Source organism: Shewanella marisflavi, assembly GCF_002215585.1.
GTDB lineage: Bacteria > Pseudomonadota > Gammaproteobacteria > Enterobacterales > Shewanellaceae > Shewanella > Shewanella marisflavi.
The window spans coordinates 980,417-1,038,087 of sequence record NZ_CP022272.1; the positions used below are offsets into that span (position 1 = coordinate 980,417).

Here is a 57,671-nt window from a genome sequence, read left to right on the forward strand (position 1 = left end):
TTTTTGTGTCTAGAGTTTGAAAGCTTGAGTTCGGGCTTTCTTGCTTACCGGTTACAGCTTGTCGGTTGAGCGGCCGTCAATATCGGGTGTCGCCACCAGACGGCCAAAGAATTGGCTGAGACCATGGACTTTGCGAATATATTCGGCCCAGATGATGCCCAAAAGCGCCCCCATGGCTAAGCCTAAAAGTGGCGCGGTTAGGCTAGACGGCGACTGTTGCATGCTAAATAGGCCGCCGCTAAGCAGACCTAATAAGGAAGGGGATAAGACGATACCAAACCAGAGACAGGCTTGAACAAAAAGTGCTACAAGTTTCATACTAATCCTTTAGTGTTTCTCGAGCGATAACGCCAGTCTACCTCTAGGCTCACTGCTTGTATACTCGGCTCAGTGCCCCTGACGTTCCAGCCCCTCAGAGGTCACCAAATTCAGCCACTGCTGGGCGAGACGCGCGCTGCTGCCATTACTGCGATAGGCGCCGAACAGAGGGCGTTTTAGCCCTTCAGGGCCCAGTTTTACTGCCTTGAGCGACAGACCATGTGCCTCATTGATGGACCAACTCGGCAGGGCAGCGACGCCATCCTTACAGGCGATGCGTTGCAGCAACATGGCGGTAAGATCGCAGCGGATCTGCTTGGCGACCGGTACGCCTGCTGGCTCCATGAAGTGGCGATAGATATCCAGTCTGTCTAATGGAACTGGGTAGGTGAGCAGTGTCTGCTCGCTAAGCTCTGCTGGCGTGACATAGGGCGCATCGGCCAGCGGATGGTCTTTGGCGACCAGGAGTTTGACCTCGAAATCGAACAGGTGCTGGTAGGCGATATCATGATCAGGGATAGGATCTGAAGTGAGCACCACATCCAGTTGCCCCTGCTTGAGCGCAGTCAGCGAATCGAATAGATGACGGCTCGATAACTCAAGGTTAGTGTGGGGAAAGCTGGCATTAAACTGCTCGATCACCGGCATCAGCCAGCGAAAGCAGCTGTGACACTCTATGCCCACAAAGAGATCTTTCACCTCGCCGCCCAGACCGTTTTTCAGATCGATCTCAGTTTCTATCACCTTAGGTAAGATCTCTTCGGCCAGATTGAGTAGGCGAGCTCCCTCCTGAGTAAAAGAGAGGGGTTTGCTCTTACGCACGAATATTGCCGAGTTGATGCGGGTCTCCAATTCCTTGATCTGGTGGGATAAGGCTGACTGGGTGACAAAGCGCTTCTTGGCTGCGCCCGCGAGACTGCCGCTCTCTTTCAGGGCGACCAATGTACGTAAATGCCTAAGCTCTATCATTTTTTACCTCACATGAATTTGGCTCATGTTGCTCGTGAAATCAATTCGATTGCGAGACAACAGACTAGCACAATAAACTTCTAGACGTCCAGACGCCTGTTTATGTTTGTTGTGCAATTTCAGTTATCACACCTGGATTGCGATGACAGCGAAGGGCGCTAACCATGAATTTCGCTCATCTTAATGCAAAAGGTATACAATATGCAAACTCTAGATATTGCTTCATTAGGCTTTCCCCGTATCGGCCGTCAACGGGAACTTAAATTTGCCCTGGAAAAGTATTGGCGCGAAGAGATAGATCAGGCTCAGCTGCAATCGGTCGCCCGCGAGCTGCGTCAAACACACTGGCAGTGGCAGCAAGAGTCTGGGGTAAGCCAGGTGCCTGTTGGGGATTTTGCCTTCTACGATCAGGTACTCACCCTGAGCGCCACCATTAACGCTATCCCGACCCGCCATCGCAGTGGCGAGCAGGTGGATCTCGACACTCTGTTTCGCGTGGCCCGTGGCCGTGCTCCAACGGGAGAGGCGAGCCGCGCCGCCCAGATGAAAAAGTATTTCAACACTAACTATCACTACATAGTGCCCGAGCTCACGCCAGGCCAAAGCTTCGAGATCGCCTATGAGCAGCTGTTCGACGAGGTGGACGAGGCTAAAGCGCTGGGTCATCAGCCAAAGCCTGTGCTGCTGGGGCCTGTCAGTTATCTTTATCTTGCCAAGTGTGAAGGTGAGCTTTTCGATAAGCTGAGCCTGTTGCCTGAGCTGATTAAGGTGTATCAAGCCATCTTAACGCGCTTCGCAGGCCAAGGGGTGAGCTGGGTACAGCTCGACGAGCCTATCTTGGCGCTGGAGCTTGACGGTGAGTGGCTGGCGGCGTTCCAGCCGACTTACAAAGAGCTCAGTGGTCAGGGCGTTAAGCTGCTGCTGGCGAGCTACTACGGCTCAGTGGCCCATCATCATGAGGTGATTCGCGATCTCAAGGTTGATGGACTTCATCTGGATCTGGTGAGCGCTCCTGAGCAGCTTACCCCCTTTGCGGCAACGCTTAGGCCTGAGCAGGTACTCAGCCTTGGGGTGATCAATGGCCGTAACGTGTGGGCGGCGGATCTCGATATCTTGGCAGAGCGACTGCGTGGCGTGGTGGCGGATCTTGGTGAGCGAGTTTGGCTGGCGCCCTCCTGTTCGCTTTTGCATGTGCCTGTGGATCTGACGAGCGAAACTGAGTTGGCCCCCGAGCTTGCCAATCAACTCAGTTTTGCCAAGCAGAAGCTTGATGAATTGGCGCAGCTAGGTACCTTGCTGGTCTCGCCACAGAGCGATGAGGCGCAGGCGATAACTGGGCGTTGTCAGGCGAGGCGTCAGGCCCGTGAACAGGCGGCGAATACTGAGGTGCAGGCAAGACTCAAGGCGTTAACCTCAGCGGATTTTGAGCGCCATAGCGATTTTGGCGAGCGTCGCCTCAAGCAACAGGCCCGTTTTCGTCTGCCGCTGCTGCCCACTACCACAATCGGCTCCTTCCCGCAGACGCCAGCTATTCGCGGCCTGCGTAGCCGCTGGCGCAAGGGGGAGTTGACCGAACAGGCCTATGTTGCGCAGCTTGAGGCGGTGACTCGTGACAGTATCGCCCGTCAGCTTAAGTTGGGGATCGATGTCTTGGTCCATGGTGAGGCCGAGCGTAACGACATGGTGGAGTATTTCGGTGAGCAGCTCGAAGGTGTGGGCTTTACCCAGTTTGCCTGGGTGCAGAGCTATGGCTCGCGCTGCGTTAAGCCGCCGCTTATCTATGGTGATGTATCCCGTCGTCAGCCGATGACGCTCCAGTGGGCAAGCTTTGCCCAGAGTCTGACCGACAGACCGGTGAAAGGCATGTTGACCGGCCCTGTGACCATACTGCACTGGTCCTTTGCCCGGGAAGATATTGGTCGCGAGGAGATCGCCAATCAGCTTGCCTTAGCAATTCGTGATGAGGTGACCGATCTGCAGGCAGCAGGTATAGGCATCATACAGATAGATGAACCTGCCTTTCGTGAAGGCCTGCCACTGAAGGCCAGTGAGTGGCAGCACTATCTCGATTGGGCTGTGGCCGCCTTTAAGCTCAGCGCGGCAGGCGTGGAGGATGAGACTCAGATCCATACCCATATGTGCTATAGCGAGTTCAACGCCACCATAGATGCCATCGCCGCCATGGACGCCGATGTGATCACTATAGAAACCTCGCGCTCTCACATGGAACTGCTCAATGCCTTCGAAGACTTCGAGTATCCCAATGAGATAGGGCCCGGCGTATATGACATCCACAGCCCAAATATACCTAGCGTCGAGGAGATGGTGGGCTTAATTGAGAAGGCGGCGACTAAGATCCCCGTGGGACAGCTTTGGGTGAATCCCGACTGTGGACTGAAGACGCGCACCTGGGATGAGGTGGAGCCCGCACTGCAAAACATGGTGAAGGCCACTAAGGAGCTGAGAAGACGCCTGGGATAATGACTCTGGCGACTCTTTGCCTTTAGATTAAGTGGGTGGCCAGATCTCTGGCCGCCCTTTGTCTTTTGAATCTTGGTTATCGTGTGTTATTGCTAGCAGCACTCAGGTTCGCGGCGATCTCGGCTCGTCGCTCATCGAGTCGCTGCTCAAACAGTGCCTGCTCGGCCTCGCTAAAGCCTTGCTTGAGGCTGGCTAAGCTAATCTCCATCTCACCGGTGGGCAGAAAATAGAACTTATCTTCTAAGGCTATCTGCGCCCAGATGGCGGCATCGACCCTTTGTCCCAGCTCAGCGCAGGCCTGATGTAGAGGTTCCAGCGCCAGGTTTTCACCTGTGAGTGCAGCGCGCTCCAGATATGGGATCGCTTCTCTCGGGTGGCATCGCCCTCTATCATCTTCATGGAGCAGACGTAGCCCATGGGTAAGGTCTATGCTGGCCTGCTGAGATTGGCTTATCGGGTGCTGGGTCAGAAATCGCTGATACAGGCTGTCTGCCAGTTCCTTCTCATATTCACCCATCTTGGTACTTAAATCCTCAACCCGCGTCAAGTGGTAGGGGGCTGGATCGATGGCCGCTAAGCGATAGTAAGATAGGGCCGTTGCTAGATGGCGGCGGGTGCCCAGTCCATCTTCATGGGCCTTGCCCAGGAGGAAGAGGGCGTCTGTCCACCACTGTTCGGCCAAAGGCGTCAGCAGGGCGATCGCCTCAATGTGGCTGTCGCGGTCAAGTTTATGATTGAGTAGCAGCTCGCACAGGTGGTAGGTAGCGCTGTCATTATCCATGGCGATGGCTTGTCGCAGACACTTCTCCGCCTTGGAGATATCCTGGGGTAGCTCTTTGCCTTGCTGATAGAGGCGGGCCAGCTCGATGAGGGCAAAGTCATTGTCCTGGGCCAGTTCGCGCATCAAACGCTCGGCCTCACGGGGCTCGGCAGGGCCGCCTTCACCACTAAGTAGCATTCTCGCCAGCAGACTCTTGGCGTTGGTATCGCTATCAATAATCTCTTGTAGCAGTGCTCGGGCCTTGGCGGGATCAGGCTCTCCATGGCGCGGTGAGAGCCAGAGGTTGGCGAGATCGTACTTTGCTTCAACCTCTCCCGCCTCAGCGGCCTGGGTCAGGTAATGCAGTGCCTGAATACCCTCAGGATCGAGTAGCGGACTCTCCTGATAGAGCTTACCAAGTTCTGCCTGATGCTGGCTATTGCCCTGGTCAGCACCGGGTTTCAACATGGTTTCCAGCTGTGAGCTGTTGGCTTCCAGGGTGGGGTGAACATTAAATTTCAGCATCTGGCGCTGAAGCTGAGCAAATTGCTCATCGAGTTCGGCAGCTTTTTGAAACCAGTCGTTGGCCTTGGCCTGGTCAAACAGATGGGTATTTTCGAGGTTGTAGAGTTCACCGAGGAACTGCGCCGCATGTGCCATTCCCATGGCCGCTGCTCGTTCCAGGTAATCGATAGCCTGTGCTTCTCGACCGCTGTGCAGCAGCTGGTTTGCGAGAAAAATCACTTGTTCGGGGTCGCCGGTGACTTCGATTGGTTGTTTATTACGCCAGGTGATGTAGAGCGAAAATAAGGTAATGAACAGCAGGGCTAAGAATATAAATAAAATAACGGTTTGCATTGTGATCCTTCACATTGTCTATGGCTGACATGAGACGAGCTTTGAACTTGGGCTATGGGTTGCCCTAAGAGCTTCGGCGGCAAGTGTGCACTTTTTTATCTTGTTAAACAAGTCTTTACTAGTTATGGATTTGTCTTGAGCTTAAGAGGCTTGGCCCGCCTCTTCGTAGAGGAGGCGGGCTATGAAGGTGTTGCCTATGGCTTTAAATCTGTGTCACGCCTGCGTAGGGAATGCCGGAGAGCCTGGCCATCTCGCTGTGCCAGGTGGCCAGATCATCTAAGTTGAACTGGTTTAGCTTATGGTGTCCACAAGCTCTGGCCATCACCTGCATCAGCTCGGCAGAGGCAGCCATAAAGTTAGCCAGTTGCTGGGCCGATTTGTCGATATTGAGCCGCTGACGCAGATCGGCGTTTTGGGTGGCGATACCGGCGGGACAGTTATTGGTATTACAGATTCGGGCAGCCACGCAGCCGATCGCCTGCATGGCACTATTGGCCAGGGCGACGCCGTCGGCACCTAGTGCCATCGCCTTAACAAAGTCCATGGGCAATCTGAGCCCGCCTGTGATGATGAGCGTCACCCGGCCACTGGCGCCCTGCTGGTCGAGATAACGCCGGGCCCGCGCCAAGGCTGGGATGGTGGGTACACTGATGTGATCGCGAAAAATCTGCGGCGCTGCGCCCGTACCGCCGCCTCGGCCATCGAGTATGATGTAGTCGGCGCTGGCATCCAGGGCAAACTGAATATCCCGTTCGATATGATTGGCGCTCAGCTTAAAGCCGATAGGCACGCCGCCGCTGAGTTCCCGCACCCTGTCGGCGAAGCGTTTAAAATCGGCCACTGAGTTGAGGTCTTTGAACCTGGGTGGCGAGATGGCGTCCTGACCCGCGGGAATACCGCGGATTTCGGCGATCTTGCCTTGATTCTTGCTGCCCGGTAGGTGACCGCCTGTGCCTGTCTTGGCTCCTTGTCCTCCCTTGAAGTGAAACGCCTGTATCTTACTCATCAAGGCTTCCTGATAGCCAAATTGGGCGCTGGCCAGCTCATAGAAGTAGCGCGAATTGGCCGCCTGCTCCTCGGGCAGCATGCCACCTTCACCAGAGCAGATCCCTGTGCCCGCCAGCTCGGCGCCCTTGGCCAGGGCAACTTTTGCCTCCTGCGAAAGTGCGCCGAAGCTCATGTCTGACACCAATAGGGGGATCTTGAGTCGCAGGGGCTTTCGTGCCTCGGGCCCAATAATCAGCTCGGTGTCTACCGCTTCTTCTTCAAACAGTGGCTTGCTGGCCATCTGGGCCGTCATGATCTGAATCTCATCCCAGCTTGGGAGCTGATATCTGGGCACCCCCATAGCGACCATAGGGCCGTGGTGCCCGAGATTTTTCAGTCCCTCTCTGGCCAGTTGATGGATGAGTTCGACGCTGGGCTCCTCTTTTGTCGCTGCGGCCTTGGGCGGTTTATCAGCATCATCTTTGGCGATGGCCTCTCGGCCTGGACCCTCTTTGCCCACCTGCTCTGAATTAAACTGCTTATGGGTGCCATCGCAGTATGGGGCGTTGCCTGTGTGTTTACAGGCGCACAGGTAGGCTTCGCCAGTGTCCTCGGGGGTAAAGGCTTTGGGGGTCAGGCCCGTACCCTTGTGGGAACCATCGCAAAAGGGCTGACTGTTTGAGCGGCCACAGACGCAAAAATAGTATTCCTTTCCTTTGGTTAACTCGACTTTCTTAGGTTTGTTATCGGCGATGACAGGTTTTGTCATGGGAGATCCTTAAAGCGCAGTTGAGCAAGTTTATCTTCTAGTCTAGGTGCTTTTGTGACTCATTGCCGCTGCGACGGTTTTTGTGGGATCGCTCTGGGTGTTGACCCGGCGCGCCGAAAAATTCACACTCAATTGAATCCATTTGGCTTCAACTTAGGTCTTATAACTGGCGATGCAGCGAGAGCCGGGGGCAGGCTAAAGGAGAACAAGGTGACAGGGCGAGGGAAGAAGATGGCAACAGAGTATGCCTATGAGAGCGGGTTGGATCGGCGGGCGTTTCTTGCCCGTAGCGGCGCACTGGCGTTCTTGTTAACGGCGAAACCCCAGTTTAGCTGGGCGGATGATGAGGGCTTTTCACTCGCCACTCGGCCGCAAGATTTTGACGTGATCAACCGCGCCATCATAGAGAGCGTGCAATTGCATCTGTTTCCCGATGATGGTGATGGTCCATCGGCCAAGGATCTCAATGCCTATAGCTATCTTTTGTGGGCCATGGAAGATCCGGATAATCGCGCCGATGACGATAGGCAGTTTGTTTTACAGGGGGCTGCCTGGTTAGAGGACCTGACCGATTCTGAGCTGAAACGCAGTTTTTTGGTACTGAGCTGGGATGAGCAGGAGGCGATGCTAGCACGTATCGCCAAGAGCCGCGCCGGTGAAAACTGGCTCTCCTTGCTGCTCTACTACCTGATTGAGGCACTGACCCTAGACCCGGTTTATGGCGGCAATCCCGATCAGATTGGTTGGCGCTGGCTTGAGCATCAACCTGGTTTTCCACGTCCGGTACCGGGTAAGACCTATCTCGATTTTTAACATTGCAGAACAGGATGATTGGCTATGGGTTTAGCGCGCGCGGGTGAAACACAAGAGCAAGAGCCGTTTGAGGTATGTATTGTTGGCAGCGGCGCCGGCGCTGGGCCCATCGCTTATGAGCTAGCCAAGGCGGGGATTAATGTGGTCGTGCTGGAGAAGGGCGATTGGTACACCGAGCAGGATTTTGTCAAAGATGAGCAGTTGCCACGTCACCGGGTGTTTCGCTCTCAGTTCGATGAGGAGCGTCATGTGCTGGAGCTTCCCGACGGTGAGGGTGGCTGGCGCCGCGAGACCACGGCGCAGTTTTGGGGCGGTAATATTGTAGGCGGTGCCTCTAACTTTATGAGCGGCTATTTTCATCGTCTCAAACCAACGGATTTTCGTCTTGCTTCTAGCTTCCCTGCAATCCCTGGTGCCAACACGGTCGACTGGCCCATCAGTTATGAGGAGCTTGAGCCTTATTACACCAAGGTGGAGCAGATTGTCGGCGTCAGCGGCAAAGTAGTAAAACATCCACAGCTAGAGCCGAGATCGACGCCTGACTTTCCTTTTCCTCCAACCTTAGAGCACCCCATCGCTGCCCGTTTCGATAATGCCTGTCAGCAGCTCAAACTGACCCCCTTGCCTATGGCGAGGGCCATTCTGTCAAAGCCCTTTAAGCAACGCATGAGCTGCGAATACTCGGGTTATTGTGGCAGTTATGGCTGTCACTCGGGGGCTAAGGGGAGCTCGCGTGCAGCCCTGCTGAATGACGCGGTGGCCAGCGGCCATTGCCGCATTATTACCCGTGCCAAGGTGTATCGCCTTAATAGCGATGCCAAGGGACGGGTCAGTTCGGTCGACTATTTCGATACCAGTAGCAAGAGCCAGCGTATCCAGGCCAAGATATTCGTGGTGGCCTGCTATGCCATCGAGAGCGTCCGTTTGCTGCTGGCCAGCCCTGGCGAGAAACACCCCAAGGGGATAGGCAATCGTTTTGGTCAGGTGGGCAAAAACTTGCACTGCTGCGCAGGTGGTACTGGTCATGGGGTGTTTAAGCTCGATAAGCTAGCAGCGGAGACAGCGGCCGGGCTTAAGGTGCGCGGCCCCTTCTTTAACCGCGCCCTGCAGGATTGGTATGTGATTGATGACAAAGCGGCGTTCGATAAGCCGGTGAAGGGCGGTACCTTAGATTTTGTGTTCGATCCTCCTTCGCCGACCAGCGAGGCTAATGGACTCAAGTGGCAGGAGGGCAATCTCTTGTGGGGCACGCCGCTTAAGCAGAAGATCAAGGCGCATTTCACCCAGTCGCGGGATTTTAAATTTGAGGTATTCTGTGATTGGCTGACCAATGATGATTGTTACGTCACTCTGGACGATGAAGAGCAAGACAAGTGGGGGCAGCCTGTGGCCAAGGTGCGCGCCGGTTTTCATCCCCATGATCTTAAGGTGGCACAGTATTTAGTCGATCGGGGTGTAGAGGTGATGAAGGCGATGGGCGCCGATGAAGCCTGGGGGAATGTGTTTAGCGATCCGACCTCAAACTTAGTGGCGGGCGGATGCCGTTTCGGTGACGATCCACGCACCTCTGTGCTCGACAGAGACTGCCGGGTGCATGATTGTGACAACCTGTATGTAACCGATGGTGCCTTTATGCCCAATGGCGGCAGTGTTACACCGACGTTTACTATTTATGCCAATGCCTTTCGGGTAGCCGATCGGTTGCTTGAGCGCTTAAAGCCTATCTAATGCTGTAGTGATTTTGCGCATGGCGCCACAGGAGATGAAAAGCTTTCCTATACTCAAGGGGATACCGATTTGCTACAGGAGATCCACCATGAGTCATACCTATAAGATCATCGAACTCGTCGGTTCCTCACCCATAAGCTCGGATGAGGCGATTAAAAATGCCATCGAAACCGCTAGCCAGTCCTTGCACCACCTGCGCTGGTTTCAGGTGGTCGAGACTCGCGGCCATCTTGAGGCTGGATTGATCGCCCATTGGCAGGTGACGGTGAAGGTGGGGTTTACCTTAGACTAATATCTGTTGGGGACTAGGCATCTCGGGCCAGTCCCTTTTCTACCGCGCGGATCACTCGCTGGGTCTTACGATTGGGCTGGTCGCCACCGTTGGCCTGGCGAGCCAGTGCCCAGTCGATATGTTCGCGCACCATCTCATCGACCTCTTCACTGTCTCTGCGAGTCTCGAGCGCCGCGACTATCTCCTTTGATGTCGGTGCATTACCCAGGGCGACGGCGATGTTTCGAAGCCAGCGCTTGTGGCCGATACGGCGGATGGCGCTGCCCTCAGTAAACTTGAGAAACTCCGCCTCACTCCAGGCGAAGAGGGTTAATAGCTGTGGGTATTTGAGTGGATCCCGGGTGTGGAAGTCGCTTTCATTGGTAAGCGGCGCCTCACTGTTGACCGGGCAGACCAGCTGGCAGTCGTCACAGCCGTAGATACGATTGCCCATCAGCGGCCTGAACTCTTCAGGGATCGCTCCTTGAAGTTCTATGGTGAGGTAGGAGATGCAGCGCCTGCCATCGACCACATAGGGTTCGACGATAGCGTTAGTTGGGCAAGACTTGATGCAGGCCACGCAGGTGTTGCAGTCTGCCTTTACTGGGATGTCTACCGGAAGGGGGAGATCGATTAACAGCTCACCCAGGAAAAACCAGCTACCTGCCTCATGATTAAGCAGCAGGCTATGTTTACCTGTCCAGCCAAGTCCGGCTTTGTCGGCCAGAGGTCGCTCCAAAATGGGGGCCGAATCGACAAAAGGGCGATAGTTGGGGCGCTCAAGACCTAAGCTGGTCAGCTCGGCCTCTATCTGTTGGCCCAGCTTTTTTAGCCGGTTACGGATCATCTTGTGGTAATCACGGCCACCGGCATAGCGAGAGATGTAGGCCAGATTAGGATCTTTCAGGTGAGTGGCAAACCCCGCTTCTGGCGGCAGGTAGTCCATGCGAGCCGAGATCACTCGTGTGGTGCCAGGGTGCAGCTCAGCGGGCCGGGCGCGCATCATGCCGTGACTGGCCATATAGTTCATCTCACCATGGTAGCCCTTGTCGAGCCAGGCCTGCAGCTTAGCCTCTTCTGCGCTGAGATCGGTATCGCAGATGCCTATCTGGGCAAAACCTAGCGCTTTACCCCACTGTTTTATCTTAAGGGCGAGTTGCTGCAATGCCTGGGGCGATAACGAACTGGGGTGAGACATTAGTGGTAACTAAGGGTGAGCGATGGCGCCATGATAACAGTTTTGGCCAAGTGAACAAATCCCACAGCGTCTAGACCTCCGCTCTCTTGCCGCGCTATTGCTTTTTAACCTTAGGCTATTTATGTTGAACCTAAGGTCTGTGGCTTACCTCATCATGGGCTAGCATCTTTCTAGGGCCGCTCATTTTCTCGGGGAATCGTTTGATTAAGCATAGCTTGTGGTTTTTTTCGTTGTTGATTTTGTCGCTGCCCTGTACGGCGGCGTCGCTGCGCATGCTGACCGAGGAGTGGGCGCCGATGAGCTATCAGGAGGATGGCGTTCCCAAAGGCTACGGCGTCACTCTGGTGCAGCGGCTTGCCGAGAAGCTTGGGGAGCCGGCCAATATCGAAGTCTTGCCCTGGGCGAGGGCCTATGCCATTGCAGATAGTGAGCCCAATATCTTGTTATTTGCGACCTCTCAAAATCAGCAACGCAACAGGCTGTTTGATTTTGTCGGCCCTATCGCCACCACTCGTATCTCTATCTACGCGAAAACGGCAGATGAACTCAGCCCAGGTTCAGTGGCTGAGCTCGATGCGCTTGGGAGTATTGGCGTGTATAGGGGCTCATTAGGTGAGTCTATGCTGAGTGAGCAAGGGGTCAACCATCTGACTGTGGCCAGTTTTCCACAGCAATCGGCGCGTCAACTTAAGCACGATAGAATACGTTTCTGGTGTCAGGCTGACTTAGCGGTGGCTCGCTTGTTGGCGGAAGTGAATATGGGGATAGAAGAGGTGTATCCGGTATTTGAACTGGCGCAGATCGATCTGTATTTGGCTTTTTCTAAAGGCACTTCGCCAGAGGTGGTGAACCGTTGGCTGGACGCCTTGTCTAGCCTGCAAGCATCGGGTGAGTTAGCGCGTCTCTATCAGGAATGGTTTCCCAGCTTCACTGCCCCCCAGCAGATCGAGCTTATCTCACGCCAGGATTAAGGGCTAGGCTTGGTCTAAGATCGCGCAGTTACGACCCGATGATTTGGCTTTGTAAAGAGCATCATCGGCGCGTTTGAGTAGATGCTCAAAACTCTTGTCACCATCTGTACTGGCAATACCGGCACTGATAGTGAGTTTGAAGTTGATATAGATATCGTCGAAGTTGCTGCTCTCTACCGTGGTCACCAGGCGCTGAGCAATATTAAGGGCCTGCTCGGCTGTCGTGCCGGGTAAGAGCACCAAAAACTCCTCGCCACCGACGCGGCCAACCAGATCCTGCTTACGCATCAAGCCGTTACTAATATTAGCCAGAGCGATCAGTACCTTGTCACCTATATCGTGACCATATTTATCATTGACCTTCTTAAAGTGGTCGGCGTCAAACAGGATAATTGATAGCGGCTGATGGGCCTCATCTTTAGATTTGAAGTAATTCTCCCCCTTGGAATAGGTGTATCGTCGGTTGGGGAGCTGGGTCAGATGATCGGTCAGGGCCAGAATCGACAATAGCTTAGACTTTTGTGATTGCTTGTAGGCGACAATGGAAAGAATGATCATTATGATGCAGCCAAGCACTATCACAGTCAGCTGCAAGTATTTGTTCTGTTTCAGAATAATTAGCTCGTTTTCTTTGACCTTTTGCAGTTCAATCAGCTGTTGGTTTTCACGTTCTATCTGCTCGGTATTAAAGCGGGTACGCATCTCTGTGGTGCGATTAGTCTGCAGGGTGGCATCCAGTGACTTGTGGGTCTGAATATAACTTAGTAGCGCCTCATAGGCTTGTTTCCAATTCTGCTCGGCGACGAAGATCTGGCTGTGCACCATATGCAGTTGTTCCAGACCGCGAGCATTTTTGATCTGCTGAAAGCTTTCCTTGGCCATATCGATATAGTCTAGCGCCTCCTGATAACGGCCTTCGTTTAAGGCCGATTGCGCTTGATAGAGGCGCATAAAGCTGTAGCTGGCACCAATCTCAGGCGTGATGAACCTTTGTGCCAATTCAAGATAGGGTTTGGCTTCCGCTTGACGGTGGAGCTGAATCAGCATGCCGGCGACATTGACGGCAGTATGGGCGCTGATCTCTTCACCTAAGGTATCTCGCCAATGTTGGTAGGCTGCTTTATGGTTGGAAAGTGCGGCCTCATATTCACCCAGCTCCTCCAGGGCATAACCTATCTCAGTCTTGATGGAGTAAGCACCGTCTTTATCACCTGTCTTTTCGTACTGTTTTTCTAGCTTGTTATAGTATTTTATGGCGGTTTGTGGGTCGCCGAAGCGGCGGTAGCTGGTGGCCAGTTCAGTGAGATTGTAGATAGCCCAGTGTTGTAGGTTGAGCGATTCATACAGGTTTTGGGCCGTGATGAGATCTTCCAAAGCCTGGGCAAAATTGCCCTGAAAGGAGTAGATCGAGCCGCGAAGAGAGCGTGAGTCGGCGATCAATTTGGGAGATTCTATCAGGTAAGCCTCGGCGACAACCTTGTTGTACCCATCCATGGCCTCTTCTACTTCACCAAGTAGCTGATACATAAAGGCGCGACATAGCCTTAAATCTGTTGCGGCTTCTGCCGAGGCAGATATTCCTTCCGACAGTAATTTAAGATCGGCAAAGGCAATGGCTTTCTTGATCCCTTCCGGCTTAGAGATGTCGAAACTATTCCAGCACAGCACGGTTTGTAGTTTTAGATAGTGCTGGGTATCTTCGGGGGTGATGTTGGCGGAGAGAAAGGCGAGCGCATCATTGATCTTCTGCTGATCTGTAAAATCGCCCTGTTCAAATTTGGCGAAAACAGCGTCCACCTCTTCGGCTACATCTTCCTCTGCCAGGCTAATAGTACTGTAGCCGTAGAGTGAAAGACCTAACCAAAGTAGCAAGAGGGTTAACCAGGATTTTGTTTTTGTTTTTCTTGTCATTTCTTTAGCTTGTCAACCTTGCTATGTGACCATTTAACCTTAGCACAGATGCCTTTTTTGTAACTATATTATACGGCTGGCAATTTATTGACAGTAAAAAGTATATTTTTTATGCGTTTATTTTTAACTTTTATATAACAAAGTGAGCATTTTGCTTTTAGGTCTGACTAAGGTATAACGTCTTCTTTTATTTTTCCGCGCTTCAGACGGTGCCTAAGCACTGGTGATGAGCGAAGGGACTACGCAGTTGGCCCTATCTAATTGAGACATTTTTTATGAGTAAACCGAGTCAAGAGTACCAAGCCATTGCCGAGCAGGCCGCGCTGAATGTGTGCAATACAGTGATCCCTATGGACAAGATCCCATCAAACCTGATGGAGGCCTATGCTAACCTGTTTAATGAGCTGCTCAGCGACGAAGAAGGAAAATTTGGCCAAGCCTGGGATGCTTTACCAGCTAGCGCTAAGGGATTGTTGTCTCAGGCCGAGTTTCACGGTTTTTATATCGCTAATGCCTGGTTACAGTTGAGCCGTGTGGCTCAGGATATTGCCGAGCTGGCTGACAGTGATGAGGCGATAGAGGAGAAAGAATACAATGACATCTTTACCCGCCTTTCAGATGCCTCGCTCAAAGAGAGTGTGAAAAAGCTAAAGAAGGCCCGCACAGACAGGGCCTTACTCAATAGCATTAAGGCAGTGATTGCCGGTCAATAAACTTGACCGACGGGACTGGCGTTATTTGACCGAAGCGATTTCTGCTGGCGTAAGATAACGCCACTCTCCCGGTGCCAAGGTGTCATCCAATACGATCTCGCCGATAGATTCGCGGTGTAATCCAACGACCTTGTTCCCCACGGCTGCAAACATGCGCTTGACTTGATGGTACTTGCCTTCGGTGATGGTGAGTCTGGCCTGATGGCTATCCAACAGCGTTAACTGTGCCGGTTTAGTGAGGCCATCCTCGCTCCGCAGCGCAATCCCCTTGGCAAACTCCTCTACCCACTCCTCTTTTAGTGGGTCGGCAAGCTGTACCAGATAGGTTTTGCCACATTCCCGTTTTGGAGAGGTGACTCTGTGTGACCACTGGCCGTCGCTGGTGATCAACACTAGGCCTGTGGTATCGGCATCCAAGCGTCCGGCGATATGCAGATCATCCTTTTGGGGCAGATCAACGAGGTTAAGCACAGAGGGGTAAACCTCATCGATGGTCGAGCAGAGGGTATCAAGCGGTTTGTGCAGCATGATAAATCGCGGGCCGATTGGGCTGATAGGCTCGCCGTCCAGACAGACGCTATCGGTTTCCTTGACCTTAAAGCTGCCATCTTTGATGATCTTGCCATCCACGCTAACCTCACCGCGATGTAGCGCCTTCTTGGCGAGGGAGCGGGTGAGCGGGGTGGATTCACTGATAAATTTGTCGAGACGCACTGTATTACTCTAAGGTTTCTGCTTTGGGGCGACATTATGAGGCCACAGGCAGTAAAGGAAAAGTGTTAGCATGGCAAAACCTTCATTTAACTCAAGTGACAGCCAAGGAGCCAAATGCCAGATGGAGCCGTTAACCGAATTTGACAAGATGATTAGCTCACTGGAGTACAACTGCCTTGATGGCGATCTTCAGCGCCTTTGGCAACAGCGCCAGCAGGCCAATGCAAAGATGAATCGCCGGGTCGCGTTGGATCGCGACCTGCTGTGCCATGTCGATCCAGAGGCGGCGATCATGCTCCCCCTCTATATCAGTTATGGTGAAAACCTGCATATTGCGCCGCAGGTGTTTATTAATGTCAATGTCACCCTGCAAGACAACGCCGCTATCACCATAGGGAGACAAACCATGATAGGCCCTAATGTGCAGTGTTACACCGCGAGTCATCCACTGCAGGCCGATCGGCGCTGTGAGGGCTGGGAGACGGCAAAGCCGATTCTGATCGGCGAGCGGGTATGGATTGGCGGCGGGGCGATCATTTTGCCTGGCGTGACTATAGGCGATGAAGCCGTGGTGGCCGCGGGTGCCGTGGTGACCAAAGATGTGGCCCCTAAGACAGTTGTCGGTGGCAACCCTGCGCGGGTGATCCGCGCCCTATAGTGGGTTTCATGTTACAGGTAAGGAAATCTTTACTTACACATGAGTGACCGGAAATTTGCCTTTGGTAAACAGATAAACTTGTTTACATCGACTCAATCCCATTAACATGTGTAGCTTGAAGCAGATTTTGCATCTTTTTGGCTTCGCCATGACAGTCGCATTGCTAACAAAAAACAATTAAGCATAAAAGGAATTCACATGAAAAAAGTTTTCGTTGGAGGGGTGTGTGCCTCTTTAATACTTGGTCTTAGCGCTTGCAACAGCGACCAGGCTGAAGTTAAGGCGCCAGAAACGGCCAAGACAGAAGCCGCCGTTGCCGTTGAACAGGCACTGACCTCGGGGATCGATTTTGCCAACTTCGATAAGTCTGTTCGTCCACAAGATGATTTTTATTCTTATGTAAACGGCACTTGGATCAAGAATACCGAGATCCCAGGGGACCGTACCAGCACAGGTGCTTTCTACGACCTGCGTGAAAAGTCTCGTGACGATGTTAAAGCCATTATTGAAGAGGTGGCGGCGACACCTAATCTAAAGCCTGGTACCGACGAGCAGAAAGTGGCCGATCTTTATCGCTCTTTCATGGATACCGAGCAGTTAGATAAGCTAGGCATCAAGCCAATCCAGAGCGAGCTAGACAAGATCGCCGCGCTTGAGAACAAAGATCAGCTGGTGGAATATTTTGCCCATAGCCAGATGATTGGTGGCGGTACTCCGCTGGCGTTTTACATCAACATAGATGCGAAAGATTCGAGCCGCTATGCAACCCATATCTGGCAATATGGTTTAAGCCTGCCGGAGAAAGATTACTACTTCAATGAAGCAGAGCGTTTCGTCAATATTCGTAAGGCATTCGTGGCGCATATCGAGAAGATGTTTACCCTGGCTGGTCTGCCAAACGCCAAAGAGAGTGCCGAGCAGATCCTGGCACTGGAAACCGCTATCGCCAGCCGTCACTGGGACGTAGTCGAGTCGCGTGACAGCACTAAGACCTACAACCTGTATCAAGTGGCTGATCTGCCTAAGCTGGCACCGGATATCAACTGGAACGGTTATCTTAAGACCCTGGGCGGTGACAAGCAGGCCGATATCATTATTAATCAGCCAAGCTATATCGAAGGCTTCAATGAAGTGCTGAAGGCGAACGACCTGTCTGTGTGGAAGACCTACATGACCTGGCAGACGCTAACTCACTTTGCCGGTAACTTGAGCTCAGATCTGGATCGTGAAAACTTTGAGTTCTTCTCTAAGACGCTTAACGGTCAGGCAGAGCAACAACCACGTTGGAAGCGCGGTGTGAGCACGGTTAACAGCCTGCTGGGTGAAGTGGTTGGTAAGGTTTATGTGAAGCGTCACTTCAAGCCAGAAGCTAAGCACCGTATGCAGGAGTTGGTTGAAAACCTGCGCCGCGCCTATGGTGAAAGCATCGATGGTTTAGAGTGGATGAGCCCAGATACTAAGGTTGCGGCCAAAGATAAGCTGGCTAAGTTTGATCCCAAGATCGGTTACCCTGATCGCTGGGAAAACTATGACAAGCTGACCATTAAGGCTGACGATCTTGTGGGTAACAGTATGCGCGCAAGCCAACTAAGCCACGAGAAGGAGCTTGAGAAACTAGGTTCACCTATCCGTAAGTGGGAGTGGCACATGACGCCACAGACGGTTAATGCCTACTACAACCCGACCATGAACGAGATCGTGTTCCCTGCTGCTATCTTGCAACCGCCTTTCTTTAACATGGAAGCAGACGATGCGGTGAACTACGGCGGTATCGGCGCCGTGATTGGTCACGAGATGGGCCATGGTTTCGACGACCAAGGGGCTAAGTTCGACGGCGAAGGCAATATGCGCGACTGGTGGACTGAGCAAGATCTGCAAGAGTTTGCTAGCCGTGGTAAGGCACTGGTTGAGCAGTACAACAACTATGCGGTGTTTGATGACCTGAATGTTAATGGTGAGCTCACCTTAGGCGAGAACATTGGCGATCTTTCTGGCGTGACTATCGCATACAAAGCCTACAAAATGTCACTCAATGGCAAAGAAGCACCGGTTATTGATGGCCTGACTGGCGATGAGCGCTTCTTCATCGGCTTTAGCCAGATCTGGCGTGCCAAGATGAAAGAGGAAGCGATGCGTAACCGTGTGGCGACCGATCCGCATTCACCGGCTAAGTTCCGTGCCGTGGGCGCCCTGTCTAATATGCCTGAGTTCTATAGCACCTTCGACGTTAAAGAAGGTGACGCTATGTATATTGAGCCCAGCAAGCGTGTGAAGATCTGGTAACCTGTTATTCCAATAGTTAAAAAGAGCGCCTAGGCGCTCTTTTTTTATGACATTTTTGATAAACAATTGTTCATCACCCATTCAGCCTGGATTAAGTGAGTGCTGGCTAGATTAAAGGTTCGAGGTTAACGCTATTACCGAGGACGGTTATGAATAAGTTGTTTCGACCTTTTTTTATTTTCCTGTTATTAGTCTCCACGCGCAGTGCCTTAGCGGTTAATTACGATGCCCTAAACGATACTAAGGATGATCGAGGCAGCTATGCGCAGAAACAAACATTTAGCAAAGACCAACATGGTCTGCATGCCATTGCCAGCAGCTCTGCTGTCAGCATTCATCAGGCCAGCCAAGATTTAGATAGCCTCTATGCCTTAGCGGGCGAGGCGCAACAGGAACTGGCTGCGCTGCTCGAAGGCCTTAATTTTGCGCAGCGTTACCAACTGATGCTCCCCGAAGTGAAAAGCTATGAGCGTGCCAAGGCTAAGATAGCGGCCAAGTTTGACGGAGATGCCAGCCGCATTACCGATCTCGCCAGAGCCAGTCTGGTAGCCGATGATATTCAGGGCTTGATGACAGCCTATGAGGCGTTAAATAGTCAGGTTAAGGTGTTGCAGGTGAAAAACCGTTTTGCCACGCCTAAAGCCTCAGGTTATCGTGACCTCAACCTCTTGGTGCAACTACCCGAGACCGGCATGATTGCCGAGGTGCAGCTGCACCTTAAAGGGATCGCCGAGATTAAAAGCGGTGATGAACATAAGGTCTATGAGCAGATACAGGCCATCGAAGCGCGCGCTAAAAGTCAGTCTCGTGAACTGAGTGAACTGGAACAGGCGCAGATCACCGCGCTGCGTCAAGAGTCTCATAAGCAGTATCACAAAGCCTGGCTTTACTATAAGCGCTTAGATAGTGCCGAGCTGCTAAACGCTGCGGCATAGTCTGCTGGCCTGTGTAGTGAAATTGCATTAACAATCTGCGGTTAAAGGGATTATACTTGCGGCCATTAGCCCATTAAGAGCAGACGATAATGCACGATCTTATCGAGCAACTAAGGGAACTGAACCAAACGGTTCCCGTGCCACTGGAACTGCCCAGCTTCGATCAACTGGTGGAAGTCGAAGAGCAGATACTGATCCCTTTGCCTTCAGAGTTAAAGGAATATCTGTTATATGCCAGTGACGTGATTCACGGCACTTTAGAGCCGGTGACTGTGAGTGATCCTTATTCCCATACTTATCTTCCCGAGGTGACCTCTTATGCCTGGTCTATCGGCTTGCCGAGGGAATATATTGCCATTTGTCAGCAGGGTGATGACTTTTACTGTATCGATCAGGAAGGTCAGGTGATGTTGTGGCAAGACGGCGAACTGGATGAGGATAGCTGGGAGTCATTTTGGCAGTGGGTGGAAGAGGTGTGGATCCCTTCTTAGCGCGAGTTAACGATTAATTACATTTGGAAATCATGATGGCAAAAAGTGCTGAATTAAATGCGATAGAAATTAAATATTTGCGTCACTCATTAGGTCTTAGCGCGGCCCAGGTGGGCGAGCTGAGCAAGTGTAGTGAAGCCGATGTTTTGGCCTGGGAAGCGGGTGAGGCTGAAGTCTCTGGTCTGGCGGCTAAGAAGCTACTGGAGCTTGATGAGACCATTGAGATGCAGGTGCTTAACACCTGTGATGGTATCGAAGAGCTGTTTAGTAAAGAGCCTAAGCGCCGCCTGAGTTTCGTGGTGTACCCAACGCAGGCTGTTTATACCCAATATAACCCTGAGTTTTTAAGCTCATTACCACTGACTGAGCTTTATAACACCGCCGCCTGGCGTATCAAGAAAGAGTGTAAGCTAGTGCTTGAAGTGGATGTGACTCTAGTGCCGCTGGATGTTGAGGCTTACAAGGCTTACCGTGAAAAAGAAGGCCTGAAAGAGAGCCGTGAGAGCCGTGCCAAGTGGGCCGCCACTCAGCTATGAGTCAATGTATGACTTAACAAACCGAAGCCCCGATCGTTATATCGGGGCTTTTTTAATTATCTTTCATCTTTAAACCGTGTTGCTTTAACGGGCCCAATGCTATCTTGTGCAAATGTTACTTAAAAGTTAACTTTATTTGGACAAGGATATGTACCAAGTCGAGGCTTATCGCCAGCCAACCTCACGCCTAGTTATCATCGCCGCGCTTATCTATCTGCCGTTGGTCGAGAGCTTGTTACCCGGTCTGTTTGGGACCTTGTGGGTTAATCCAAGCTTTATGCTCGAGGTGCAACCTGTGGCCCTGCTGATAAAGTTAATTGCTGTGCTCTTTGGGTTATCACTACTCGCTCGCTTTCGTCGTCAAATTGCTCAAGTTATCAAGGGCAACTGGCCGGTAACTTTCGTTATGGGGCTAAGTTATTTGCTGGGCGCCGCGCAGCTTATTTTCTTAGCCTTGGGTTTGTTTATGAGCCTAGTGTTTAATGCACCTGTGAAAGAACAGAGTCAGTTTAAGCGTTTTGAAGATTACGCCATCTGGGTGCAGACCATAGATCCAGGAGCCATGGGCAAGGCTTACCATAGGGTGTGGTTGCAGTGTGATTTACCTGTGTGGCGCTATCAGCTGAAGCCGATTAAAACCTTGGATTGGGTGGGCGACTATAAGATGAGTCTGGATGATCATATTTTGACTATCGGCTCAGGGGGAGGTGATATCGAGCTGGATCTCTCCGAGGTGCCGGGTTGTCAGTCAGCCTAAAAACTCACGCTGTAGCAGCATAGTGATGCTCAGATCACTATGCTGTCGTGATATCCCTAATCCACGGCCTTTGCGGCTATGGCTTCGGTTTTCTCTAGCGCGCGGGCGAGCGCAGGGCGGCTCTTCATTCTGTCCCTAAAGGCGGCCAGTTTGGGCGGGATCTGCTGCTCAAACACAGTGGCCCACATCAGGGTATGGGTTAACATGATATCTGCCACGGTCGGTTTATCGCCGAGCAGAAACTCACTATCGGGCAAGAGCTGTTCAGCAATGGCGGCGGCCTTGTCGAACTCCCACACCGCGACCGGTAATATCTCTGGGTGACGCTGGGCCTCCGGCAGGGCAAATTTATGTTTGCCCATGGTCCAAAGCGGCTGCTCTAGCTCACTGATGATAAAGCTCATCCATTGATGATAATGACCGGCCTCTGGCGTGCCAGGGATGGGCAGAAATTGACCTTGCCCATATTTTTCAGCCAGGTATTGGCAGATTGCCGCCGATTCGGTCAGCACCAAATCGTCATCTTGAATGACGGGGATTTTGCCACTGGGGTTCATGGCCAAAAAGGCCTCGCTGCGGTTGTCGCCCTTGGCAAAGTTGATGAAATGAAATTGCCAATCGACATCCAGCTCTTCCAGCAACCAAGAGACACGCAACGCGCGGCTTCTTGGGGTTCCATATAGAGTGATCATCCTTTTCCTCGCTCAGTGTTGGAGAAGTGTTGAGTGTAATAAAAAATGGCATCCAAGTGGATGCCATTTTTGTGAAAGTGTAGGTTAGAACCTCATACTCACCTTAGTGTAGAAATAGCGACCCATAGGATTGTGGGTAGCAATCACGTAGCCGTAGAGGTCAGTGTCACCATCACCGATAGCAAATGGTGGCTCTTCATCTAACACGTTGTTGATGCCAACACTCCATTTGATGATGTCGTTAAAGCGGTAGGAGGCTGATATATCCACCAGTAGCTGTGCATCAACCATTCGTGACTCATTCTCTTCAAAATCGAGGACGCCGTCGAAGTTGATGTCTGGCGTATCTTCAAACTCACCTATGTAGCTGAAGTTGATGTTGGCGGCAAAGTCATCCATGGTCCAGTTTGTGGTGAGCAACCAACGATGTTGTGGGTAGCGATATTCACCAGTGTAATCTAGCTTGTCTTTCTCAAAATTGTGTAGGTAGCTGTATTCCAGTCCAAATTTAAGTTCGCCGTAACTATCAAACTCTAAACCATAATGGCTGGATACATCCACCCCTTGCACCTCTTGTGAGCTGAGGTTAATAAAGCTTGAGTGGATTAGGCTGATAGGGCCTAAAGATTGTCCTGGCTGCGGCGCCAGACGCTCACACACAGTGCTATTTTGATCGTTACAGTTAGCCAGGTAGATCTCGCCTAGCGGTTGCTTATCGATCTTATTGTCCTGAGTGATGCTAAAGACATCGAAGCCAACATCAAATTTTTGGGTTGGTGCCCAAATCAGGCCCGCATTCCAGGTTTCTGATTCTTCGGCATCCAGGTCTGAGTTACCGGCAAACTCGGTGTTGTAATCCAGAGCGGTACAGTCGACATTGTCAGCATCGCAGCGGTAGGTATCGATAAAGAAACTACTTTCTCTCGATGGGCCAAGACCGATTTGTGCCAGTGATGGTGCGCGAAAGCCCGTTGCCCATGATGCGCGTGCCGTTAGCTCATCTGTGATCCCCCACTGGAAGGCGACCTTAGGGTTTGTGGTTGAACCAAAATCGCTATAGTGGTCATAGCGGCCAGCCAGTTGTAGCTCAAAGTTGTCTGTGACTGGAATAGAAAATTCCACATAGGCGGCGTATTGATCGCGATCCGCTTGAGCTGACACTGCTTCGGTACCGAAGATAAGCCCGCGCTGGAACTGATCATCTGGAACATCACTCACATCCTCTTCACGGTACTCAATACCCGCTGCCATCATCACTTCGCGATCGGCCAGGGTAAAGGCAGGTCCAGTGATGCTAGCATCATAGGCGGTCAGGTGTGACACCCCCTGGCGAACCAGGCTGGTGGTGATACGGTCGATCACCTCTTGAGGGTTCATGGTGCCACCGAAGGGGTTGTAATTTCCGGCATCGATCTCAGCTTGCAAGAAGTCGGTTCTTACCCAGCCCTGGCTTCTGTCACCTTTTTGGGTCGATTCGCTGCGACCTTTTTGGAATGAGACTTCCCAGTCCCACTCATCCATTGAACCACGCAATCCAGCGACCATACGCAGGGTGTCAGATTCGATGTCCCAGCGACGTGCGCCGGCATCGACGGTACGGTAACGGCCGATCTCGATATCCGTACCCCAAGGATTGTTGGGGTGGGTACCGGGTACGGTCAGCATGGCATCTTCATCCAGAGGCGTCGGTGCGCCGCCAGCTTCAGAGGTGTTGTGCTGCGCCGCGACTTCGAGGAATGCCGTTAGCTCATCAGTCAGGTTATAGTCGAACTGGGCGATGGCGCCTACACGTTCTGCGGCAGGAATGGTGAGGTTATAAGGGCCATAGTCGAACAGGCAGCTGCCGCTGGCAGTGGCTGAGTCAGGCGGGCAATCTGGATCTATCGTCTTGACGCCATCGACATAGAAGTAGCCCGGGAAACCGCGTGATGAACGGAAATCTTCACCGCCGTATGGACTTTGATTCGCTGTACCGAAGCGACCCATCTCACTGGCGGCTAGGGTGTTGTTTTTAAAGTAGTCGAGAATGATAGAGGCGCTGCCCTTATCCGATTGCATGCCCCACAGCATGCTAGCGCTTTGTTCATCATAACCAGAGTCAGAGGCATCACCATAGCCTAAGTTAATTTCTAGCCCTTCGAAGTTTTTACGCAAAACGATGTTTACCACACCGGCGATGGCATCAGAGCCATAAATCGCTGAGGCGCCATCTTTTAGGATATCGATGCGTTCGATCGCAGAGATAGGAATATTGTTAATGTCGACGAAGGAGTTGGTGATCCCTTCGGCAAATGAGCTTATGGCTACGCGGCGACCATTGATTAGTACTAAGGTCGCATCTGGGCCCATGCCACGCAGACTGATAGAGGCGGCGCCGTTGGCGGTTGAGTCTTGACTGTTGCCACGGGTAGAGAAGGCGCCTGCACCGTTGGCCGGCATACGTTCCAGTAACTGTTGTAGGTTATCGAAACCCATGTTGGCAATATCGTCTTTGTTGATCGACTGGATAGGCGATGGGCCTTCAATGTCAGTACGTTTAATACGAGAGCCTGTGACTTCGATACGTTCAACATCATCGTTGGCATATACGTGAGGGGTTAGCGCAAGGGTAATGGCAATAGCGCAAGCGCTGGGCCAGTATTGAGGTCTTTTCATGATTATCCCTAATTTATCTTTATATTTATATTCAGTGACTACCTCTTCACTACCGCCACCATTCGTCACCTTTTGTTACGGTAACGTTACTAAACTAATCGCTAATGTAACAAAGTCAATAGGGCGAACTGCTAACAAATGTAAATAAATAAACGCATGATTTTGATTGATTAATGCCTTCTCTCTTGGCATTGTCATAGGTTATTTCAACCTAAGGTGTGTCAGGAGATAGGAGTGATGATGGAAGAGAATACACTGCTCGAAGCCAGGTTTAGCCCTAAGCTCGGGCTCTATTGGTTGACCTCGGGGGCTGTGCTTTTAGGGGTGACTGTTGTCGGTATTCCTCTGCTTCTGCTCTGGTTTCCTCTGGGACTATTAGTGACCAATCGTTATATCGCCAATATGAGTGCCGAGCTGACGACCAAGAAGTTAATTGTGCGCAAGGGGATACTTACCCGCACCGAAAATACCGTGCCGCTGGATAAGATCACCGATATGGCGATGATTCAGGGGCCTTTGATGCGCCTGTTCGGCATTCATAAACTGACCATTGAAACGGCAGGCCAGTCTGGTGCTGGTGCCTTGATTAGCCTGACAGGTGTGGAAGAGGTTGCCGAGTTTCGCGCGGCCGTGATGGCGCAAAAGAGTGCCTTGAGTGAAAGCCAGATAAGGCCCGAGGCGAAAGCCGATTTGGCGACTCAGACCTTAGCCTGCTTGCAGAGTATTAGTGAGACGCTAGTGCGCATCGAAACCAGGTTAACACCGCCATCTGAGGCAGATAAGGCTCAGCAAAGCAGCCTGAGCACGGGAGAATAAACCCAGTGGAGCCATTATCTGTAACCGCCCCGAAATCGACACTTTGGCAACAGTCTACGCGCCTCTTTAGAGCCACCGGGCCAGGCCTCTTGATGGCGGCCGCGGCCATCGGCGCCTCCCATTTAGTGGCCTCGACCCGCGCCGGCGCCGAGTTTGGCTGGCAGCTCGCCTGGGTGATCTTACTGGTTAACCTGCTCAAATATCCCTTCTTTGCCGCCGGAGCACGTTACACGGCAGCCACGGGTGAGAGCCTGCTGCACGGTTATCAGCGGCAGGGGCGCGGCTATCTGATCCTGTTCTCAATACTCAACGCCCTGGCGGCGGTCGCCAGTACGGCCGGGGTCGCCATGTTAACGGCGGCGCTGCTGACTCAGTTTATTCCCTTGCCTATCGATCTCCTTGCGCTGATCGTCTTGCTGGCCAGCCTACTATTGCTGGTGCTTGGCCACTACCGGGTGCTCGACAAGGTGACTAAGGTGATCATGCTCTGTTTGACGGTCACCACCCTGAGCGCAGCGGCATTGGCCTTTAATGCCGAGTCTATTTTGACGCCGGGTTTCGTGTCGCCTTCACCTTGGCAGTGGGCTCATGTGGGGTTCTTGGTGGCCATGATGGGCTGGATGCCTGCGCCGATAGAGGTCAGTTGCTGGAACTCTCTGTGGCTACTGGAGAAGCAGAAACAGCAGTTGGTGACGCCCAAGCAGGCGCTGTTCGATTTTAATTTAGGCTTTATCACCACGGCAGTCTTGGCCCTGGTGTTTCTCTCGCTCGGCGCCATGGTGATGCACGGCTCTGGGGGGCACTTTTTCCCCTCTGGTGCCAAATTTGCCGAGCAGTTGATCCAGCTCTACAGCCAGGTGCTGGGTGAGGGAAGTCGTTACCTGATCGCCCTGGTAGCACTCCTCTGTATCTTCAGCACCACAGTGACTGTGGTCGATGGTTATAGCCGGACTTTGGCCTTGAGTGTTCAATTGTTGAGAGGCGAAGAGGCTAGCGAACGCGGCCTAAATATTATCATGCTGCTGGTGAGTGCCTTGGGACTTGGGATCATCTTGTTCTTTAAGGGAGCGCTATTGCCGCTGCTGCAGTTTGTGATGACCCTGGCCTTTATGACCACCATCATCTTTGCCTGGCTCAATTACCGTTTGATGACCAGTGACAATTTGGCGCCGAGTGCTCGATATGGGCTGGCCATGCGACTGCTTTCTTGGATAGGTATGGCTTATCTGTTAGGGTTTGCGGCTTTATTTATATATTGGAAATGGCTTGGCTGAGTCATGGAGGCTGATAAGGCCGCCGAAACCACATGGATGATAACAAGATGAGAAAGCGTATCAGATTGGCTAGCCTATGCCTGCTGGCCAGCCTATTGGGCGCTAGCCCGTTAGTTCTGGCGGCGCCGAGTGAGGTAAAAGCCGATCTGAGTCCGACAGGCAATGTGGCACTGGGTCGTAGTTTGGATGCGATCATCGCCGATAATGAGCGACCCTTTTACGGCTTAGTCGCCCTGATGCAGGGCGGTAATATCGTCTACCTCAAGGGCAATACCTATCAAGAGGGAACCCCTCCCACACTCGATAGCCGCTTTATGTTGGCCTCTCAGAGCAAGATGATCACTGCCGCCCTGGTGATGCAGGCGGTTGCCGATGGACAATTTACTTTGGATGATAAGGTGAATCCCTATCTGAAAGCGGCCGGTTTGGCGAGTTACGACGAGCGAATAACCATAGATCAGCTGCTCAGCCACAGCTCGGGGATAGCGCCGCAGGACAAGGCCAATCGCTTCGCGCCGGGCAGTGACTTTCAATATTCCAATTTAGGCTATCAGGTACTGGCTCAGTTGCTTGAGGCACAGTATCAGCAGTCTTTTGCCTCTTTAGTAAACCGCTTCTTAGCCTCTCATGGCGTTAGTGGCATCAGGGCCCAGTTAGGTGCGCAGCAAGGGCTGATTCAGGGTATAGAGATCGGCTCTGGTGAACCTATGGAGTATGAGGTGCAGATGAACCTGCTACCCGGTGGTGGCATGACAGGCACGGCCTCGGGTTTGTTAAATTATTTACGGGTCTTGCATGGCGGTAACTTGCTACCTGATGCTCAATATCAGGCGATGATAACGCCGAGGATGTTACGTCCCCATCGCTGGTCGTCACTCTATTACGGCTATGGGGTGCAGGTGAATCTCCAGGGCATCAAAGAGTACAGTCACTCAGGCTATCTGCCGGGTTATCAGTCTCTGAGTCTAAGCTATCCCGAGCACGACACTTACCTGGTGGTGCTGGAAAACGCCTCCTGGCCTCTGGATGACATGGATAAGGTGTTTGGTCTACATGACAAACTGCGCCTGGCGCTACAAGATGCCTTGTTGCAGGGCAGTAAAAATAAAGCGGCTTCGCAGGGGCAAAGTCGGCTATAATGTCGTCCCAGAGGCAGGCGCACCCGCGCGAGCCGATTATTTAAGAACTTAAGCTATGATTAATAACGATATTTTACGCCGTTTACGTTTTGTATTTGATTACAAAAATGCCAAGATGATCAAGATCTTCGCCAAGGTCAAACATGAGATGGACCAAGAGGTCTTGCTCAACATGTTGAAGAAAGAGGCCGAAGAGGGTTACAAGCCTTGCAATGACAAGACGCTTTGTTTGTTTCTGGATGGTTTGATTATCGAGAAACGTGGCCTGCGTGAAGGCGCCGAGATCCCAGCTCCAGTCTCTCAGTTAAACAACAACCTGATCTTTAAGAAGTTAAGGATCGCACTGGAGATGCGTGAAGAGGACGTTATCGAGACCTTGGCCCTGGCCGATTTCAATATGAGCAAATCTGAACTGGGCGCCCTGTTTAGAAAGCCCGGCCATAAGCATTTTAAGGAGTGCGGTGATCAGGTGCTGCGTAATTTCTTAACTGGCTTGTCGATCAAATATCGCGGTAAGTAAATCCTATCATTTGCTAAAGGCGCGGCTCAGGCCGCGTTTTTTTATGCCTGCTGTTTGGTCAAAGCGATAGGCGTTTAAAACATTAGGGGTGTGAAAATAATCAAAAAAATGATCGACGGAAAGGCAACAAAGATCACACTTTGTGGTAATCTTGCCAAAATTGATAGCACAGCCATTCCACCATACCCACAGATAGAGAAAAGGTTACCAATGGACGATAATAAACGCCCGCTATATCTTCCTTTTGCCGGCCCAGCCATTCTTGAAGCACCCTTAATCAACAAGGGGAGTGCTTTTACCGAAGAGGAGCGTATCTTCTTTAACCTCGAAGGCTTGCTGCCCCATGTGATTGAGACTATCGAAGAGCAGGCTTCGCGTGCCTATGATCAGTACAAAAACTTCAGCAATGATCTCGACAGGCATATCTATCTGAGAAACATTCAGGACACCAACGAGACCCTCTATTATCGTTTGGTGCAAAACCACATTACCGAGATGATGCCGATCATCTATACCCCTACGGTTGGTCTGGCTTGTGAGCGTTTTTCGAAAAACTATCGTCGTAACCGTGGCCTGTTTATCTCTTATCCCAATAAAGATCGTATCGACGATATCTTGAATAACTCGACCCGTCAGAAGGTGAAGATCATTGTGGTCACAGATGGCGAACGTATCCTAGGTCTTGGGGATCAGGGGATTGGCGGCATGGGTATCCCTATCGGTAAGCTGTCGCTCTACACCAGCTGCGGTGGTATCAGTCCGGCTTATACGCTGCCCATTACCTTAGATGTAGGCACAGATAACCCGCATCTGCTGGAAGACCCTATGTATATGGGTTGGCGTAATCAGCGTATTGGCGGTGAAGAGTACGCCGAGTTTGTTGAGGCCTTTATGGAGGCGGTCAATAGACGCTGGCCGGATGCTTTGATCCAGTTTGAAGATTTTGCCCAGAAAAACGCCATGCCGCTGCTGGAGCGTTACAAAGACAGATATTGTTGTTTTAACGACGATATTCAGGGCACTGCGGCAGTGACTGTGGGCTCATTGCTAGCGGCCTGTAAGGCGGCGAAGACTAAACTCAGTAAGCAGCGAATCGCTTTTCTCGGTGCCGGTAGCGCAGGTTGTGGTATCGCCGAGGCGATCATCGCCCAGATGGTCTCTGAGGGGATAAGCGACGAGCAGGCGCGCCAGCAGGTCTTTATGGTCGATCGTTGGGGATTGTTGCAAGACAATATGCCTAACCTGCTGCCATTTCAGCAGAACCTGGCGCAAAAGGTGGCCAAGGTTGAGGGCTGGAATACAGAAAGCGAGAACATCTCTCTGCTAGATGTGATGAATAACGGTAAACCAACCGTATTGATTGGTGTATCTGGAGCCCCGGGTCTGTTCAGCGAAGAGATCATCAAGGCGATGCACGCGCACTGTAAGCGTCCTATCATCTTCCCACTGTCTAACCCAACCAGTCGGGTCGAGGCTACGCCAAAAGATATCCTGCACTGGACTAAGGGCCAGGCGCTGGTGGCAACGGGTAGTCCGTTTGAACCTGTGGTGATCGAGGAGCAGACCTATGAGATCGCTCAGTGTAATAACAGCTATATTTTCCCTGGTATCGGCCTGGGCGTACTGGCCTCTGGCGCTAAGCGTGTCAGTAATGAGATGTTAATGGCATCGAGCCGCGCGCTGGCAGAGTGTTCTCCTTTGGCCAAAGACGGGGAAGGCTCCTTGCTACCAGCACTGGAAGATATTCATGCGGTCAGTAAGCATATCGCCTTTGCGGTAGGCAAAGTGGCGATAGAACAGGGTCATGCGCTGCCTTGTAGCGATGAGCTCTTGGTACAGACGATAGAAGATAACTTCTGGACGGCGGAATATCGCCGTTATAAGCGTACCTCTTTCTAAACGCATCATTAAGTGTCTGTATAAAAAGCTGCCCTAGGGCAGCTTTTTTGGCTTTAGGCTTTGATGAAATTTTGCTATTGCTCACAAAGTGTTAATACAAAACATGATCCTGTTTGCACTTCCTTTGTTCGGTATCGTTTTTTAAGTTTCGCTTAATCTTGGCTGGTAAAGCTGGCGTGAGTAACACCCTGTATTTGGTGAGTAAGGCCTTGTCTTGCTCGCCTGTTTGCGCGGTGAAAACGTTAGATTTAGCTATTAAACTTGCTGATACCAGGAGCCCAAGATGAAAAAATTAGCTACCTTAGCCGCCGGCCTGCTTTTTGCCGGTGCTGCCGCTGCTGTCGATTGTAGTGATTGTCACGAGTCAATTGATATCACTATGCATACAGAGTCAGAGGCAACACTCGCGACCTGTAATGATTGTCATGCCTTAGGTGATAACCATGCGCCGGATGCAGAGATTCATATGCCTGAGTTGACCATTAAAGAGTGTACCGATTGCCACGGTATGGAATAAGGCACTGCGCGAGCTGATTTGAGCGCATAAAAAAGGGCCCTCTATGAGGGCCCTTAGATTATGTCGAAATTAACGACAGGTTTTCTTTTGCCAACTGCGGTTTAGTGCAGTTTACGGCGTCCAGCCAACAGGCCAAGTAGACCCAGTGCCAGGAAGCCAAGGCTACCACCCGAGTCACTATCATTTGACTCTTCTGGAACTTCTGGCGCAGGTGCGGGTTCCACACCATCTGAGTTCACTGTTAGCATAAAGCTGGTTGAGTCGGCATCAGACGGATAGGCCATGTCATGCACAGTAACGGTAACCATGGTTTCACCATACCAGTCTTTAGTTGGTGTGATAACAACAGTGTCACCTTCGGTGGTCGCACTGATATTGTCACCACTGACCTGAATACCATTTACAGTGTTTTTCAGATCTGTGTAGGCAACAGTTAGCGTAAGCGTGCTGTTTTCCTCTATGCTTTGGTCACCAATAGCAACAAGCTTCAGGTTGCTTGGTGCACTGATCACTTCCGATACAGTGATCATTTCTGAATCACTGTACTGGCTTGATACGGTAACCGCATTGTCAAGGCCAACGGCGTTAGCCGATACACGAGCAGAGAAGGTGACGGTCAGGCCTGAGCTTTCAGGACCCTGATAGTTAGCACACACCAGCATGCCTTCAGACACTTTCTCGTCCACATTATTAAATGCGAACCCATCGTTTAACCAGCCACCGACAGGGGCAAAGGTTCCACGTTCGCCATAGTAACCATGCAGACCGATAGAGCCGAAGTGAGCATTAAAGGTTTCCATGGACTTATAGCCGAACATCATCTCATGCTGACCCGGAGCAAAATCGATCTTAGTTGAGATAATGGTCTCAATATCGAAGAAGGCATCAGGGTCTGGGTTATTGTTACCCGTGAACCTGTTGCGTACTTCGGTACCACCTTTCCATTGGAAGACATAGTAGTCACCCATGACAGCGCCGTAGACGTTGTTTATTGGTTCACCACGATCCATATCAAAGCGAGGGTCTGACATCATGACGTCACCACGCCAGAGCGGCGCAACTATCGTATCAGGGAAGTCCTGGAAGTTATCGTTGAATTCACGATGATAGTTATAGAATTCAGGCATTTCATCAAACTTCACATAACCAAATGGTGAGATCCCCAAGATATCATGAAGCATATCTTTTTCTGCACCGTATAGCGGTACATGAGGTAACCCATTAGATGACATGTTCAACGTCAAGTAGCGGTTAGAGTAGCCTGTGATACCCATTGCTGAGCTCGGCAGGTTATAACTGAGATCGACATAAAGCTCATCATCGAACTGCAGCTCGCTTGGGACTCGGCAGGTAGCATCTTCGACACTTGTGGTAAATACATAGTGACGCTTAGTCGCGACCGAAGAGGGTTGCACAGCATTAAAGCTAATGGTGTTGCCGTCAACTGTCATCGCCTCGGCATATTCTGGGTAACCGGCAACGCTAATTGAGTCCTCAATAAGCTGTAAGCCTGGGTCTAGCTCGGTGCTCAAGCTGAATTCACGCTCGCCACCGAGTAGGTTCGGGGCAAGTGATACTTCAAACTCGACAATATCGCCTGCTTTGGCCGCGCTTTGGCTGGCGGTCACCTGGGTGTCGCTGCCGCTGTGAATCAGCTGCACCGGAATATAACCTAGGTTGGCATCGTTATAGCTGTCGCTACCAATACCGACATAACCATAGTAGATATCACCCTCTTCTGCGTCGGGTAAATCATAGTTGAGCTGCACACGGTATGGATCCATACCATTGGTCATCTCTGGGCCTGAGGCGACGAGGTTACCTTCGTCTTGGTTACCAATAATGGCTAACGCAAGGGTGAAGTTATCTGCAAGGTTATCTGGGTCCTCATATTCATACTTGTAGTTAGACGCATAGGCCCAGTAGGTGCCCGGCGTAGGGTTGTTGATAGCGCAGAAATCATTACTATCTAGCGTTGAATAACAGATCGCCTCATCTAACCACTGAATGTCAGCATCTTCATTAACGTCTTTACCTAAGTAGATAGCTGCGTAGGCATTATAATCGGCGTTAATGACTTCCCAAACGATACGCTTAGTGCCTTCTGGTACGTCGAAGAAACGTACTACCTGGCCGTCGGCTTCTCGCTCTGCACGGTTAGCATAACCTCTGGCGTCGCTGCGCTTCATCTGCGCATCAATGCGCTCAGCTTTCACTAATCCATTGCTTTCATAGTTAAACTGCTGAATTTCTTCAGTGTGAATTTCAGGTGTCAGCAGATGACCTTGTTTGCGGTGGATCTTACCCATCACATTTTCAGGCATGCTGGTGCCGCTGTAGCGTATGCTTACAGGCAGGTGCTGCATTGGCATGTCGCTGGCACTTGGCGTTAGAGTCACATCACCGAGTAAACGCAGCGAAGATGAGTCAGCACCTGGTGCCTGAACTTCTAGCACTTTTGCCGTTAGTATGATGGATTGCGACTCGCCTGCGGCCAAGGTGAAGCTTGCAGGAGATACCTCCAGTGACAACATGTCAGCCCCTTCCATGGTTAATGCCTTGGCGTCGACCGTCCAAGTACCGTCTTGAGTGGCGGTAAAGGTACGCATCATGGTACAGGTGCCGTTACAGCTTTCATTGAAGAAGTAAGGCAAGTTCAAGCTGCTGACAGTACCACCATTTTTAGGGTTGGCGGCGCGGTAGTTATCGGCAGTTTCATCCATAATCAGGCCGGCCTTGTATGCCTTAGCCACATTGATGACACCGCTACCCGCATCGTTGAAGCTAGCGGCTTCAATGCCATCGGGACGGTAGCTTTCGATACTGCGAGTCACACCCTCTAAGCTTGCGGTGGTCATTAGTGCCGATTGAATTTGCGCAGGGGTCCAACTTGGTTGCGCTTGTTTCAATAGGGCCATGGCACCAGCAACATGTGGGGCAGCCATTGAGGTACCGCTGATCGCATTATAGTCACCTGGCGTACCTACCGCTGTCATTGGCATGTCATCTGCCCAAGCGGCATACACGTCAACACCTGGAGCGGCCAGGTTAGGTGACATTACTTCTGGGTTAGCAAAGTTATGACCACGAGAGGAGAAGTCGGCCACATAATTGGCATCTCGAGTCTTAGTTACTACGGTAGAGGCGGTAATAGTCAGCCTGTGATCGCTGCCGTTAGCCAGCCATTTAGATAGGCCATACCAGTTGTTAGATGCATCGCCATAATAGGCGCTATAAGGCACATGAATGCCAGGGATTACGAAAGGATCGTTAGCGATAGTTTCTGAGCTGCTGGCATTACGTAAGATGATTGCGCCAGCACCACCTGCGGCAACGTTTACGGCTTTATCAACTCGGGCTATATCACCGCGCTTACAGACGACGATAGGCGCCACATCAAATGGTGTTCCATCTGGTGCAACGTCAAAGAAGCCTGCTGGGAAGGGGTCGTTACATTTTTCGTATTGCCAACCATAGGCCTTGGCGTCTACAACCGGACCTGTATAGCTGTCGGTTATCCCGCCGCCCTCAATATCAGCAAGGGGTTGTTCACCACCAGTTACGCCGGTGATCATCTTGCCTTCAACGCCAAACTCACGACTGTGAGTGGTGGCTGCAACTGAGGTCACCCAAGGAGAAAGGTGATCAATGGCGCCATGTCTTTGGCTAGCAACCGTTGGGTCGAAAGAGTTACCTGCAGACGCGGCAACCGAGATACCGGCTTCACGAGCTGCCAAGAACGCCATTTCCATTGGGTCTTCCCAAGGGAAATTACCAAAGGCTTGACCAATTGAATAGTTAATCACATCTACGCCATCGGCAATCGCATCTTCAAGACCTGCGAGCAGCGCAGAGCCAGGGCAGCCGCGAAACTCGTTTAAGGTGCCGTCACCTGGGTGACAAACTTGATACATGATGATGTTGGCATTGGGCGCAACACCCGACATGCGAGGAAGTTCAAGGTTGGTCGCTTTACCATCACTGGTGACGCCAACATCTGTTACCATATATGGCTTATTTAACAGTACGTTACCGGCAGCTGTCGAAGCGGTATGTGAGCCGTGACCATTATAGTCCTCACCATTTTGCGGACGCACAGGCCCAGTGATCTCCCACCATTTTTTATCGGGCTGGAAGCTGGCTTCTGTGTAAGAGTCGGTAATGATAGGGTATGAGCGAACACCAATAAGTTTGTCGTTACACATATTGGCGAACTCTTCTATTTCACAGTCGCCTAAATAGTGCTCGTAACGCGCGGGCAAGGTATGGACATAACCATCATCGCCTTGGGCTGAAAACGACACGTGGTCGGTGTTGATACCGGTATCGAGAACACCTATTACAATGCCTTTACCTGTATAGGCTGTTCCAGTCACTTCACCGGTCCAGAATTTGTCGGCACCTATATGCTGTGGACCCACATCAGTGTGTAGCTCGTAGATCCTTTCACGGGTCACGCTGACCACATTAGGTAGATTAGCCACCTTGGCAGCCTGATCTTGCGTCATGCGCATAGACATACCGTTGAAGGCCAACTGATATTGCGCCAGGGTTTCGTTTGCCCCGACTGTGCTCGATATTTGTGAAATCATCGCATCTTGTTGGGTTTTAAGATGAGAGCGATAAGCTTTCACAGCTGAGCTGTTTAGGTCAATTTTGTTATGTAAATCTGGGCTTAAACTTGCTGGGATCGTATTGCTTCTTGCAGAAGTGGCTTGAAGACCTGCCTTACCGCCCTGGTATAGCGATACCGGCTTGTCTGACAATTCGATAATGTAGGTTTGCTCACCTTGAATATCGGCTTCAAATTGGAATGGCACTTTGCGGTTTTCATCACTAAAGGCGCGGTGTACATTTCGGCCTACAGTCGGTTGAGTCTCTGCCGATGCATCAGGAAAAGCGCGATCGCGAAAACGATCTTCATTAGATCGTATTACCTCGTCGGTGACTTTAATGGGTTTAATTTGAGCGCCAGCTGGCGTCGTTTGTGCGCTTTGTATAGCACTGGCTCCGACAGCGCCAGCATAGATTGCTGCCACTGTCATGAGCGTTATTTTCTTCAATTTCATTGATCGTTCCCTTTTTCTTCTTTTTCAAAGCTTGGGCTTGGGTGCAAAAGTAAGGTACTCGTACAGCTATCGTTTTTATTGGGTATTGGAGTGACAAGCTAATGCGTAAAAGCTATAGGGGTATGCACAAAGTGTATGGCTGGGTAGGGCTGGATCATCAAATCAAGAGGATAACCATCTATCCGTTGGTTTCGAAGCCTGTCAATTGTTTGTTTTGCGGTTCATAGTTCTGATGTTTTTTTGTTTAGCGGTTGAATGTGCTTATTTGGCATGTTGTCGTGGTTGTCGTGATGGGGGCAAACGTCACAGTGTATGTAGCATTTGGTAGCAAACTGATACAAATTGTTAAATTTGTGTTACCGGGGTGGTTTGGGCTGCATATGCCTGGTGAACACTGTTGGTAACTTTTTTAACTCTCTGATTTTATAGTGGTTGATTTTACGATGTTTGAGCCGACACCAATTGGCTGTTAATCGGCATAGGTGTGTGACCCTATTTGTGAGTATTGGCGCCTATGTAACTTCGTCATGCAAAGTGATAGAAATGTTGTTCGAGCATGTTAGGTGCCGGGCTTACTCAAAACCAAAATAAAAACAAAAACAGGGTTTAGTTGATGGAACTACGACATTTAAGGCATTTTATTGTATTAGCGAGGTTAAAGAGCTTTAGTAAGGCTGCCGAAGAGTTACACCTCGCACAGCCATCGTTATCTCGCAGTATTCAGAAGATGGAAGAGCGCTTGGGAGCGAGTCTTTTAGCGCGTGACGAAAAACAATTCGCCCTGACAGAGTATGGCCGTTTAGTCCTGGCACAGGGGGAGTTAATTGTCAGTCAAATGGAATACTTGGAGTCGGAGATCAAGGCTAAGCAGGGAATTGAAAAAGCTAAACTGGTTATCGGTGCTAGCCCCATTCCATCCAACAGTATTATCGGGCCTATAGTAGGTCGCTTTATTCGCGATAATCCAGAGATCTCTTTGGAGCTGAAAGTGGAGAGCTGGAACCGCCTCTACCAACAGTTACTCAAGGGGCACTTGGATATGTTTATCGCCGAGACCAATGCCACCTTGCTTGATCAGCATGATAATCTGGTGACTCAATGCTTGCCGCAATCTCAGGCGATTTTCTGTTGCCGCCCCAACCACCCGTTAACGCGATTAAGCAGGATCTATTTACCCAGTTTACGAGATTATCCTCTCGGGATGCCCAGTGCTATGCCACAACTGCTCAAGCAACGCTTTGAGGATCTTTTTGATGAGGAGCGCCATGATTTTGCGGGACTCGTGAAATACGCACAATTTCAACCTATCAAGTCGGCCATAAAAGAGTGTGATATGGTGGTGATCACGCCCGATATTTCAGTGCGGGAGGAGCTGCTGTCCGGTGAATTGATTGCGCTGGATGTGGTTGGTATTTCCAGTATTAACGCTAGCTATAGTGTCGTCTCGATGAGAAATCGTCGATTGAGTCAGACTGCTTCGCAGTTTATCGAGCTGCTCTTAGGAGATTCAGCCGTCGAGGCCGTGGGGTTTTAGATTGGAATGATGGATTAAAAAGATAAAAGGGCTTTAAAAGCCCTTTTTCAATTTCAAAGCTTAACGTGCCTTGAGGTTGATTTCACCGCTGATGGTACTGACGATAATATCGGCACTACCGTTACCCATCTGGAACTGCAGTGAGCTACCAGGGCCATACTTAGGTCTTTTCGGCTTATCCTGTGTCAGGCGATTGTCGATGTCGCCGCTTGGGCCGCCGTCGATGGCGAAGGTGGCATCCAGGGTTGCCGGTAGGCTAAAGCTGATGTCGCCACTGACACTATCCAAGCTGGCCTTGGTGGCTAGGGCGGATACCGAGAGGTTAAGATCCCCGCTGACGCTTTGAGCCTTGAGGCGATCCACTTTATCTAAGGTCACCTTGGCATCGCCCGAGACCAGCTCGATAGAGACCTGGTCGGCACTGCTGTCGGCGTTAAGTTCACCGCTAACCAGGGTGTAGCTGACCTTGCCCAGACTCTGTTTGTCTTTGATGTTGCCCGATACCGTCTCCAGTTTAAGCTTGCCCTGCAGCCCTTGGCTGCTGATATCGCCCGAGACGGTATTGATGAACACTTGCTCCTTAAGGCTTTCGACCTTAATGTCGCCGCTGACGGTCTGCACATTGATATCGCCCGATAGCTGACTGACCCTGTAGTTGGCCGATACCCCTTCGCTGTTCAGCTTGAGCTTTGCTGGCACCTTGATGGTAAGGCGTGAGCCCTCCTTATTGCTGCCCGAGTAATGGCGAGGCAGTTTATCTTCGATGGAGATAGTGCCGGCTTTTTGCTCTACAACAAGGCCTTCGCTCAGCTCATCTAAGGTGCCTGTGATGGATATGGCGTTCTGATCCCAGGAGAGGATCTCGACGTCGCCGCGCTGCACCTCAAGGTTCAGACGCAGATCGCCTTCGACCTCGATGCGCTTATCCACGCTTTGAGCCGCTAACAAGGATTGGCTCAGTAGTAATAGGGGCATAGCCAGATAGGCGGTTTTAGTTTGCATCTTCATATCATCTCTCCTGTGGTGTCGCGATTGACAGGGAGTTTTTGCCCCTGTTTGATTAACTCTATCTCTCTTTGCTGTGTCCATAGCCACAGCTGCCATAGCTGCTTGTCTGTGGGATTAAGCTTTAGCGCTTCATAGATCTCTTTGGCCGCCGTCCTGAGTTGTTCTATTCCCTGCTCAACCGGTTGGCTATAAGGACTGGTTTTCCAGTCGACCTGCTTGGTTAGGGTGAGGGCGGCGATATTTGTCTGGTGCTGCGCGTCTATGGCGGCCAGGGTATGCAGTAGGGCATCGTTTTGCCCCTCTGGCGCCTCTGGCGAAAAACTTATCTTGCCGAGCAATAGGGCCAGCAGCAAAGTGCTGGCGATGGCCACCGGTCGCCAATAGCTCGGCGAGCTGGCAGTTGGTGCATCGAGACCTTTAGCTATGCTTGGCCAGAGATCGCGCTCAGGCGTCATCTCTGTTGGCGCGTCATGGATAAGGCGCCTTAATGTGTCACCCTTGTTGGCCATTAGATCATCTCCTGCAAAAGTTGTTTTGCCCTGTGGTACTGCGCCTTGCTGGTTCCCTGAGCGATGCTTAGCCGTTTGGCTATCTCATCGTGCTGATAGCCCTCTAAGGCATAGAGCACAAAGACGATACGGGCACGTTCCGGCAGACGTAATATCAGCTTATCCAGTCCATCGTATTCAAGTGGTGCGCTGCTAAGATCGGGTGCCTGCTCGGCCGGCAGCAGCCTGGCCCAGAAACTCTTATGTTTCTTGATGCAGCTTAAAGCCTGATTGACCGTTAGGCTGTGCAGCCAGGTCGTAAACTGACTCTTACCATCGAAAAGCGGTAGCTTCTGCCACAAGCGAACAAAGGTTTCTTGAGTGGCTTCCTCGGCTAATTCCGCTTGGCCCGCCAGGCGAAAACAGAGAGCGTAGACGCGTCTGTGGTGCTGATCGTAAAGTTGCCGAAATGCCGTCTTTTCTCCCTGTTTGGCACGTTCGACCAATACGGCGTCGAGGAGCTGATGAGCATCATCGGGACTCGTAAGTACGCTCAATTCTGTCTTCCCTGTGAATAAACAATACCTATTAGACATGGGTAGGAGTTGAAAAGGTTTAAAGCGAAATGAAAAAAGTTTGGTTTAAGGTATATCAGTGAGCATCGAATGCCAACTCATGACCCGTTGAAGGAGAAGAAGCAGGGCAGCAGAGCTGCCCTAGGGATCAGGATTGTTTCTCAAATACCAGTTGAGCGCCTACCAGGTCGGCCAGTGCCGTGCCAACGGACTTAAATAGGGTTATCGATTGTTCATCCTGGCGTGGGGCAAGCGTGCCGCTGCAAAGGTCGGCCAATTCGCCCTTAACCTGTGATAATTCAAAGACGCCTTCTTTAACCGGAATCAACAGCTCGCCGGCTTCGGCAAATACATTCACCTTGGCATCCACATAGACATCAGAATTCACCACAAGCTTGCTGTCACATTCACGCCTATCCTGATTGTGGTTGCCCACCAGATCCACGTGGGTGCCAGGTTTGACCCAGCTGGAATCGAACAGCGGAGCCGGTGCCCCAGTGGCGCAGCTGATGAGATCGGCTGTGCTAACCGCGCTTTTAAGATCGCAGCAGGCGGTGACATTAATATGCTCAGCCCTGGCCTTAATGGCGATTATGGTTCGGTCGACCTTGGCACTATCACGTCCCCATACGGTAATTTTTTCAATTGGCCTGACGCTGGCGTGGGCAAGCGCCATAAAGGTGGCCAGACGACCTGTGCCAAACAGGAGTAAATGCTTGGTGTCTTGCCGTGACAGGTATTGGCTGGCAAGCGCTGACACCGCAGCGGTGCGCCAATAGGTGACGCTGGTGCCATCCACTAGGGCCTGGGGCACTCCGGTTTCACGGTTAAAGATTAAGATTTTGGAGTAGAGACTCTCGAGATCGGCTGATTTCTTGGGGTTTTCAGGAAAGTAGGTAAAGGCTTTGACGGCGATGGTTTTTTGATTCCAGGCCGGCAGTACGGCAAAAGCATCGCTGTGGCTACTGTTTTCATCCAAGGGAAAAACCTGCCGCTGTGGCATCCTGGCGGGCTTAGCGAATGTTTGTTTGAGTGCTTCTATCAGACTGGGAAAGTCTAGCGCCTGATGTACCGAATCGGCATCGATAACTTGCATACTACCTCCTTTTTTTGTGGATATTGTATGCAAAAAGTCTGGCGATTGAAAGCCTACAGGGTTGACTTTGAATGGGTTCGGCATTTTTTTAAACTGTTAGGTGTTGGAAGTCGCTGATTAAGCGAAAATTAATTAAAGAGTCGTGTATGTAAGTCGATAGTTACTATACTCAATATTGGAAGAGTAAATAGTCTTCCAAGGTCTTAATTGTCGTTGAAGACAAGTAAAGCAATCACTTCAAATTAAAGGATCTTCCCATATGCTCATTCGTCACAAGTTACTCGTTAGCGCGGCAGTGTCTATCTGCTCTGTGATAGCGATGTTTGGTTTGCAGCGCTTTTCGGCGGCGAAGCTGGATGATTTGTCCCATGCTGCACAACAAGTAATTGAACTTGAAAAGGATGTTTTGAGTTTACGTAAAGATGAAAAAGATTTTTTTGCTCGATTAGAACTTAGTTATGTGGATAAACATCAGCGGAAAGCAAAAGAATTAGAGGAGAAAATAGCGACCCTTGGCGATATTTTCGCCCGCAACGATATTGAACAGGGGGATTTACACACTTTTAAACAGAATTTAGTGCGTTATGAATCTATCTTTACCGAGACTGCTAATCTGCAAAAGCAGATAGGTCTAAACCCCAAAGATGGACTTTATGGGGCGCTGCGCAGTGCAGTGCACAATGTCGAGACTTTGGTCAAAGAGAGAAATGAGCCAGAGTTAATGGTGACCATGTTGCAGCTAAGGCGCAACGAGAAAGACTTTATGCTCAGGCGTACCTTAAGCTATGTCGATAGGTTCAATGGCAACCTGACGCTGCTGCGTCAACAGGTGGCGAGTGCCATGCTCAGTGGCGCCGTGAAGAGCGAGCTTAATACCTTGATTAATGATTATGAACAGAATTTTAAGGCGTTGGTGGCTAAGGAGCAGGAGTTTGGGCTGGATAAGGAAACCGGCAAAATGGCGAGTCTGCGAGACAGTATTGCTTCGGCCGAAAAGTCCCTGGTGCAGCTTAATGCGCAGTCTATGGAAGCCATTAGTCGTGCCGAAAGTGCCACAGTGACCATCAGCATCATCATCTTTGTGTTGATCACCTTAGTCTTGATTGGTTTTACCCTGGCGATTATTCGTAGCATCATGGATCCGGTTCAGCGGATCAGCGACGCTATCTCTCGTATCGAAGAGACCAAAGATTTGACCCTGAGGTGCGACACCAAGGTGGATGATGAGATCGGTCAAATCGCGCGCCATTTCAACAGCATGGTCGAGTCATTTCAATCCTTAATTAAAGAGGTATTAACCTCGGTTGAGGTGGTGAATCATTCTTGCCAGGAACTTTCTCAAAATTCGCTGCGAGCCTCTGAAGGAGTGGGGCGTCAGCTCAATGAAACCGACATGGTCGCGACTGCGATAACCGAAATGGGTGCCACCATAGACGAGATCGCCAGCAACACTGAGCTGGCAGCCGAACGTGCTGGGAATACCCATGATAATGCCCAGCAAGGTCAGATGGGGGTTGAGCAGACGATAGAGAAGATCCAGGCATTAGCCGCACAGTTGACGGACTCAGCTCAGGTGGTTTCTGAGTTAGAGAAAGACAGCGAGACTATAGGCAGTGTGCTGGATGTGATTCGCGGCATTGCCGAACAGACCAATTTATTGGCATTGAACGCGGCGATTGAGGCTGCTCGGGCAGGTGAACAGGGGCGCGGTTTTGCCGTGGTGGCCGATGAAGTGAGGAGCCTGGCGATGCGAACCCAAGAGTCAACCGAAGAGATTGCCGGTATTATCCAGACACTTCAGAGCCGTACTCGCTCTATTGTGCAGTTAATGGAAGCCACACAAAAGCAGGGCGTAGAGAGTGCCGACCAAGCAGCAAGTGCCGGTGCCTTGCTTGAGCAGATCAATACTGATGTGACTAACATCATGGATATGAGTACTCAAATTGCTGCGGCGATTGAGGAGCAGAGCATGGTGGCTTCGGAGGTGAACAAGAATGTAGTGGTTATTCGCGATATCGCTGCCGAGTCGGCCCAAGCCGCAGATGACAATGCTAAGTCTTCCGATGAGGTAAAAGCGCGAACCGAAGTGCTCTATCAAGCGGTGAGCCTGTTTAAGATATAAGCGGTTAACGGAGAAAGGGGGCTTAGGCCCCTTTTTTTATGAAATTTATTCGTGAAATGCGGGGTTTATACTCAAATTATTGGACCCGGTCGACTAAGCTAGTTGAGAGAGCTGGGTGAATATGAGTGGTCGATGCGATTAAGTCACTTTTTAAATGTTTTAGCGTTAGGGCTGTTGCTGCTGTCATTTTTGACCGCAAGTGGCATCTATTACCTTATTTATCTGCCCAGAATTCAAGAGCAAGTAAAGTCACGCCAAGACATGAATTTAGAGGCGGTGCAAAAAGGGATCGCCTATGCACAAAAAAATTTAGACACCCTCTGTTACGACTATGCCATATGGGATGATATGGTAACTTTTGTCGATAATGTATCGCCTGAGTTTGCCCTTAAAAATCTTGATGACAATGCTTTCGAGGCTGCCAATATTGATGGCTTCTACGTGTTTAATCGCCAAAATCAGGTGGTGTGGCAATATACCAGTCAAGAGGCCTTCTTGGCCCAGCAACTGCCATTGGCTGAGGCAGAATTTATCGGGCAGATCTTACCTTCTCCTGAGCAGATGAATGCAAATAAACCATCTTCACGTAGCGGTCTGCTGCGCATGGGTGACAGGGTGGTTTATTTTAGCAATGTGACAGTGCTACCGAGCGATGGTGAGGGGAGAGTCGCTGGGAGCCTGTTAACTGTGCGGAACGTTAGTCCGGAGATCCACACTGAGATAGAGCAGTTTAGCTTAATCAAGTTTGATCTAGAGGTGTTGGCAAAGGATGCTAAGTTGGCTGATATAACCACCTTAGGGTTTAGAGAGCCTCCTCGTGTCAGTGATATTCGCGAGCACCACTCCTGGTATGTTCACGATGTGCTTAAGGTACCGTCACTTAAGATCACAGTGCACCATGATAAAAACCTCATTCCATCGATATTTACCATTGAATCAATCTTGATGTTCTTAAGCGTCCTGGTGATGTCCTATGTGGCTATCATTCCGTTTTCCGCGCTGGTGGTTCGGCCGCTAAGGGTTGCCAATGCCGTGCTTGATAAGATGGCTCACCGCGGTGTACTGCTGACCATGCCAACCTCCTGGTCGATTACCGAGGTGGCTAAGTTGACCGAATCGTTTAACTTGGTGGTGGAGAAGCTACAGCGGCATCAAAATTATCTCGAGTCCCTCTCTTTTAACGACCCTTTGACAGGTATCGCCAATCGCCGAAGCTTGGAAGTCTTTGCAGAGCGCGCTCATCAGCAGTGGCGCGATGGAAAGGGCGCTATCGGCTTTATCATGCTGGATATCGATTACTTTAAGGCCTACAACGACTCAGTGGGGCATCAGAGTGGTGATCAGGCATTGGTCAAGGTTGCTCAGGCCTTGATGCTTGAGTGTCGTCGTCGTGGTGAGCTGGTGACCCGCTATGGCGGCGAGGAGTTTTGCGTGGTGATCCATAGCGATAATATTGCCCAGATGGAGCTGTTGGCGGGGCGTATGCTGCAAAAGATCAGAGAGCTAAATATCTATCATCAGGCATCTCCCTTTGAGAAGGTCACGGTTAGCATGGGCGCTGTACTTTACGACGGTTATCACCCCTCTTTTGCCGATGACGACTGGCAGCAGATGATAAAACTGGCCGATGAACAACTTTATCAGGCCAAAGAGAGTGGCCGTAATCAGCTAAAGATACTACACCGACGGGTAAGCCCGCTCTCCGTGGTTGGCTGAGTCAGAGCCTGAAGGTGGTGACCTGTTGCCGCATCGAATCGGCCAGGGAGGTGAGCTGGGCGATGGAGTGACCCAGCTCCAAGGCAGATTCGGTGGATTGGCTGGCAATATCGCTGATGGCGATGATGCTGCGGTTAATACTCTCGGCGACACTGCTCTGCTCCTCTGCCGCCGTGGCGATATGGGTGTTCATCTCTGTGATGTTGTCGACCGAGGCGACTATCTCCTGCAACGCTTCCCCCGCCTTATTGGTCTGTTGATTAGCATCATCCACTTGTTTAATGCCCACATCCATGGCGGTGACAGCCTCGTTCACCCCGTTCTGAAGCGTCTCTATCATGGTCTCGATCTCTTGGGTCGCCTCCTGGGTGCGCTGGGCGAGGGAACGAACCTCGTCGGCGACCACAGCAAATCCGCGCCCCTGCTCACCAGCCCTAGCAGCCTCGATGGCGGCGTTGAGGGCCAGCAGATTGGTCTGCTCGGCAATCCCCTTGATGACGCTTAGTACGTTGCCGATATGTTGGCTCTCGTGGGACAGGTGGGTGATCACCTCTGAGGTACTCTGGATCTGCATCGACAACGCCTGCATGCTGCTAATCGACAGTTGGACGATATCATTGCCGTTGGCGGCAAATCGGTCGGCATTTCTGGCAGAGTCGGCGGCGGCCGTGGTGCTTTGCGCTACCTCGTTGACCGTTGCCGTCATTTCATTCATGGCCGTGGCGGTCTGCTCTGTCTCCGCCTGCTGCTGTTGAATGCGGGCATTGGAGATTTGAGTGAATTCGTTGAGGTCTAAGGCCGAGTCACTGACGCTGTTGGCTGCCTCGGCTACCCCTTTGAGGATGCCTCGCAGGTGGCGAAAGACATCATTAAGCCCTGTGGATATAAGCCCCAGCTCGTCCTTATTCAGTTGCTCGAAGGTGACAGTGAGGTCCGAGTCTTGCTGTATGGTATGTAGCTGAGTGCGTATGTGGTTGATGGGTTTCATTACGCTGCGGTTAATCCAGATGCCGAGCACTATACTGGCAATGGCGGCCACTAGGGTGATGAGCATGAAGAGGGAGATAGAGGACTCGTAGATCTGGGCAACCCTGTCTTTCTCCTCGCCGGCGACCTTGAGCTGCAGGCTGATGAGCTCGGCGATGGTGCCGCTGATGGGATCGATCACCCGGTAGAGTGGGATAATCTCCTCCCGCAACTGTCCGGCAATATTACCTGACTTACCACTTAGCAGCTGTTCCAGATGGGTGATACGCTGATTAGCCGGAACAAACAGACGTTCGGCCTCATCGACCAGACGTTTCTCATCCCTGGTGAGTTCGGTGGCAACGTATTGGCGCCATTTGCTGTCAATGTTGTTGCTTGCTTCCTGCAGGGCTTGATTGGCCTGTTCGGCGCTGAATTCGCCGGCATTGGCCTTGTTGATTGCGTCGATCACAAATACCGCGTAGTCGTCGGCGATCACCTTGAGATCTTCTAGTGGGACGACTCTGTCGTTATAGATGGTGACGACACCTTTCTCAATATTATTCATCATGTTGATTGCTAAGATACAAATACAGATGAGGAGCGAGAGGGGCAGTAAGATACCGAAAGCCATCTTGTGCTTGATTTGAATATTGTTCATATAGATACCCAAATGAAGAGGTAAATAGCAGAAAGCTAAAACTTATGACGTATCTATAGGTATAGCAAAAGATTGAAATGGGTAAGATGAATAGAAACAAAAAAGCCTCGCATTGCGAGGCTTTTTTGTGTGGTGCGCTAGGCACCCGCTGAATATGGTGCCCGAACCCGGAATCGAACCAGGGACACGAGGATTTTCAATCCTCTGCTCTACCGACTGAGCTATTCGGGCGACGGGGTGCATTAAAAGGCTTTTGCGCATTTGAGTCAACTAATTTTTGCAAAAACTTCGTAGAACTGACCTGTTTGGATAACTTTTGCCCGAAACGTCGATTTTTAGATCAAATGCGGCTGGTGCGAAAAGTGGGCAGGGAGAAACTCAAGTTTGAACCCGTTTGAAGTCAATTGCGTTCGGGGGAGATATTTTGGCCTGGGTTGTCTACTCTATATTCGCCTAGAATTAAATAAAGCCCCGCAGAGCGAGGCTTTAAAATAGCATATGATTACTTGAGCATATCGTTATTGGGATAGTTGGTTTTCATCACCATAAGCACATGATCTTTAAGTTTTTGTTGACCAAGTTCTTCATAGGCGGTCGCCATGATCTCCAAGGCGCGTTCGGTGGATGGGGTACCTGGATAGGTTTCCAATACCGTTTGGGCACGCACGGCCGCGGCGCTCCAAGCATTCATCTTGATATAGTACTCGGCCACGGTGATCGCATATTTAGCAAGACGATTTTTTAAGAATTGCATACGTTTTTGCGCATCGGCAGCGTATTTGCTGTTAGGATACGACTTTATTAAACGGTCAAAGTCTTTAAAGGCTTCTTGCGCCGCTTTAGGGTCTCTATCGGTTCGGTCGATATTGAGCATGTCGTGGAACATGTAATTATCGGCCTGCATGTTTACCAGTCCACGCATGTAATAGACATAGTCTATATCTTTATGAGTGGGGTTGAGACGGATAAAGCGGTCGATATTAGCAATACCAGAAGCAGAATCGTCCAGTTTGTAGTATGCATAGATCAGGTCTAACTGTACCTGTGTCTTATGTGGACCGAAGGGATAGCGAGAATCTAAGGCCTCAAGAGAGCGAATCGCTTTACTATAGTTGCCCAACTCCATAGAGGTTCTTGCTTGAGAATAGAGGACTTCAGGGGAAGATTTACTGAGCTCAATATCATCTTCTGGTTTACTACTGCAAGCCGTTAAGGCCAGTGACAACAAGGCGACAGCGGCGCCTTTAGCAAAATTATGCATACTTGAATTCGATTCTTTTTAAGTTGTAGTTAAGAATTTTTCCATTTCACGATAAAATAGAAACAATCCGATTGTAACAGATAGCACTTTATTTTGGACCCCAAAACGCGGGTACGGTTCCTATGACACAAGAGATTAATCTAAAAAGCGAGATCACAGCAACACAAACCGGGCAAAGATTAGACCAAACCCTGGCGGAGTTGTTCCCTGATTATTCCCGTACACGTATTAAAGAGTGGATACAGGCTGGTGCCGTCTACGTCGATGGTATGGTGCAAACTAAGCCTAGAGAAAAGGTTCTTGAAGGGCAGGAAATTGAGATTGAAGCCACCCTGCAGGAGGAAACCAAGGCTGAGGCGCAGGCAATCGATTTAGATATTGTCTACGAAGATGACCATATTTTGGTGATCAACAAGCAAGCTGGCTTGGTGGTGCACCCTGGTGCGGGTAATAGTGACGGTACCTTGATGAATGCTCTATTGCATCATTGTCCCGAAATTGACCTCGTGCCAAGGGCGGGTATTGTGCACCGTCTCGATAAAGACACCACAGGACTTATGGTGGTAGCCAAGACCGTCGAAGCGCAAACCCACCTTGTGTCCGCCTTGCAGGCGAGAGAGATCACCCGTGAGTATGAGGCCATCGTTTCAGGCACCATGACTGCCGGCGGTGTAGTGGATGAGCCTATCGCGCGCCACCCCACTAAACGTACGCATATGGCGGTGCATCATAGTGGTCGTCCTTCGGTGACTCACTATCGCGTGGCGGAAAAGTTTCGTGCCCATACCCGACTGCGCCTGCGTCTGGAAACCGGCCGTACTCACCAGATCAGGGTGCATATGGCACATATTGGTCATATCTTGGTGGGCGATCCTGTCTATGGTGGCCGTCCGCGTCCGCCTAAGAAGGCGACGCCAGAGTTGACGGAAGTTCTGAATAACTTCAAACGTCAGGCCCTGCATGCGGTGCGCCTAGAACTGGCTCACCCCTTCACCTGTGAAATCATGAGCTGGCAGGCGCCTATCCCTGAGGATATGGTGGCGCTAACTCGTGCCCTGCGTGAAGACAGCAAGGCTCATCCGGCAGAGTATTAATGATACCTGACGATTGGTTCATTCCCCCCGGCGTAAAACTGGCCTTTAGCCAGCGCTCGGGTGGAGTGAGTCTTCCCCCCTTCGATAGCTTGAATCTTGGCGATCATGTTGGCGACGATCCTGAGTGCGTGCGGCTTAACCGGCTGCGTATCGCGCACTCTCTTGGCTTGTCCTCTGCTCCTGCCTGGCTTGAGCAGGTACATGGCACAGAGGTTATCGATCTCGACGTCGATGCAAATAGGGTTGCCGATGGCAGCTTGTGCCGCAGCGGCGAACATGTCTGTGTGGTGATGACGGCAGATTGCCTACCTGTGTTGATTTGCGATCGAGGTGCAACTCAGGTTGCGGCGGTGCATGCGGGTTGGCGTGGCCTGTGTCAGGGGATAGTCGAATCGGCTATAGCTCAGTTTGACGCACCGGCCGATGAGTTACTGGTTTATCTTGGGCCCTGTATTGGTCCGGATGCATTTGAAGTGGGTGGTGAGGTTAGGGCGCAGTTTATGGCCCAGCATGTCGATACGGCAGCCTTTTTTAAGGCAAATAAGGATAAGTATTTAGCGGATCTGCAAGGGATCGCCCGTTATCGCGCCGAGCGACTCGGCGTTGCTGCTGTTTATCAATTACCCCATTGTACCTATAGTTTGAGCGCCGATTATTTCTCCTATCGCCGCGACGGGAAAACCGGTCGTATGGCCTCGTTTATTTGGTTGGAAAAGTAGCGTATTTTTTCACCAACTTTGCCCTTATTGCTTGAATCCTCCTAAAAAGCCCCCATCTATACTGTTAACAAAGCACTGAAGGTTTCCTTCATTCGTTAATTTTTTAGGAGGCTGTATGCGACTCGATCGTATGACGAACAAATTCCAGATAGCAATCTCCGATGCTCAGTCATTAGCGTTGGGGCGTGACCATCAGTTTATTGAGCCGATTCATTTGATGATGGCCCTGCTCAATCAGGATGGGGGCTCTATTCATCCACTTCTGACCCAGGCGGGGATCTCGGTAAGCACCTTGCGCTCGGCGCTGAGTCAGGAGCTTGAACGCCTGCCACAGGTAGAGGGAACCGGTGGTGATGTTCAGCTGTCTCAGGCGCTCATTCGCCTGCTGAATCTGTGTGACAAATTGGCACAAAAGCGCAAAGATAAATATATCTCCAGCGAGCTGTTTGTGTTGGCGGCCCTAGAGGGCGGCGACGCGCTGGCCCAGTGTTTGAAGAAATCTGGCGCCACCAAGGAGTTGCTTGAGAAGACCATTGAAGAGGTGCGTTTGGGTAAAAACATTGACGATCCTAACGCCGAAGATCAGCGTCAGGCGCTGAAAAAATTTACCATAGATCTGACCGAGCGCGCTGAGCAGGGCAAATTAGATCCTGTGATCGGCCGTGACGATGAGATTCGCCGAACCATTCAGGTGCTGCAACGCCGCAGCAAGAATAACCCTGTGCTCATAGGTGAGCCCGGTGTCGGTAAGACAGCTATCGTCGAAGGCTTGGCACAGCGTATCATCAATGGCGAGGTGCCCGAGGGGATTAAGAACAAGCGGGTACTGTCGCTTGACTTAGGTGCATTGGTGGCAGGTGCCAAGTATCGTGGTGAGTTTGAGGAGCGCCTCAAGGCGGTGCTTAATGAATTAGCGCAGGAAGAGGGGCAGGTGATCCTCTTTATCGACGAGCTGCATACTATGGTGGGCGCAGGTAAGAGTGACGGTGCCATGGACGCGGGCAATATGCTTAAGCCTGCATTGGCCAGAGGCGATCTGCACTGTGTTGGCGCGACCACACTCGATGAGTATCGCCAATATATTGAGAAAGACGCCGCGCTCGAGCGACGTTTTCAGAAGGTGCTGGTGGATGAGCCGAGTGTCGAAGACACCATCGCCATCTTACGCGGCCTGAAAGAGCGCTACGAGCTGCACCATCATGTGGAGATCACAGATCCCGCGATTGTGGCGGCGGCCAGTATGTCTCATCGCTATGTCTCAGACCGGAAGTTGCCCGATAAGGCTATTGATCTAATCGATGAGGCGGCCTCGAGTATACGTATGCAGATAGACTCTAAGCCAGAGCCGCTGGACAGACTAGAGCGTCGCACCATTCAGCTAAAGCTGGAGGAGCAAGCCTTGATCAAAGAGAGCGACGAGGCCAGTCAACGCCGTTTGAGTACTCTGCGTAGCGAGCTGGCTGAGGTCGAGGCCAAGGCCGCCGAACTTAATGAAGTTTGGCATACTGAGAAGGCTGCATTGGCGGGCACTCAGCATATAAAGGCGGATCTAGAGCAGGCGCGTATGGATCTTGAGGTGGCGAGGCGCGCAGGGGATCTGACCCGCATGTCTGAGCTGCAATATGGCCGTATCCCAGAGCTTGAGAAGCAATTGGACTTGGCTGCTCAGGCCGAGATGCAGGATATGACGCTGCTGCGTAACAAGGTCTCTGATGTCGAGATCGCCGAGGTGTTATCTAAGGCCACAGGTATTCCTGTGTCTAAGATGCTCGAAGGGGAAAGAGAGAAGCTCTTACACATGGAAGAGGCGTTGCATACACGGGTGATAGGGCAAAATGAGGCTGTAGATGCGGTGGCTAATGCGATTCGACGTAGCCGAGCGGGTCTTGCCGACCCTAATCGTCCAATTGGCTCGTTCCTCTTCCTCGGCCCTACGGGTGTGGGTAAGACTGAGCTATGTAAATCGCTGGCGAAGTTTCTGTTTGATACCGAAGCGGCCATGGTACGTATCGACATGTCCGAATTTATGGAGAAGCATTCGGTGTCACGTCTGGTTGGTGCGCCTCCAGGCTATGTTGGCTATGAAGAGGGTGGTTATCTGACCGAAGCGGTAAGACGTAAGCCTTACTCGGTGATCCTGCTCGATGAGGTGGAAAAGGCACATCCCGATGTGTTCAACATTCTGCTGCAGGTGCTGGATGATGGTCGTTTGACCGATGGTCAAGGACGCACGGTCGATTTTCGCAATACCGTGGTGATTATGACCTCTAACTTAGGTTCGGATGTGATCCAAGAGCGTTTTGGTATCGCGACTTACGCCGAGATGAAAGCCGAGGTGATGAATGTGGTCACCCATAGCTTCAGGCCTGAGTTTTTAAACCGTATCGACGAGAGTGTTGTGTTCCATCCATTGGAGTCAGAACATATTGCTCATATCGCTCAGATACAGATAGATAGCCTGAAAGCTAGACTGGCAGAGAAAGATTTTGAGCTCGAGGTGAGTGAAGCTGCCTTAGCCTTAATCGCCCAGGCCGGATTTGACCCTGTTTATGGTGCGCGTCCGCTAAAACGTGCCCTGCAGCAAGAGGTCGAAAATCCGTTGGCGCAAAAACTGCTCAGTGGTCAGTTGCTCCCGGGCACACCTATTAAGGTGGACGCCGCTGGTGGTGAGTTATCCTTCCATCAGTAAGTAATGAGTCTCGAAAAAAAGCCCAAACTTAGGTTTGGGCTTTTTTATATCTGAGCCAGCTTTTGCATTTGTTCATTATTTGCACTAATTTGCAAGGGGTAGATATCTTCTCATTTGAGTTTTTATGCCGTGAAGGAGTAATGGATGAAAACAAGGTTAGCAATAGTGGCATCAATGGCCGTTTTGACGGCGGCGTGCAGCTCAGCACCAGAGCAGAGGAGCGACCCATCCTACATTGAGGTGGGCAACGTGGAATATGACAGCCTCTATCATTATGGCTATAACACGGGGTGCCGTAGCGCAGGCTATCTTAAGAGAAACCCTGGAGCCGACACCCTTGATGAGATGAAAGATAAGGTATTGGATGGCTTGTCTGAATTTGATAAAGGTTGGAATGCTGGTACACAGGCATGTCAAGACGGAGTCAGTCGCTCTATGTATAAGGTAAAAGGTAATTCGTGACTGGCTAATGCCTTTGAAGTTAAGGCGACAATCGGCCCTGGGCCGACTGTCGCTGATAGCATCGATTGGCTATTTGTTGCAGAAAAGCTTAATCCGCTGTTTCTGCGCAGCTATCTCTGATTGTCTATCTTCCTCTGTCATACGCACCATTTCACCATCTTTCTCATTCTTACGTGTGAGACGCGTATGAGTCTCCAGCACCTTCAACTGGTGTTGGGCATTTTCACAGATTGCCTTAGCCTGGGCTTTGTCTTTTTCGGTTATCGCTTCGGCGGCTAATGCTGCTTCACTCTTTTGTTCTTCCTGTCTCTCTGTAACCTTAGGGGCGGTAAAGCCTACCTTTTGTTGTTCGATATCTTCGCTATAGAGCTTTTCTGTCTTAATTTCAGGTGGTTTTTCCTGGCTATAGTGAGTGACACCATTCTCATCAACCCACTTATAGATAGTGGTTGCAAATGCAGGGGCACAAAGTAGAAGGCCTAATAGTGCGCTGACATAAAATTTTCCGATCATCATAGTATCCATATCAGTGTTGGCATCGAGCTTGGCTGCTTTTATCTGCCAACAATTAGAGGTCCGTATAAAAAGTGAGCTTAAATCTGTGTTATCTTTTAATTTTATTAAGATAACCTCGCTCCTTAGTATATGCAAAATTTAAACAAAGAGACGGTTAAGAACCGCGGTATCTACCTTTTACCTAATCTGTTTACTACGGCTGGATTGTTTTCCGGGTTTTACGCAGTGATAGCGTCAATGAATGGCCAGTTTGAATCGGCGGCGATTGCTATCTTTGTTGCCATGCTTTTCGATGGCATTGATGGCCGTGTGGCTAGGATGACCAATACCCAGAGTGCATTTGGTGCCGAATACGACAGCATGGCTGATATGGTCTCCTTTGGTGTCGCACCTGCATTAATTGCCTACAACTGGGCCTTGGCCGATCTCGGTAAAACAGGTTGGTTGGCAGCTTTTATCTATTGCGCAGGCGCGGCATTGCGACTCGCCCGTTTTAATACTCAGGTAGGCGTTGCCGATAAACGTTACTTTCAGGGCTTAGCCAGTCCGGCAGCTGCGGCAATTATCGCAGGGGCGATATGGACGGGAACCTATTATGAAATTAGTGGCGACAAAGTGAGTTTTCTTGTGGTTGTGATGACCATGTGTGCCGGCTTATTGATGGTGAGTAATTTTCGCTACTATTCATTTAAAGACTATGACTGGCGTAGCCGGGTGAACTTTGTCGTCATTCTTGCGCTTGTCGGCCTGTTTGTCTTGGTGTCAGTGCAGCCTGCAACCATTCTCTTTATCGCCTTTAGCCTTTATGCGCTTTCTGGCCCCGTCTATACAATACGTAAGGTGAAAAAACTCAAAGTTAGCCATGTCGTGGGGGATGAGAATGACTCTGAACTTGATAATGCCCCTGAATTGGTGAGCAAAGAGCCGCAAGTTAAGGCTTCAGACAAGACCGAAGCGCAATGAATGCAGACCCTAATTAAAATCCCCCAATATTTGGATTAAGATTTTTGGCAGAGTGAACTATTATGTGCCAAACTTATTTTCCGCTTCTGAAGTGACAAGGTATGACAACAGGCTTTTTGTTGGTCACTTGTTGCTTGCGGGTTGGCTTTGTGTATGAGGTTTCGCGAAATCTCTTAGGTTTTGGTTGAATTTTAATCGTCCAAGTGTTTTTGACAAAAAAGCCCTTGCGTAAAAGATTCTGCTCCCTATAATGCGCTCCCACTGACACGGCAAACGGCGCTGCTTAGCAAAGTAAGTAAGCATGTAGGTTGAGTCAGGGTGGTAAGCGCCTTCGGGTTTTTAAGCCGTTAGTTACACTGCGAAAGCACAGTAATTAACCACTGAAAAAACTTTTGAAAAAAGCGCTTGACGCCGACAGGGAGAAGCGTAGAATACGCAGCCCTAGCCCGCTGGACTCCAGTATGAGGCGAACGTTCTTTAACAAGATGAAACAAGAAATCTGTGTGGACATTCACAGGTGTTGAGTTAATCGAAAACGATTTATATCTCAATGCAACGATGAATGTTCATAGCAATATGTACAAACATTTAAATGATTCTTCCGAGTCATTTAAATGAATCAGAATTCATTGAGCCGAAGCTTTTAGCTTCACCAAAACTTTAATTGAAGAGTTTGATCATGGCTCAGATTGAACGCTGGCGGCAGGCCTAACACATGCAAGTCGAGCGGTAACAGGAAGAAAGCTTGCTTTCTTTGCTGACGAGCGGCGGACGGGTGAGTAATGCCTAGGGAACTGCCCAGTCGAGGGGGATAACAGTTGGAAACGACTGCTAATACCGCATACGCCCTACGGGGGAAAAGAGGGGACCTTCGGGCCTTCTGCGATTGGATGTACCTAGGTGGGATTAGCTAGTAGGTGAGGTAATGGCTCACCTAGGCGACGATCCCTAGCTGTTCTGAGAGGATGATCAGCCACACTGGGACTGAGACACGGCCCAGACTCCTACGGGAGGCAGCAGTGGGGAATATTGCACAATGGGCGCAAGCCTGATGCAGCCATGCCGCGTGTGTGAAGAAGGCCTTCGGGTTGTAAAGCACTTTCAGCGAGGAGGAAAGGTTAAGTGTTAATAGCGCTTAGCTGTGACGTTACTCGCAGAAGAAGCACCGGCTAACTTCGTGCCAGCAGCCGCGGTAATACGAGGGGTGCAAGCGTTAATCGGAATTACTGGGCGTAAAGCGTACGCAGGCGGTTTGTTAAGCGAGATGTGAAAGCCCCGGGCTCAACCTGGGAACTGCATTTCGAACTGGCAAACTAGAGTCTTGTAGAGGGGGGTAGAATTTCAGGTGTAGCGGTGAAATGCGTAGAGATCTGAAGGAATACCGGTGGCGAAGGCGGCCCCCTGGACAAAGACTGACGCTCAGGTACGAAAGCGTGGGGAGCAAACAGGATTAGATACCCTGGTAGTCCACGCCGTAAACGATGTCTACTCGGAATTTGGTGTCTTGAACACTGGGTTCTCAAGCTAACGCATTAAGTAGACCGCCTGGGGAGTACGGCCGCAAGGTTAAAACTCAAATGAATTGACGGGGGCCCGCACAAGCGGTGGAGCATGTGGTTTAATTCGATGCAACGCGAAGAACCTTACCTACTCTTGACATCCAGAGAATTCGCTAGAGATAGCTTAGTGCCTTCGGGAACTCTGAGACAGGTGCTGCATGGCTGTCGTCAGCTCGTGTTGTGAAATGTTGGGTTAAGTCCCGCAACGAGCGCAACCCTTATCCTTACTTGCCAGCGGGTCATGCCGGGAACTTTAGGGAGACTGCCGGTGATAAACCGGAGGAAGGTGGGGACGACGTCAAGTCATCATGGCCCTTACGAGTAGGGCTACACACGTGCTACAATGGCGAGTACAGAGGGTTGCGAAGCCGCGAGGTGGAGCTAATCTCAGAAAGCTCGTCGTAGTCCGGATTGGAGTCTGCAACTCGACTCCATGAAGTCGGAATCGCTAGTAATCGTGGATCAGAATGCCACGGTGAATACGTTCCCGGGCCTTGTACACACCGCCCGTCACACCATGGGAGTGGGCTGCACCAGAAGTAGATAGCTTAACCTTCGGGAGGGCGTTTACCACGGTGTGGTTCATGACTGGGGTGAAGTCGTAACAAGGTAGCCCTAGGGGAACCTGGGGCTGGATCACCTCCTTACCTATACGATTGATTTAGTGCTTGTTGAGTGTTCACACAGATAACTTGTTCTTGTTAGAGCGAGTGGCACGTCCGAGCGACGATGCTTGTTCTTTAAAAATTTGGAAAGCTGATAGTGTTAATGTGAAAGGGATAGTGACGTACTTGTACGTGATTATTTGTAGCATTAGCGCGAAAAAATAATTGAGTTCTCAAAACACACTTTAATCAAGTGCATTGAGTATTCTTTTGGCGAAAGTTGAAACCATTAGTTGCGATGCGACTCAGATGAAACTCATTTGGGTTGTATGGTTAAGTGACTAAGCGTATACGGTGGATGCCTTGGCAGTCAGAGGCGATGAAGGACGTAGTAACTTGCGAAAAGCGTTGGCGAGCTAGTAACAAGCATTTGAGCTAACGATGTCCGAATGGGGAAACCCGGCAGCATAAGCTGTCATCATTAAGTGAATACATAGCTTAATGAGGCGAACGAGGGGAACTGAAACATCTAAGTACCCTTAGGAAAAGAAATCAACCGAGATTCCCCTAGTAGCGGCGAGCGAACGGGGATTAGCCCTTAAGCCTAGAGGGTGTTAGTGGAATGTGTTGGAAAGCACAGCGATACAGGGTGATAGCCCCGTACATGAAAACTAACTTTAGGTGAAAACGAGTAGGACGGGACACGTGATATCTTGTTCGAATATGGGGGGACCATCCTCCAAGGCTAAATACTCCTGACTGACCGATAGTGAACCAGTACCGTGAGGGAAAGGCGAAAAGAACCCCTGTGAGGGGAGTGAAATAGAACCTGAAACCGTATACGTACAAGCAGTGGGAGCGGTTCTTGAGACCGTGACTGCGTACCTTTTGTATAATGGGTCAGCGACTTACATTTTGTAGCGAGGTTAAGCGAATAGCGGAGCCGTAGGGAAACCGAGTGTTAACTGCGCGTTTAGTTGCAAGGTGTAGACCCGAAACCCGGTGATCTAGCCATGGGCAGGTTGAAGGTTGAGTAACATCAACTGGAGGACCGAACACACGTATGTTGAAAAATGCGGTGATGACTTGTGGCTGGGGGTGAAAGGCCAATCAAACCGGGAGATATCTGGTTCTCCTCGAAAGCTATTTAGGTAGCGCCTCGAGCGAATACCATTGGGGGTAGAGCACTGTTAAGGCTAGGGGGTCATCCCGACTTACCAACCCTTTGCAAACTCCGAATACCAATGAGTACTACTCGGGAGACACACGGCGGGTGCTAACGTCCGTCGTGAAAAGGGAAACAACCCAGACCATCAGCTAAGGTCCCAAAGTTATTGCTAAGTGGGAAACGATGTGGGAAGGCTTAGACAGCTAGGATGTTGGCTTAGAAGCAGCCATCATTTAAAGAAAGCGTAATAGCTCACTAGTCGAGTCGGCCTGCGCGGAAGATTTAACGGGGCTAAGCAATACACCGAAGCTATGGGTACTAGCGCTTGCGCTGGTGCGGTAGAGGAGCGTTCTGTAAGCCGTTGAAGGTGAAGGGGTAACCCACGCTGGAGGTATCAGAAGTGCGAATGCTGACATGAGTAACGATAATGGGGGTGAAAAACCTCCACGCCGAAAGACCAAGGGTTCCTGTCCAACGTTAATCGGGGCAGGGTAAGTCGACCCCTAAGGCGAGGCCGAAAGGCGTAGTCGATGGGAAACGGGTTAATATTCCCGTACTTCTGCTAACTGCGATGGAGAGACGGAGAAGGCTAGGCTAGCGCGGCGTTGGTTGTCCGCGTTTAAGACTGTAGGTAGGGTACTTAGGCAAATCCGGGTACCTAATACTGAGAGTTGATGACGAGGTTCTACGGAACTGAAGTAGTTGATGCCATGCTTCCAGGAAAATCTTCTAAGCTTCAGGTTAGCAGGAATCGTACCCCAAACCGA

The 57,671-nt window shown here is 50.9% G+C and carries 43 protein-coding genes, 1 tRNA gene and 2 rRNA genes (1 of these 46 cut by a window edge); 28 read left to right on the top strand and 18 right to left on the bottom strand.

Annotated features, from left to right (window positions below; genetic code table 11):
- Positions 1 to 51 precede the first annotated feature (51 nt).
- Complete coding sequence (locus tag CFF01_RS04340) at positions 52 to 318, bottom strand: hypothetical protein (protein ID WP_088903993.1); 267 nt, start codon at positions 316 to 318, stop codon at positions 52 to 54.
- A 69-nt stretch (positions 319 to 387) separates the two neighbouring features.
- The gene (locus CFF01_RS04345) at positions 388 to 1,287 is read right to left on the bottom strand and encodes a LysR family transcriptional regulator (protein WP_088903994.1); all 900 of its coding nucleotides are present in this window, start codon (positions 1,285 to 1,287) and stop codon (positions 388 to 390) included.
- Between the two features lie 201 nt (positions 1,288 to 1,488).
- On the opposite strand from CFF01_RS04345, the gene metE reads away from it, so the two are divergent.
- Positions 1,489 to 3,768: a 5-methyltetrahydropteroyltriglutamate--homocysteine S-methyltransferase gene (gene metE, locus CFF01_RS04350; RefSeq protein ID WP_088903995.1), complete on the top strand. Its 2,280-nt coding sequence runs from the start codon at positions 1,489 to 1,491 to the stop codon at positions 3,766 to 3,768.
- A gap of 76 nt (positions 3,769 to 3,844) precedes the next feature.
- Here the strand turns inward: metE and CFF01_RS04355 are convergent, their stop codons facing one another.
- The gene (locus tag CFF01_RS04355; protein WP_088903996.1) at positions 3,845 to 5,386 is read right to left on the bottom strand and encodes a tetratricopeptide repeat protein; all 1,542 of its coding nucleotides are present in this window, start codon (positions 5,384 to 5,386) and stop codon (positions 3,845 to 3,847) included.
- Between the two features lie 202 nt (positions 5,387 to 5,588).
- A complete protein-coding gene (locus CFF01_RS04360; RefSeq protein WP_088903997.1) occupies positions 5,589 to 7,142 on the bottom strand; it encodes a glutamate synthase-related protein in 1,554 nt (517 codons plus the stop codon).
- A gap of 231 nt (positions 7,143 to 7,373) precedes the next feature.
- On the opposite strand from CFF01_RS04360, the gene CFF01_RS04365 reads away from it, so the two are divergent.
- The 3 genes from CFF01_RS04365 to CFF01_RS04375 all read left to right on the top strand — a co-directional run bounded on the left by CFF01_RS04365 (position 7,374) and on the right by CFF01_RS04375 (position 9,975).
- Positions 7,374 to 7,955: a gluconate 2-dehydrogenase subunit 3 family protein gene (locus CFF01_RS04365; RefSeq protein ID WP_088903998.1), complete on the top strand. Its 582-nt coding sequence runs from the start codon at positions 7,374 to 7,376 to the stop codon at positions 7,953 to 7,955.
- A 24-nt stretch (positions 7,956 to 7,979) separates the two neighbouring features.
- Positions 7,980 to 9,683: a GMC family oxidoreductase gene (locus CFF01_RS04370; protein WP_088903999.1), complete on the top strand. Its 1,704-nt coding sequence runs from the start codon at positions 7,980 to 7,982 to the stop codon at positions 9,681 to 9,683.
- An 88-nt stretch (positions 9,684 to 9,771) separates the two neighbouring features.
- On the top strand, positions 9,772 to 9,975 hold the full coding sequence (locus CFF01_RS04375; RefSeq protein ID WP_033539648.1) for a dodecin: 204 nt from the start codon (positions 9,772 to 9,774) through the stop codon (positions 9,973 to 9,975).
- A 13-nt stretch (positions 9,976 to 9,988) separates the two neighbouring features.
- Here the strand turns inward: CFF01_RS04375 and queG are convergent, their stop codons facing one another.
- Positions 9,989 to 11,152, bottom strand: a complete 1,164-nt coding sequence (gene queG / locus CFF01_RS04380; protein WP_088904000.1) for a tRNA epoxyqueuosine(34) reductase QueG — start codon at positions 11,150 to 11,152, stop codon at positions 9,989 to 9,991.
- 200 nt (positions 11,153 to 11,352) lie between these two features.
- Between queG and CFF01_RS04385 the strand changes: the two genes are divergently transcribed.
- Entirely contained in the window at positions 11,353 to 12,123 is a 771-nt protein-coding gene (locus tag CFF01_RS04385) for a substrate-binding periplasmic protein (protein ID WP_232479505.1), read from the top strand.
- A 3-nt stretch (positions 12,124 to 12,126) separates the two neighbouring features.
- On the opposite strand, the gene CFF01_RS04390 is transcribed toward CFF01_RS04385, so the two are convergent.
- Positions 12,127 to 14,034: a tetratricopeptide repeat-containing diguanylate cyclase gene (locus tag CFF01_RS04390; RefSeq protein WP_088904002.1), complete on the bottom strand. Its 1,908-nt coding sequence runs from the start codon at positions 14,032 to 14,034 to the stop codon at positions 12,127 to 12,129.
- Between the two features lie 275 nt (positions 14,035 to 14,309).
- Here CFF01_RS04390 and CFF01_RS04395 point away from each other — a divergent pair, with 275 nt between their 5' ends.
- Positions 14,310 to 14,747, top strand: a complete 438-nt coding sequence (locus CFF01_RS04395; RefSeq protein ID WP_033540633.1) for a DUF3069 domain-containing protein — start codon at positions 14,310 to 14,312, stop codon at positions 14,745 to 14,747.
- Positions 14,748 to 14,768: 21 nt separating this feature from the next.
- Here the strand turns inward: CFF01_RS04395 and rsuA are convergent, their stop codons facing one another.
- On the bottom strand, positions 14,769 to 15,461 hold the full coding sequence (gene rsuA, locus CFF01_RS04400; protein ID WP_033540634.1) for a 16S rRNA pseudouridine(516) synthase RsuA: 693 nt from the start codon (positions 15,459 to 15,461) through the stop codon (positions 14,769 to 14,771).
- A 70-nt stretch (positions 15,462 to 15,531) separates the two neighbouring features.
- Here rsuA and CFF01_RS04405 point away from each other — a divergent pair, with 70 nt between their 5' ends.
- The 6 genes from CFF01_RS04405 to CFF01_RS04430 all read left to right on the top strand — a co-directional run bounded on the left by CFF01_RS04405 (position 15,532) and on the right by CFF01_RS04430 (position 21,121).
- Positions 15,532 to 16,119, top strand: a complete 588-nt coding sequence (locus CFF01_RS04405; protein WP_232479506.1) for a sugar O-acetyltransferase — start codon at positions 15,532 to 15,534, stop codon at positions 16,117 to 16,119.
- Between the two features lie 198 nt (positions 16,120 to 16,317).
- Positions 16,318 to 18,402 carry a M13 family metallopeptidase gene (locus CFF01_RS04410; RefSeq protein WP_088904003.1) on the top strand — a complete coding sequence of 695 codons (2,085 nt, stop codon included), beginning with the start codon at positions 16,318 to 16,320 and terminating at the stop codon, positions 18,400 to 18,402.
- A gap of 149 nt (positions 18,403 to 18,551) precedes the next feature.
- Positions 18,552 to 19,337 (top strand): RelA/SpoT domain-containing protein, encoded by a 786-nt coding sequence (locus CFF01_RS04415; RefSeq protein WP_088904004.1) that lies wholly within the window; start codon positions 18,552 to 18,554, stop codon positions 19,335 to 19,337.
- A gap of 89 nt (positions 19,338 to 19,426) precedes the next feature.
- On the top strand, positions 19,427 to 19,828 hold the full coding sequence (locus tag CFF01_RS04420; protein ID WP_088904005.1) for an SMI1/KNR4 family protein: 402 nt from the start codon (positions 19,427 to 19,429) through the stop codon (positions 19,826 to 19,828).
- Positions 19,829 to 19,863: 35 nt separating this feature from the next.
- Entirely contained in the window at positions 19,864 to 20,364 is a 501-nt protein-coding gene (locus tag CFF01_RS04425) for a DUF4447 family protein (protein WP_033540638.1), read from the top strand.
- A gap of 148 nt (positions 20,365 to 20,512) precedes the next feature.
- On the top strand, positions 20,513 to 21,121 hold the full coding sequence (locus tag CFF01_RS04430; protein WP_088904006.1) for a hypothetical protein: 609 nt from the start codon (positions 20,513 to 20,515) through the stop codon (positions 21,119 to 21,121).
- Between the two features lie 56 nt (positions 21,122 to 21,177).
- Here CFF01_RS04430 and CFF01_RS04435 read toward each other — a convergent pair whose 3' ends face one another.
- Both CFF01_RS04435 and CFF01_RS04440 read right to left on the bottom strand, forming a co-directional pair.
- The gene (locus tag CFF01_RS04435; RefSeq protein WP_033540640.1) at positions 21,178 to 21,813 is read right to left on the bottom strand and encodes a glutathione S-transferase family protein; all 636 of its coding nucleotides are present in this window, start codon (positions 21,811 to 21,813) and stop codon (positions 21,178 to 21,180) included.
- Between the two features lie 84 nt (positions 21,814 to 21,897).
- A complete protein-coding gene (locus CFF01_RS04440; protein ID WP_033540641.1) occupies positions 21,898 to 24,468 on the bottom strand; it encodes a TonB-dependent receptor in 2,571 nt (856 codons plus the stop codon).
- A gap of 240 nt (positions 24,469 to 24,708) precedes the next feature.
- Between CFF01_RS04440 and CFF01_RS04445 the strand changes: the two genes are divergently transcribed.
- The 6 genes from CFF01_RS04445 (at position 24,709) to CFF01_RS04470 (ending at position 30,633) form a co-directional block, all read left to right on the top strand.
- Positions 24,709 to 25,284 carry a PH domain-containing protein gene (locus tag CFF01_RS04445; protein ID WP_088904007.1) on the top strand — a complete coding sequence of 192 codons (576 nt, stop codon included), beginning with the start codon at positions 24,709 to 24,711 and terminating at the stop codon, positions 25,282 to 25,284.
- Positions 25,285 to 25,289: 5 nt separating this feature from the next.
- Entirely contained in the window at positions 25,290 to 26,558 is a 1,269-nt protein-coding gene (locus CFF01_RS04450) for an Nramp family divalent metal transporter (protein WP_088904008.1), read from the top strand.
- Positions 26,559 to 26,605: 47 nt separating this feature from the next.
- On the top strand, positions 26,606 to 27,697 hold the full coding sequence (locus tag CFF01_RS04455; RefSeq protein ID WP_157704937.1) for a serine hydrolase domain-containing protein: 1,092 nt from the start codon (positions 26,606 to 26,608) through the stop codon (positions 27,695 to 27,697).
- Between the two features lie 55 nt (positions 27,698 to 27,752).
- A complete protein-coding gene (locus CFF01_RS04460; RefSeq protein ID WP_033540645.1) occupies positions 27,753 to 28,217 on the top strand; it encodes a YehS family protein in 465 nt (154 codons plus the stop codon).
- 210 nt (positions 28,218 to 28,427) lie between these two features.
- Complete coding sequence (locus tag CFF01_RS04465; protein WP_088904010.1) at positions 28,428 to 30,116, top strand: NAD-dependent malic enzyme; 1,689 nt, start codon at positions 28,428 to 28,430, stop codon at positions 30,114 to 30,116.
- Positions 30,117 to 30,399: 283 nt separating this feature from the next.
- Positions 30,400 to 30,633: a hypothetical protein gene (locus tag CFF01_RS04470; protein ID WP_088904011.1), complete on the top strand. Its 234-nt coding sequence runs from the start codon at positions 30,400 to 30,402 to the stop codon at positions 30,631 to 30,633.
- Positions 30,634 to 30,734: 101 nt separating this feature from the next.
- Here CFF01_RS04470 and CFF01_RS19360 read toward each other — a convergent pair whose 3' ends face one another.
- On the bottom strand, positions 30,735 to 35,702 hold the full coding sequence (locus CFF01_RS19360) for a S8 family peptidase (protein WP_088904012.1): 4,968 nt from the start codon (positions 35,700 to 35,702) through the stop codon (positions 30,735 to 30,737).
- A gap of 613 nt (positions 35,703 to 36,315) precedes the next feature.
- On the opposite strand from CFF01_RS19360, the gene CFF01_RS04480 reads away from it, so the two are divergent.
- Positions 36,316 to 37,236: a LysR family transcriptional regulator gene (locus CFF01_RS04480; RefSeq protein WP_088904013.1), complete on the top strand. Its 921-nt coding sequence runs from the start codon at positions 36,316 to 36,318 to the stop codon at positions 37,234 to 37,236.
- Positions 37,237 to 37,296: 60 nt separating this feature from the next.
- On the opposite strand, the gene CFF01_RS04485 is transcribed toward CFF01_RS04480, so the two are convergent.
- The 4 genes from CFF01_RS04485 to lhpI all read right to left on the bottom strand — a co-directional run bounded on the left by CFF01_RS04485 (position 37,297) and on the right by lhpI (position 40,403).
- Positions 37,297 to 38,244: a DUF4097 family beta strand repeat-containing protein gene (locus tag CFF01_RS04485; RefSeq protein WP_052125884.1), complete on the bottom strand. Its 948-nt coding sequence runs from the start codon at positions 38,242 to 38,244 to the stop codon at positions 37,297 to 37,299.
- On the bottom strand, positions 38,241 to 38,753 hold the full coding sequence (locus tag CFF01_RS04490) for a hypothetical protein (protein WP_088904014.1): 513 nt from the start codon (positions 38,751 to 38,753) through the stop codon (positions 38,241 to 38,243). The genes CFF01_RS04485 and CFF01_RS04490 overlap by 4 nt, the downstream gene beginning before the upstream one ends.
- Positions 38,753 to 39,328, bottom strand: coding sequence for an RNA polymerase sigma factor (locus CFF01_RS04495; protein WP_088904015.1), 576 nt, complete (start codon positions 39,326 to 39,328; stop codon positions 38,753 to 38,755). The genes CFF01_RS04490 and CFF01_RS04495 overlap by 1 nt, the downstream gene beginning before the upstream one ends.
- A gap of 127 nt (positions 39,329 to 39,455) precedes the next feature.
- A complete protein-coding gene (gene lhpI / locus CFF01_RS04500; protein ID WP_088904016.1) occupies positions 39,456 to 40,403 on the bottom strand; it encodes a bifunctional Delta(1)-pyrroline-2-carboxylate/Delta(1)-piperideine-2-carboxylate reductase in 948 nt (315 codons plus the stop codon).
- Between the two features lie 259 nt (positions 40,404 to 40,662).
- Here lhpI and CFF01_RS04505 point away from each other — a divergent pair, with 259 nt between their 5' ends.
- Together CFF01_RS04505 and CFF01_RS04510 are read left to right on the top strand one after the other, a co-directional pair.
- Positions 40,663 to 42,525, top strand: coding sequence for a methyl-accepting chemotaxis protein (locus CFF01_RS04505; RefSeq protein ID WP_088904017.1), 1,863 nt, complete (start codon positions 40,663 to 40,665; stop codon positions 42,523 to 42,525).
- A 132-nt stretch (positions 42,526 to 42,657) separates the two neighbouring features.
- Positions 42,658 to 44,241, top strand: coding sequence for a sensor domain-containing diguanylate cyclase (locus tag CFF01_RS04510; protein WP_088904018.1), 1,584 nt, complete (start codon positions 42,658 to 42,660; stop codon positions 44,239 to 44,241).
- A 1-nt stretch (position 44,242) separates the two neighbouring features.
- On the opposite strand, the gene CFF01_RS04515 is transcribed toward CFF01_RS04510, so the two are convergent.
- The 3 genes from CFF01_RS04515 to CFF01_RS04525 all read right to left on the bottom strand — a co-directional run bounded on the left by CFF01_RS04515 (position 44,243) and on the right by CFF01_RS04525 (position 47,129).
- Positions 44,243 to 45,868 carry a methyl-accepting chemotaxis protein gene (locus CFF01_RS04515; RefSeq protein WP_088904019.1) on the bottom strand — a complete coding sequence of 542 codons (1,626 nt, stop codon included), beginning with the start codon at positions 45,866 to 45,868 and terminating at the stop codon, positions 44,243 to 44,245.
- Positions 45,869 to 46,023: 155 nt separating this feature from the next.
- Positions 46,024 to 46,099, bottom strand: a tRNA-Phe gene (locus tag CFF01_RS04520).
- Positions 46,100 to 46,370: 271 nt separating this feature from the next.
- Positions 46,371 to 47,129, bottom strand: a complete 759-nt coding sequence (locus CFF01_RS04525) for an outer membrane protein assembly factor BamD (RefSeq protein WP_033540655.1) — start codon at positions 47,127 to 47,129, stop codon at positions 46,371 to 46,373.
- Positions 47,130 to 47,251: 122 nt separating this feature from the next.
- Between CFF01_RS04525 and rluD the strand changes: the two genes are divergently transcribed.
- The 4 genes from rluD (at position 47,252) to CFF01_RS04545 (ending at position 52,093) form a co-directional block, all read left to right on the top strand.
- The gene (gene rluD, locus CFF01_RS04530) at positions 47,252 to 48,223 is read left to right on the top strand and encodes a 23S rRNA pseudouridine(1911/1915/1917) synthase RluD (protein ID WP_088904020.1); all 972 of its coding nucleotides are present in this window, start codon (positions 47,252 to 47,254) and stop codon (positions 48,221 to 48,223) included.
- Positions 48,223 to 48,942 (top strand): peptidoglycan editing factor PgeF, encoded by a 720-nt coding sequence (pgeF, locus tag CFF01_RS04535; protein ID WP_088904021.1) that lies wholly within the window; start codon positions 48,223 to 48,225, stop codon positions 48,940 to 48,942. The genes rluD and pgeF overlap by 1 nt, the downstream gene beginning before the upstream one ends.
- Before the next feature lie 115 nt (positions 48,943 to 49,057).
- On the top strand, positions 49,058 to 51,631 hold the full coding sequence (gene clpB / locus CFF01_RS04540) for an ATP-dependent chaperone ClpB (RefSeq protein WP_088904022.1): 2,574 nt from the start codon (positions 49,058 to 49,060) through the stop codon (positions 51,629 to 51,631).
- 144 nt (positions 51,632 to 51,775) lie between these two features.
- Positions 51,776 to 52,093, top strand: coding sequence for a hypothetical protein (locus CFF01_RS04545; RefSeq protein WP_088904023.1), 318 nt, complete (start codon positions 51,776 to 51,778; stop codon positions 52,091 to 52,093).
- Positions 52,094 to 52,162: 69 nt separating this feature from the next.
- Here the strand turns inward: CFF01_RS04545 and CFF01_RS04550 are convergent, their stop codons facing one another.
- The gene (locus CFF01_RS04550; RefSeq protein WP_088904024.1) at positions 52,163 to 52,618 is read right to left on the bottom strand and encodes a DUF4124 domain-containing protein; all 456 of its coding nucleotides are present in this window, start codon (positions 52,616 to 52,618) and stop codon (positions 52,163 to 52,165) included.
- A gap of 120 nt (positions 52,619 to 52,738) precedes the next feature.
- Here CFF01_RS04550 and pssA point away from each other — a divergent pair, with 120 nt between their 5' ends.
- From pssA to CFF01_RS04565, 3 genes are all read left to right on the top strand, one after another.
- Positions 52,739 to 53,572: a CDP-diacylglycerol--serine O-phosphatidyltransferase gene (gene pssA / locus CFF01_RS04555; RefSeq protein ID WP_088904025.1), complete on the top strand. Its 834-nt coding sequence runs from the start codon at positions 52,739 to 52,741 to the stop codon at positions 53,570 to 53,572.
- Between the two features lie 661 nt (positions 53,573 to 54,233).
- Positions 54,234 to 55,778: ribosomal RNA gene (locus tag CFF01_RS04560) — 16S ribosomal RNA — on the top strand.
- A 289-nt stretch (positions 55,779 to 56,067) separates the two neighbouring features.
- A 23S ribosomal RNA gene (locus CFF01_RS04565) occupies positions 56,068 to 57,671 on the top strand (it continues 1,289 nt past the right edge of the window).
- The 16S and 23S rRNA genes sit together here, the layout of an rRNA operon.

Excerpts from the sequence above, each read along its gene's own strand:
- CFF01_RS04340 (WP_088903993.1), bottom strand. The coding sequence starts at position 318 with ATGAAACTTGTAGCACTTTTTGTTCAAGCCTGTCTCTGGTTTGGTATC.
- CFF01_RS04345 (WP_088903994.1), bottom strand. The coding sequence starts at position 1,287 with ATGATAGAGCTTAGGCATTTACGTACATTGGTCGCCCTGAAAGAGAGC.
- metE (WP_088903995.1), top strand. The coding sequence starts at position 1,489 with ATGCAAACTCTAGATATTGCTTCATTAGGCTTTCCCCGTATCGGCCGT.
- CFF01_RS04355 (WP_088903996.1), bottom strand. The coding sequence starts at position 5,386 with ATGCAAACCGTTATTTTATTTATATTCTTAGCCCTGCTGTTCATTACC.
- CFF01_RS04360 (WP_088903997.1), bottom strand. The coding sequence starts at position 7,142 with ATGACAAAACCTGTCATCGCCGATAACAAACCTAAGAAAGTCGAGTTA.
- CFF01_RS04365 (WP_088903998.1), top strand. The coding sequence starts at position 7,374 with ATGGCAACAGAGTATGCCTATGAGAGCGGGTTGGATCGGCGGGCGTTT.
- CFF01_RS04370 (WP_088903999.1), top strand. The coding sequence starts at position 7,980 with ATGGGTTTAGCGCGCGCGGGTGAAACACAAGAGCAAGAGCCGTTTGAG.
- CFF01_RS04375 (WP_033539648.1), top strand. The coding sequence starts at position 9,772 with ATGAGTCATACCTATAAGATCATCGAACTCGTCGGTTCCTCACCCATA.
- queG (WP_088904000.1), bottom strand. The coding sequence starts at position 11,152 with ATGTCTCACCCCAGTTCGTTATCGCCCCAGGCATTGCAGCAACTCGCC.
- CFF01_RS04390 (WP_088904002.1), bottom strand. The coding sequence starts at position 14,034 with ATGACAAGAAAAACAAAAACAAAATCCTGGTTAACCCTCTTGCTACTT.
- CFF01_RS04395 (WP_033540633.1), top strand. The coding sequence starts at position 14,310 with ATGAGTAAACCGAGTCAAGAGTACCAAGCCATTGCCGAGCAGGCCGCG.
- CFF01_RS04405 (WP_232479506.1), top strand. The coding sequence starts at position 15,532 with ATGGCAAAACCTTCATTTAACTCAAGTGACAGCCAAGGAGCCAAATGC.
- CFF01_RS04410 (WP_088904003.1), top strand. The coding sequence starts at position 16,318 with ATGAAAAAAGTTTTCGTTGGAGGGGTGTGTGCCTCTTTAATACTTGGT.
- CFF01_RS04415 (WP_088904004.1), top strand. The coding sequence starts at position 18,552 with ATGAATAAGTTGTTTCGACCTTTTTTTATTTTCCTGTTATTAGTCTCC.
- CFF01_RS04420 (WP_088904005.1), top strand. The coding sequence starts at position 19,427 with ATGCACGATCTTATCGAGCAACTAAGGGAACTGAACCAAACGGTTCCC.
- CFF01_RS04425 (WP_033540638.1), top strand. The coding sequence starts at position 19,864 with ATGGCAAAAAGTGCTGAATTAAATGCGATAGAAATTAAATATTTGCGT.
- CFF01_RS04430 (WP_088904006.1), top strand. The coding sequence starts at position 20,513 with ATGTACCAAGTCGAGGCTTATCGCCAGCCAACCTCACGCCTAGTTATC.
- CFF01_RS04435 (WP_033540640.1), bottom strand. The coding sequence starts at position 21,813 with ATGATCACTCTATATGGAACCCCAAGAAGCCGCGCGTTGCGTGTCTCT.
- CFF01_RS04440 (WP_033540641.1), bottom strand. The coding sequence starts at position 24,468 with ATGAAAAGACCTCAATACTGGCCCAGCGCTTGCGCTATTGCCATTACC.
- CFF01_RS04445 (WP_088904007.1), top strand. The coding sequence starts at position 24,709 with ATGGAAGAGAATACACTGCTCGAAGCCAGGTTTAGCCCTAAGCTCGGG.
- CFF01_RS04455 (WP_157704937.1), top strand. The coding sequence starts at position 26,606 with ATGAGAAAGCGTATCAGATTGGCTAGCCTATGCCTGCTGGCCAGCCTA.
- CFF01_RS04460 (WP_033540645.1), top strand. The coding sequence starts at position 27,753 with ATGATTAATAACGATATTTTACGCCGTTTACGTTTTGTATTTGATTAC.
- CFF01_RS04465 (WP_088904010.1), top strand. The coding sequence starts at position 28,428 with ATGGACGATAATAAACGCCCGCTATATCTTCCTTTTGCCGGCCCAGCC.
- CFF01_RS04470 (WP_088904011.1), top strand. The coding sequence starts at position 30,400 with ATGAAAAAATTAGCTACCTTAGCCGCCGGCCTGCTTTTTGCCGGTGCT.
- CFF01_RS19360 (WP_088904012.1), bottom strand. The coding sequence starts at position 35,702 with ATGAAATTGAAGAAAATAACGCTCATGACAGTGGCAGCAATCTATGCT.
- CFF01_RS04480 (WP_088904013.1), top strand. The coding sequence starts at position 36,316 with ATGGAACTACGACATTTAAGGCATTTTATTGTATTAGCGAGGTTAAAG.
- CFF01_RS04485 (WP_052125884.1), bottom strand. The coding sequence starts at position 38,244 with ATGAAGATGCAAACTAAAACCGCCTATCTGGCTATGCCCCTATTACTA.
- CFF01_RS04490 (WP_088904014.1), bottom strand. The coding sequence starts at position 38,753 with ATGGCCAACAAGGGTGACACATTAAGGCGCCTTATCCATGACGCGCCA.
- CFF01_RS04495 (WP_088904015.1), bottom strand. The coding sequence starts at position 39,328 with ATGTCTAATAGGTATTGTTTATTCACAGGGAAGACAGAATTGAGCGTA.
- lhpI (WP_088904016.1), bottom strand. The coding sequence starts at position 40,403 with ATGCAAGTTATCGATGCCGATTCGGTACATCAGGCGCTAGACTTTCCC.
- CFF01_RS04505 (WP_088904017.1), top strand. The coding sequence starts at position 40,663 with ATGCTCATTCGTCACAAGTTACTCGTTAGCGCGGCAGTGTCTATCTGC.
- CFF01_RS04510 (WP_088904018.1), top strand. The coding sequence starts at position 42,658 with ATGCGATTAAGTCACTTTTTAAATGTTTTAGCGTTAGGGCTGTTGCTG.
- CFF01_RS04515 (WP_088904019.1), bottom strand. The coding sequence starts at position 45,868 with ATGAACAATATTCAAATCAAGCACAAGATGGCTTTCGGTATCTTACTG.
- CFF01_RS04525 (WP_033540655.1), bottom strand. The coding sequence starts at position 47,129 with ATGCATAATTTTGCTAAAGGCGCCGCTGTCGCCTTGTTGTCACTGGCC.
- rluD (WP_088904020.1), top strand. The coding sequence starts at position 47,252 with ATGACACAAGAGATTAATCTAAAAAGCGAGATCACAGCAACACAAACC.
- pgeF (WP_088904021.1), top strand. The coding sequence starts at position 48,223 with ATGATACCTGACGATTGGTTCATTCCCCCCGGCGTAAAACTGGCCTTT.
- clpB (WP_088904022.1), top strand. The coding sequence starts at position 49,058 with ATGCGACTCGATCGTATGACGAACAAATTCCAGATAGCAATCTCCGAT.
- CFF01_RS04545 (WP_088904023.1), top strand. The coding sequence starts at position 51,776 with ATGAAAACAAGGTTAGCAATAGTGGCATCAATGGCCGTTTTGACGGCG.
- CFF01_RS04550 (WP_088904024.1), bottom strand. The coding sequence starts at position 52,618 with ATGGATACTATGATGATCGGAAAATTTTATGTCAGCGCACTATTAGGC.
- pssA (WP_088904025.1), top strand. The coding sequence starts at position 52,739 with ATGCAAAATTTAAACAAAGAGACGGTTAAGAACCGCGGTATCTACCTT.